Here is a 55,897-nt window from a genome sequence, read left to right on the forward strand (position 1 = left end):
GTAGCGGGGGGGGGGGGGGGGGGGGGGGGGGGGGGGGGGGGGGGGGGGGGGGGGGGCCCCGCCGCGGGGCCCCCCCCCCCCCCGGCGGGTCACTTCAGCAGCGACGGCTTGGGCCCGACCGCCAGCCGGTCGCCCGAGTCGTCCCGGTCGACCAGCACCGTGTCGCCGTCGTGCACCCGGCCGGAGAGGATCTCCTTGGCCAACTGGTCGCCGATCGCGGACTGCACCAGCCGGCGCAGCGGCCGGGCGCCGTACGCCGGGTCGTAGCCGGTGAGCGAGAGCCAGTCCCGGGCGGCCGGGGTGACCTCCAGGACGAGCCGGCGCTCGTGCAGCCGGCGGGCGAGCGCGTCGACCTGCAGGTCGACGATCCGGCTGAGCTCCTCGGTGCCCAGCGGGTCGAACACCACGATGTCGTCCAGCCGGTTGAGGAACTCGGGCTTGAAGGCCAGCCGGACGGTCTCCAGCACCAGCTCCTTCTTGCGCTCCTCCGGGGTGCCCGGGTCCACCAGGTACTGCGAGCCCAGGTTGGAGGTGAGGATCAGGATCACGTTGCGGAAGTCCACGGTCCGGCCCTGGCCGTCCGTCAGGCGCCCGTCGTCGAGGACCTGCAGCAGCACGTCGAAGACCTCGGGGTGGGCCTTCTCCACCTCGTCCAGCAGTACGACGCTGTACGGGCGGCGGCGGACCGCCTCGGTGAGCTGGCCGCCCTCCTCGTAGCCGACGTACCCGGGCGGGGCGCCGACCAGGCGGGAGACCGAGTGCTTCTCGCCGTACTCGCTCATGTCGATCCGGACCATCGCCCGCTCGTCGTCGAACAGGAAGTCCGCGAGCGCCTTGGCGAGCTCGGTCTTGCCGACGCCGGTCGGGCCGAGGAACAGGAACGAGCCGGTCGGGCGGTCCGGGTCGGCGATGCCGGAGCGGGTGCGGCGCACCGCGTCCGAGACGGCCTGGACGGCCGTCCGCTGGCCGATCAGGCGCTTGCCCAACTCCTCCTCCATGCGCAGGAGTTTGGCGCTCTCGCCCTCCAGCAGCCGGCCGGCCGGGATGCCCGTCCAGGAGGAGACCACGTCGGCCACGTCGTCCGGGCCGACCTGCTCCTTGACCATGGTGGTGCTCGGCTCGTCCGCCGCCCGGTCCTGGGCCTCCGCCAGCTCCCGCTCGGCGGCCGGGATCTCGGCGTACATCAGCTTGGAGGCGCGCTCGAAGTCGCCGTCCCGCTGGGCCCGATCGAGGGCGCCGCGCAGGTCGTCGAGGCGCTCCTTGAGCTCGCCGACCCGGTTCAGCGACCGCTTCTCCTGCTCCCAGCGGGCGTTCAGGGTGCTCAGCTGCTCCTGCTTGTCGGCGAGGTCGCGGCGGAGCTTGCCGAGCCGCTCGACCGAGGCCGGGTCGGACTCCTTCTCCAGCGCCAGCTCCTCCATCCGCAGCCGGTCGACGGAGCGCTGCAGCTCGTCGATCTCGACCGGGGAGGAGTCGATCTCCATCCGGAGCCGGGAGGCGGACTCGTCGACCAGGTCGATGGCCTTGTCCGGCAGGAAGCGGGAGGTGATGTACCGGTTGGACAGCGTGGCGGCGGCGACCAGCGCGGCGTCGGTGATCTCCACCTTGTGGTGCGCCTCGTAGCGGCCCTTGAGGCCGCGCAGGATGGCGATGGTGTCCTCGACGGTGGGCTCGCCGACCATGACCTGCTGGAAGCGGCGCTCCAGGGCCGGGTCCTTCTCGATCCGCTCGCGGTACTCGTCCAGCGTGGTCGCGCCGACCATCCGCAGCTCGCCGCGGGCCAGCATCGGCTTGAGCATGTTGCCCGCGTCCATCGCGGAGTCGCCGCCGGCGCCCGCGCCGACCATGGTGTGCAGCTCGTCGATGAAGGTGATGACCTGGCCGTCGGAGTCCTTGATGTCGTTCAGGACGGCCTTCAGCCGCTCCTCGAACTCGCCGCGGTACTTGGCGCCCGCGACCATCGCCGCCAGGTCGAGCGCGACCAGCCGCTTGCCGCGCAGCGACTCGGGGACGTCGCCCGCGACGATCCGCTGGGCCAGGCCCTCGACCACGGCGGTCTTGCCGACGCCGGGCTCGCCGATCAGCACCGGGTTGTTCTTGGTGCGGCGGGACAGCACCTGCACCACCCGGCGGATCTCCTGGTCCCGGCCGATCACCGGGTCGAGCTTGCCGTCCCGGGCGGCCTGGGTGAGGTCGGAGCCGTACTTCTCCAGCGCCTTGTAGGTGCCCTCCGGGTCCTGCGAGGTGACCCGGGCGCTGCCCCGGACGTCCTTGAACGCGGCCAGCAGGGCCTTCGGGGTGGCGCCGTGCTGCTGCAGCAGGTCGGCCACCGCCCCGCCCTCGGCGGCCAGACCGACCAGCAGGTGCTCGGTGGAGACGTACTGGTCGTCCAGGTCGGCGGCGCGCTTGCCGGCCTCGTCGAGCACCGCCATGGTGTCGCGCGCGAGGTTCGGCGCGGCGACCGTGGAGCCCTGCGCGGCGGGCAGCGCGGCGGCCTGCCGGCGGGCGGCGGCGGCGATCGGCGCGGCATCCGCCCCGGTGGCCCGCAGCAGCGGGCGGGCCAGGCCCTCCGGCTGTTCGAGCAGGGCCAGCAGGATGTGCACCGGCTTGACGTCCGGGTTCCCCGCGGCGCCGGCCTGCCGGATGGCGGAGGACAGCGCCTCCTGCGTCTTGCTGGTGAACTTACTGGCGTCCACTGCGGACGTACCCCTCTCCTCGGATCCGATCGGTTCTGCTTCTTACAGCATGCACTAAGTTGAGTCTATTCCGCTCAACTTTTGGTGAATGCTTCGGGACGGTCCCGGCGGGTCAGCCCCAGCAGCTCCCGGGCCGGGCCCGCCGGGCGCTGGCCGGCCGGCCAGACCGCGCGCAGCGGGCGCTGCAGCGACAGGCCCGCCAGCGGCACCGCGACCAGCCGGTGGGTGGCCAGCTCCTCGGTGACGGCCAGCTCGCTCAGGCAGACCGGGTCGGCGCCGGTCATCGCCGCCGCCTTCAGCGCCGTCGAGGAGGCCAGCTCCAGCCGCGGCGCCGCCGGGCCGCCGTACGGGGCCAGCGCCTCCTCCAGCACCTCCCGGGTGCCGGAGCCGACCTCGCGCAGCACCAGCGGGGTCGCGGCCAGCTCGGCGCCGGTCACCGGGGCGCGGCGGCGGGCCCAGCGGTGCTCGGGGGAGACCACCACCACCAGCCGGTCGGCGGCCACCACCGCCCCGGACAGGCCGGACGGGGTGGAGGTGCCCTCGACGAAGCCCAGGTCGGCCTCGCCCGCCAGCACCTGGGCGGCGACGTCGTGCGAGTTGGCGGTGCGCAGCGTCACCGCCGTGCCCGGGCTGGCCTCGTGCAGGGCCAGCAGCCAGCCCGGCATCAGGTACTCGGCGACGGTCAGGCTGGCCACCACCCGCAGCCGGGCGTCCCGGCGGCCGCGCAGCGCGTCGATCCCGGCGTCCAGCGCCTGCGCGGCCTCCACCACCTGCCGGGCCCACTCGACCACCAGCCGGCCCGCCTCGGTGGGCCGGGAGCCGCGCGGCGAGCGCTCCAGCAGCGGCACCCCGATCTGCCGCTCCATGCCCTTGATCCGGGCGCTGGCGGCGGGCTGGCTGACGCCCAGCTCGGCGGCGGCCCGGCCGACGCTGCCCAGCCGGGCCACCGCGAGCAGCAGCTCCAGGGCGCCGAGTTCCGGGACGTGCGGAGAGAGACCCATAGGCCCAGGCTATGCCCCCATAGCGGCGGCACCGCTACCGCCGCCCCGCCCGCCGGGCGACGGTGGGGCCATGGCCACCCTCACCGCCCCCCGCGCCCGCCTGGGCTCCCTCGACCTCGCCCGGCTCGGCCCGAACTGGTACGCCGTCGTGATGGGCACCGCGATCACCGGCAACGCCGCCGCCGCGCTCCCGGTCGACGTGCCCGGGCGGGCGGTGCTCGCCGAGGCGGTCTGGACGCTGTCGCTGGTGCTGCTCGCCGTGCTGCTGGCGGCCCGCGCGGTGCATCTGGCCAGGCACCGCGAGCAGGCCCGCCGCACCCTGCTGGAGGACCCGGCCGCCGCCGTCTTCTACGGCTGCCCCCCGATGGCGCTGCTGGCCGTCGGGTACGGCGCGCTGACCGTCGGCGGCCCGGTGCTCGGCGAGCGGGCCGGGCTGGCGCTGGACCTGCTGCTGTGGACCGTCGGCACCGGCTGCGCGCTGGCCGTCGCGGCCGGGCTGCCCTACCTGATGATCACCCGGTACCGGCTGTCCGTGCTGGAGGCCAACCCGACCTGGCTGCTCCCGGTGGTCGCCCCCATGGTGTCCGCCGCGCTCGGCCCCGCGCTGGTGCCGCACCTGCCCGCGGGCGCGCCCCGGCAGGCCCTGCTGTACGGCTGCGTGGCGATGTTCGGCGCGAGCCTGCTGGCCACCCTGGCGCTGCTCCCGGTGGTGCTCGGCGGCCTGCTGCACACCCGGCTGCCCGCCCTGGTGCTGACCCCCTCGCTGTTCCTGGTGCTCGGCCCGCTCGGCCAGTCCACCACCGCCGTCCACCAGTTCGCCGACGCGCTGCCGCTCGCCCTGCCCGGGGCCGGACCCGGCGCGGCGGCCGCCGCCCGCGGCCTGGCCGAGGTGTACGGGGTGGCCGTGATGGGGTTCGCGCTGCTCTGGCTGGCCGTCGCGGTGGCCGCCAACCTGCGGGCGCTGCGCGCGGAAATGCCGTTCGCCATGACCTGGTGGGCCTTCACCTTTCCGGTCGGCACCTTGGTCACCGGCGCGACCGCGCTGGCCCGGCACACCGGATTCGCCGGATTCACCGTGCTCGCCGCCGCCCTTTACCTGCTGCTGTTCGCGGCCTGGTCGGTGGCCGCGGTCCGGACGGCGGCGGGGCTGCGGGCCGGGCGGCTGCTGTAGCGGGCGGGCGCCGCGGCGGTGCCGGTGCGGGGCGGGCGCCGCGGTGGTGCGCGGAACTTCGACGGCGGAGCATTCCGGATCTGTGGATTCGGCGCAGGAGTGGGGAATTCCGTGCGCGGCCGCAGCATTTCGGCCGGTCGCGGCGTTCCGCCGGGCAGGGACCGAATGCCTGTTCGGGGAGGGGGGCAAGGCCGGGAAAGCGGATTTCCGGACACCGGACGGCGCGGTTTGCTGCAGGTTCCTGCACTTGCGGGAACCTGCAGCCGGGGAGCTCTTGTTCGAGGTTCGCCGCGCTGTGAGGGTGTAGTCACGCCAAGTCGTCGCGGGCCGCCGCAGCCCGGAGAGCGACTGGCCCTTCGCGCGGGGGCGACAGGTGCGTTCGTATCTGCGCGACGGGGGAGAGGGCACCGGCCGGGACGCCACGTGTGGTGGTGGCTCCCGGACCCGGTTCGGTGAGACGTTGCTGCTCCGTCTCGCCGAGAGCGCTCGGACGCTGGCGTAACACGAGCGGGTCCCTCGGGCCCGGATGCCGCAAGGCACCCGGCCCGGGGGACGCGCCCGTTGCGCGGGGGCTCCCGCGGTCGAGCCGGGGACCTTGCTGCGATCATCATCCGCAGACGGAGGAACAGAGCAGGGAGAGGCTCGACGTGGCAGCGGACCACCGGACGTCCGACCCAGGACCCGGAACGGCGCCAGGACCCGCCCCGGACTGCGCGCTGCCCGAGGATGACGCCGCCCGCCTCTACCTGGCCGTGCTGGCCGCCGGAGGCCGGATTCCGCTCGACGACCCCGGCCCCGTCCTCCCCGACACCTCCCCGGAACGCCGACGGGCCCTGCTGGAACAGCTGGTGGCGATCGGACTGGTCCTGCCCAACCGGATCGACGGCTGCTACGTCGCGGTCAGCCCGCGCTCCGTCGTCGCCCGGCTCGGCCACGAGATGCGGGCCCGGGCCACCCGGCTGCTGCTCGACGCCGACCGGCTGCCCGGCGCCCTCGACCCGCTCGCCCGCGCCTACGACGCCGTCCCCCGCCCCGCCGCCCGGGCCCGGCGGCCCGTCTACGTGGACGGCCAGGAGGACATCCGGCTGCGGATCGCCGGACTGGTCGCCGACTGCCGGCTGGAACTGCTCAGCGCCCAGCCCGGCCTCCGGGCCCCCGCCGTCCTCGAACTCGCCCACGCCCAGGACAGGTTGATGCTCCGTCGGGGCGGCATGATGCGGGTCCTCTACCAGCCGGTCGCACTCACCGAGGACAGCGCCGTCCGGCACGCCGCCGCGATGGCCGGGCACGGCGCCCGACTGCGTGTCCTGGACGAGCCGTTCCTCCGCATGATCGTGATCGACCGGCGGGTCGCCGTGATACCCGCCGCCGACGACCACGGCCGCGCCGCCTTCGTCGAGGACCCCGCCGCGGTCGCCTACCTGGCGGCCGGGTTCGAACGCGACTGGGCCCGCGCCGAGCAGGTCCACTGGCAGGGCCTCGACCCCCGCGCCCTGACCCGCACCGTCGTCCACCGGGTCGGCCGCCTGCTCGCCCAGGGCCTCACCCAGCGCGCCGTCGCCGACCGGCTCGGCCTGTCCGAGCGCACCGTCGCCGGCCACATCTCCCGGCTGCGCGAACTGCACGGCGCCGCCACCCTGTTCCAGCTCGGCTGGCTGATGCGCGGCGGAGCGCCCCGTGACTGAACCCGCACCGCCGCCCGCGCCGGCCCCCGCCCCGATCGGCGAGGGCGTCCGGCGGCTCTACCTCGACGTCCTGGACGCCGGCGGCCGGATCGCCGCCCGCGCCGTCCCCGCGGAGCGCCGCGCCGACCTCGACGAACTGCTGCGCACCGGCCTGCTGGTCCGCGACGGCATCGGCGAGACCTACCTGGCCGTCGACCCGCGGTTCGTCACCGAGACCCTCGGCGCCGAGATGAACGCCGAGGCCGCCCGCCTGCTCGACCGGGCCGAACGGCTCCCCGCCGCGTTCGACCGGCTGATCAACGCCTACGACAGCGTGCCCCGGCCGATGCAGCCGCTCGGCGCGGACGTCCAGGTGATCGGCCACCAGCAGATCCGGGCCCGGATCGCCCGGCTCTGCTCCGACGCCCGGGACGAGGTCCTCACCGCGGACCCCGGCCAGCCCGCCGCCTCGGCCTTCGAGGCCTCGCTCCAGCAGGAGCTCCCGATCCTCGCCCGCGGCTGCCGGATCCGCACCCTGCACCGCCCCGGCGTGCTCGGCGAACCCGCCGCGATCCACTACGCCGACGCCCTCACCACCGCCGGCGGCGAGGTCCGCCTGCTGGACGAGCCCTTCCAGCGCGCCCTGGTCTTCGACCGCGCCGTCGCGGTGGTGTCCGCCGCGGAGGACCACAGCCGGGCCGCGGTGATCACCGACCCGGCCACCGTGGCGATGATCGCGGCCGGCTTCGACCGCGACTGGGCCCGCGCCGAACGGGTCAGCTGGCGCACCATGCTGGACCACGCCCCGTCCCGCGCCGCCGCCGACCGGGTCGGCCGCCTGCTCGCCCAGGGCCTCACCCAGCGCGCCGTCGCCGACCGGCTCGGCCTCTCCGAACGCACCGTCGCCGGCCACCTCTCCCGCCTCCGCGAACGCCACGGTGCCGACACCCTGTTCCAGCTCGGCTGGCTGATGCGCGGAGGCGAGCCCCGTGACTGAACCCCCCACCCCCGCCGAGAAGGCGCTCTACCTCGACGTCCTGCGGGCCGGCCGGGTGATGCTCCGCGAGGCGATGACGCAGGACCCGGAGGCGACGCAGCGGCTGATCGAGCTCGGGCTGCTGGCGCACCACTCCGTCGACGAGTCGCTGACCGCCGTCAACCCGCGCTCGGCCGGTGACCGATTGAGCGCCGAACTGCGCAGCGCCGCGACCCGGAAACTGGTCCAGGCCGAGCAGGCCACCACCCAACTGGACGATCTCACCCAGGCGTACGACAGCACCCCGCGCCGGATCGGCCGGTCGAACGAGGTGCAGCACGTGGTGACCCATCAGCAGATCCGGCACCGCATCCTGCAGATCGAGTCGGAGATGCGCGAGGAGACCCTGGCCTCCCAGCCCGGCGGCGCCCGCCCCACCCGCTTCATGCGCCAAGCCCTGATCCGGGACCGGCACTTCCTGTCCCTCGGCGTGGTCCTGCGCACCATCTACCAGCCGGGCGCCCTCACCCACCGCCCCACCGTGTCGTACGCGGCCTCGGTCACCGGCGCGGGCGAGCGCATCAAGGTCCTGGACGAGCCCTTCCAGCGGATGCTGATCTTCGACCGCCGGATCGCCGTCATCCCCGCCGCCGCCGACGACAGCACCGCCGCGTTCGTCGAGGACCCGGCGGTGGTTGCCCTGCTCGTCGAGCGCTTCGAGCGGGACTGGGCCCGGTCGGAGGCCGTCGACTGGCAAGCCCTGGCCGGCCGCCCGCGCGAGAGCGGCGTCCCGGCCGAGCTGATCCGACTGCTCGCCGCCGGGCTGACCCAGCGGGCCGTCGCCACCCGCCTCGGTGTCTCCGAGCGCACCGTCGCGGCCCACCTGGCCCGCCTGCGCGAGCACTACGGCGCCGAGACGCTGGTCCAACTCGGCTGGCTGATGCGCGGGGAGGAGCGGTGAACGGTCTGCTGACCGAGCGGGAGCAGGAGCTCTACCGGTCGATCCTGGCCCAGGGCGGCTGGGTGCTGCTCCACGAGGCGATGGAGCAGGACGCCGGGGCCGCCCTGCGGCTGCTGGAGCTGGGCCTGCTCTTCCACTACGAGTTCGGCGACCTGCTGAACGTCGTCAATCCGGAGACGGCCGCCGCCCGGCTCTCCGCCGGCCTGCGCGAGGACAGCGCCCGGACGCTGGCCCGGGCCGACGCGGTCGCGGCCGAACTCGCCGACCTGACCGAGGGCTACGAGTCCCTGGCCGCCCGGCAGAAGCCGACCAACGTGGTGCGGCACATCGGGAACAACCTGCAGGTCCGCCACCGCATCGTGCAGGTCGAGTCGGAGATGCGGGAGGAGCGCTTGGCCGCCCCGCCCGGCGGCGCCCGACCGCACGACCTGCTGAAGCAGTCCCTGGTGCAGGCGGGCGAGTTCCTCGCCGCCGGGATCGTGCTGCGCACCATCTACCAGCCCGGGGCCCGCACCGATCCCCTGACCGCCGAGTACTGCGCCGCGGTCGACGGCCTCGGCGGGCAGACCAGGGTCCTCGACGAGCCCTACGACCGCCTGCTGATCTTCGACCGCCGGGTGGCGGTCATCCCCACCGGGGTCGACGCCGGCAGCGCGGCCTTCGTCGAGGACCCGGCCGTGGTCGCCACCCTGGTCGACCGCTTCGAACGCGACTGGGCCCGGTCGGAGCACGTGGACTGGCAGGCCGTGGTGGGCACCCCGCGCGAGACCGGGGTGCCCGCGGAACTGACCGGTCTGCTCGCCGCCGGGCTGACCCAGCGGGCCGTCGCCACCCGCCTGGGCGTCTCCGAGCGCACCGTCGCGGCCCACCTGGCGCGGTTGCGCGAGCACTACGGCGCCGAGACGCTGGTCCAACTCGGCTGGCTGATGCGGGGGGAGGAGCGGTGAGCGGTCTGTTGACCGAGCGGGAGCAGGAGCTCTACCGCGAAGTGCTCGCCCGGGGCGGGCGGGTGGCGCGCGGCCCGGCGGCCGGCCGAGCTCGGGCCGCTGCTGGCGGCCGGGCTGACCCACCGGGCGGTCGCCGACCGGCTCGGCCTGTCCGAGCGGACCGTGGCCGGGCACATCGCCCGGCTGCGCGAGCTCTACGATGCGGACACCCTGTTCCAGCTCGGTCGGCAGGTGCACGGGGCGCCGGAGGGCCGGGCGGAACCACCGGACGGAATGGCGCCCGCAGCGGCGGACGGTTGAGAGGGAGTGGGGACCAGTGAGCGAGACCGGCGGAGCCGCCCTGCCCAGCGAGTCGGAGCGGCGGCTGTACCAGGAGATCCTCGACCAGGGCGGCCGGGTGGCGTTCCGGGAGGCGGTCGAGCAGGACCCGGCCGGGGTGCTCCGCCTGCTGGAGCTCGGCCTGATGGTCCACGACGCCGCCGCGCAGACCCTGACCGCCGTCAACCCGCGCGCGGTGAGCGACCGGATCAGCGCCGAGCTGCGTGCCGAGGGCACCCGGATGCTGCTGCGGGCCGAGGAGATGCCGGCCCTGCTGGAGGACCTCACCCACGCCTACTACGCCACCCCGCGCCGCGCGGACCGCTCCAGCGTCGTGCAGCACGTCGACCGGACCGAGGAGATCCGGCGCCGGGTCCAGCAGTTGGCGAGCGAGGCGTACGAGGAGGAGCTGTCCCTGCACCCCGGCGGGGCCGGCCCGGCCGAGCTGCTGGCGGGGGCCCGGGAGCGCACCCGCCGCTTCCTGGAACGGGGCGGCACGATCCGGACGGTCTACGAGCCGACCGCGCTGCTGGACGAGCCGACGGTGCGCTGGGCGGAGGAGGTCACCGGCTGGGGCGGCCGGTTCCGCACGCTGAGCGAGCCGTTCAGCCGGATGATCGTCTTCGACCGGCGGATCGCGGTCGTCCCGGCCTCGGCGGACAACTCCAGCGCGGCGTTCGTCGAGGATCCGGCGGTGGTCTCGTTCCTGGTCGACGCGTTCGAGCGGGACTGGGAGCGCGCCGAGCGCATCCAGTGGGGCACCGCGGGCCTGGAGGGGGAGGGCACGGTGCCGGTCCACGAACAGGTCGGGAGGCTGCTGGCCCAGGGGCTGACCCAGCGCTCCATCGCCGCCCGGCTGGGCCTGGGCGAGCGGACCGTCGCCGCGCACATCTCCCGGCTGCGCGAACTCCACGACGCGGAGACCCTCTTCCAGCTGGGCTGGCAGATGCGGGGAGCCGAGGGGCCGCGGGACGGAGCCGCCGGGAGCTGACGCGGGGTCAGCCGGTGGCGATCTCGGGGGACCAGAAGCCGTAGGGGCCGGTGTGCTCGCGGCGCGGGCGCGGGAACTGGTCGCCGGGCGCGGTCCAGAAGCCGCCGCGCAGCGACAGCGCCATCCCGGCCCAGTCCAGCGCGGTCTCCACGGTGTGGTGCAGCGCCTCCTGCGACCAGGTGTCGTCGAACACCAGCGGCAGCACCGGAGCGACCTGCTCGATGGTGGCGATCAGCGGGTTGTGGGTGATCGCCTCGTCCACCAGCAGCACGATCGGCTTGCGCAGCGCCGAGGCCCAGCCGAGCTCCAGGCTCACGCCGGCCGACAGCGGGGCGCCGATGTACGCGAACACCAGGTCCGCGCTCTGCATCGCCCGGAAGTCCGAGGGCACCCGCGGCTCCGGCGCCCGCCCGGCCACCGTCCACGCGTCGCTGTGGTGCGCGCTGTAGACCGCGGCCCCGCTGCCCAGCAGCGTGCTCCGCAGCGTCGTCAGCCTGGTCCGGCTGGCCAGCGTCACCACACTGTCGGCCGGCCCGGTCAGCCGCATCAGCGGCGCGGCCAGGAAGACCCGTGCGCGTCGTCCTTCGCTGCTTCCGGTCAGGTGGTGTCGCAGGTCGGACTCAGTCATGTCGACTCCGGGGGAAGGGCCTGCCCGGGGTGTGGGACCGGGCAGGCATTCGTTGTTGGGAATGCCGCTGAGCATCCGCTATCGTCTCGGTAATTGGCGCGCCCATGCCATTCTTCGGTTCCCTCGTGGCGGGCCTGCCCTCTGCCGATCGATGGTGGACTGATCGTGTCGGTCACGAGGGGCGACCGTCCACTGCTGTCCGGTGTCATCTCGCTGCCTGGCAGCGAGATGACACGGTCGGGCACTGCGCGACGATGGTCCGGTCTGCGATAGTTGTCCACGGTGTTCTGGCGTTCGTCTGGGCCTACTTGACTGAGCGTCGTACGCTTGGACACGATATGGGCCGATCGAGCCGGATTGGCATGATTGGACCGGTCTGCAGAAGGGAGAGTGGTCTCGTGCGCAGAATGCGCCGATTCGTGGCTTCGGTTTTCCTCGTCATGGCGGTGGCGCTGGCCGGGGCAGCTCCCGCTCAGGCCGACGTGATCTGGACGGGCACCAAGCCGGGGCCCGCACAGGCGGCGCCGGCCGCGCCGAGCCTGGTGAAGCTGCAGAACCTCTCCTCGGACGTGATCTGGACCTGACCGGGTCCGCGGGCTACTGCTCGTCCGGTCCTTCGACGTCGAACAGCGGCATGGTGCGATGCCCCTCGGCGAGCTTCCAGCCGAGCTGAAACAGCGTCTCCGCGTCGTATTCCTCGCGCAGTTCGGCGATGTGCCGGGCCAGGGTGCGTTCGCTCAGGCCCAGGTTTCTGGCTATCACGCGGTGCCCGACGCCCTGGAGCAGCATCCGGATGATGTTCTGCCGCAGTCGGGACACGACTTCGGGCGGTACCTCATTTCCGCCCAGGAACGGGATCGCGCGTTCCCAGCAGATCTCGAAGGAATTCACCAGATAGGCGATCACCGCTTCGTCCCGGACGATGGCGGCCCGTTCGGTGTTGCCGTCGAAGGGAATGATCGCAACGGCGCGGTCGACGACGATCAGCCGGGTGAACGGTTCACCGAGCGTCCGGACCTCGCCGCCCTCCTTGGTCATCGCCGCGACGTATTCGCGGGTGGGCGCCGAATAGCGGGTACTGGGTTGGTAGATCGTCCGGCGGGCGACCCCGCGGCGCAGCATGCCGACGTCCAGGGCGATCGCCGCCGCCGCGGGGAACGCGCGGGCCCCGCCACCGGGTTGGGCGCTGAGCACCTCGTGGTTGGCCTGCTCCATGAACTCCGCGAGCCGACGGTTGATCTCGGTCTTCCCGGACAGGTGCTCGACCATCCCGCCGCCCTGGTGGGCGGGAGAGGTGTTGCCGTACGCCTGGACCAGGTCGTGGAGGTCCGCGGGGAGGCTGGCGGCCCGGGTCAGCAGCTCCAGGGCGCTGCGCTGCCAGGCCGTGCTGAGCCCCGCGGTGAGCTGCTGCGGGTCGACGGCGATCAGCACTTCCGGATCGTTGACGTCCGGCACCACCAGCCCGATGTCGAGCAACTCCCGGAGCGGACCCTCGAGATGGGCCTCCAGGGAGGCGGGGAACACCCGGCCCGCAGTGCTCAGCACGGTCTTGTAGAGGTCGCGGGCCTCAGCCGTGACGACACCGAGGCCCGCAGTGGTGAGACCTGGCACTTCAGTGCTGCTCATCTTTGCCCCTGCCCTTGCTCGAACGACGCCGGACTCGCACGTGGAGGTGATCCTAAGCGGCGACCGGTGGAGACGGTCCGTCGTTGTACGAGTATCCGGTCGGCGGCTCGCCCGATGCACTCTCTCACCGTAGCTCCGCCGCCGACACCCCCCGATGGACAGGTGGTGCCGGCGGCCGATCGGTGTCCTGCGGGCATCAGCGCTTGGGCCGCCAGACCACCAGGGCGCTGGACTGCTGGACCTGCTGGTAGGGGACCAGGTCGCGGCGGTAGGAGGCGTGCACGGCGGCCTCGCGCTGCTGGAGGGTGGCGGCGGCGCTCTCCAGGGCGTCGACCAGCTCGGCGGCCCGGGCCTGCAGGGCGGCGACCTGGTTCTCCAGCTCGATGATCCGCTTGATGCCGGCCAGGTTGATGCCCTCGTCCTGGGAGAGCCGCTGCACCTCGCGCAACTGCTGGATGTCCCGGGCGGAGTAGCGTCGGCCCCGGCCGGCGGTGCGGTCGGGGCAGACCAGGCCGAGCCGGTCGTACTGGCGGAGCGTCTGCGGGTGCAGGCCGGAGAGCTCGGCGGCGACCGAGATGACGTAGACCGGGGTGTCCTCGGTGAGGACGTAGGGCGGCGGGGCGGCGGCGCGGGCCCGGCCGGGGCCGGGCAGGCCCTCGCCGAGGCCGGGGCCGATCCGGCCGTCGCGGGGACTGTCGGGGTGGGGGCTCATCGGGGTCTCACGCTCCCTCCGCCGCCTTGAACAGGGCGGCACGCGGGTCGTCCGAGGCGGTGGCCTCGCGGTACTGCTCCAGTGCGCTCAGCGCGTCGCCCTCGACGTGCTTGGGCACCACGACCTCCACGGTGACCAGCAGGTCGCCGCGGGTGCCGTCCTTGCGGGTGGCGCCCTTGCCGCGGGCCCGCATGGTCAGGCCGTTGGCGCTGCCGGGCGGCAGCTTCAGCTTCACGGCCGGGCCGTTCAGGGTCGGCACCTCGATGGTGCCGCCGAGCGCCGCCTCGGGGAAGCTCACCGGCACGGTGATCGTCAGGTTGTCGCCCTTGCGCCCGAACACCGGGTGCGGGTCGACGTGCACCGTGACGTAGAGGTCGCCGGGCTGGCCGCCGCGCTCGCCCTGGGCGCCCTTGCCCTTGAGCCGGATCCGCTGTCCGTCCTGCACCCCGGCCGGGATGCGGACCTGCATGGTGCGGGCCGAGGAGGCCCGGCCGCTGCCGTGGCAGACGGTGCACGGGTCGTCGACGATCATGCCGCGGCCCTTGCAGTCCCGGCACGGCTCGGAGAGCGCGAAGGCGCCCTGGCCCCGGCTGACGGTGCCCGCGCCCACGCAGGTCGGGCAGACCCGCGGGGTGGTGCCGGTCTTCGCGCCGGTGCCGGCGCAGGCCCGGCAGGCGGCCTGCGAGGTCATCCGCAGCGGCACGGTCGCGCCGTCGACGGCCTCCTCGAAGTTCAGCGTGACCTCGGTCTCGACGTCGGCCCCGCGGCGCGGCTGGGCGGTCTGCCGACCGCCGCGGTTGAACAGCCCGCCGAACACGTCGCCGAGACCGCCCGACCCGCCGCCACCGTTGGTGAACAGGTCGCCGAAGTCGAACCCGCCGGCGGCGCCGCCCCCGTTGGAGCGGAAGCCGCCGCCCGCGAACAGCGAGCGCGCCTCGTCGTACTCCTTGCGGCGCTTCTCGTCCGAGAGCACGTCGTACGCCTCGGAGATGTCCTTGAAGCGCTCCTCGGCCTTGGCGTCGCCCTTGTTGGCGTCCGGGTGGAACTCCCGGGCCAGCTTGCGGTACGTCTTCTTGATCTCGACGGCGGTGGCGTCCTTGGGCACGCCGAGGACCTTGTAGTAGTCCTTCTCCACGTAGTCCTTAGCGCTCATGGCCTTTGACCGCCACCTCCCTGATCTGCCTGATCTGCCTGATCTGTTCGCGTCTGTTCGCGGAACCTCGTGATACGGCGCTGCGGAGCCGGCCGCCGTACTGGACGACGTACGACTCCGCAGCGCACGGGGATGCTACTCAGCTGTCGGACGAACCGTCAGCCTTGCCGTTCTCCGGCTCGCCGGTGGTCTGGGTGCCCGGCTGGGGCTCCGCGACCGCGACCATCGCCGGGCGGATGATCCGCTCGCCGATCCGGTACCCGGGCTGGAGGATCTGCACGCAGGTGTCCTCGGTGACGTCCGAGGAGTAGCTGTGCATCAGCGCCTCGTGCATGGTCGGGTCGAAGGGCTCGCCCTCCTTGCCGAACTGCTGCAGCCCGAGCTTGGCGACGACCGTCTCCAGCGACTCGGCCACGGACTTGAAGCCGCCCGTCACCTCGCCGTGCTCGCGGGCCCGGCCGATGTCGTCCAGCACCGGGATCAGCGACTCCAGGATGCTGGAGACCGCGATCTCCCGGACCGTCGCCCGGTCGCGCTCGACCCGCTTGCGGTAGTTCTGGTACTCGGCCTGGAGGCGCTGCAGGTCCGCGGTGCGCTCGCCGGCCTCGCGCTTGGCGGCGGCCAGTTCGTCGGCACCGGCACCCGCGACGGCCTCTTCGGCTGCCTTGAGCACGGCCTCCTCGGCGGCGGAGTCGTCGCCGGGCTGCTCGCCCTGCGGCTTCTCCGTCATGCGGCACCGCCCTTGGGCTTCTCGTCGTCGACGATCTCGGCGTCGACCACGTCGTCCTCCTTGGCGGCGGACTCGCCGGCCCCGGCCGCACCGGCCGCCGCGCCCGCGCCGTCGGCCTGCGCGTAGAGCGCCGCGCCGAGCTTCTGGGCGGTGGTGGAGACCTTCTCGGTGGCGGTGCGGATGGCCGCGACGTCCTCGCCCTTGAGGGCTTCCTTCAGCTCGCCGATGGCGGTCTCGACCTCGGTCTTGACGTCGGCCGGGAGCTTGTCCGTGTTGTCCGCGATGAACTTCTCGGTCGAGTAGACGAGCTGCTCGCCCTGGTTGCGGGTCTCGACGGCCTCGCGGCGCTTGGTGTCCTCCTCCGCGTAGCGCTCGGCCTCCTCGCGCATCCGGTTGACCTCGTCCTTCGGCAGCGAGGAGCCGCCGGTGACGGTCATCTTCTGCTCCTTGCCGGTGCCGAGGTCCTTCGCGGCCACGTGCATGATGCCGTTGGCGTCGATGTCGAAGGTGACCTCGATCTGCGGCAGGCCGCGCGGGGCCGGCGGCAGGCCGGTCAGCTCGAACATGCCGAGCTTCTTGTTGTACGCCGCGATCTCGCGCTCGCCCTGGTAGACCTGGATCTGCACGGAGGGCTGGTTGTCCTCGGCGGTGGTGAAGATCTCGGAGCGCTTGGTCGGGATCGTGGTGTTGCGCTCGATCAGCTTGGTCATGATGCCGCCCTTGGTCTCGATGCCCAGGGACAGCGGGGTGACGTCGAGCAGCAGGACGTCCTTGACCTCGCCCTTCAGCACACCGGCCTGCAGCGAGGCGCCGATGGCCACGACCTCGTCCGGGTTGACGCCCTTGTTGGCGTCCTTGCCGCCGGTCAGCTCCTTGACCAGCTCGGCGACGGCCGGCATGCGGGTGGAGCCGCCGACCAGGACCACGTGGTCGATCTCGGACAGCTGGATGCCGGCGTCCTTGATGACGTTGTGGAACGGGACCTTGCAGCGGTCCAGCAGGTCGGCGGTGAGCTGCTGGAACTGCGAGCGGGTGAGCTTCTCGTCCAGGTGCAGCGGGCCCTCGGCGGAGGCCGTGATGTAGGGCAGGTTGATCGAGGTCTCCGAGGAGGAGGACAGCTCGATCTTGGCCTTCTCGGCGGCCTCGCGGAGGCGCTGGACGGCCATCTTGTCCTTGGACAGGTCGACGCCGTGGCCGGCCTGGAAGACCTTCACCAGGTGGTCGACGACGCGCTGGTCCCAGTCGTCGCCGCCGAGGTGGTTGTCGCCGTTGGTGGCCTTGACCTCGACCACGCCGTCGCCGATCTCCAGCAGCGAGACGTCGAAGGTGCCGCCGCCGAGGTCGAAGACCAGGATGGTCTGGTCGTCCTTGTCCAGGCCGTAGGCCAGGGCGGCCGCGGTCGGCTCGTTGACGATGCGCAGGACGTTCAGGCCCGCGATCTCGCCGGCCTCCTTGGTGGCCTGGCGCTCGGAGTCGTTGAAGTAGGCCGGGACGGTGATGACGGCGTCGGTGACCGTCTCGCCCAGGTAGGCCTCGGCGTCCCGCTTGAGCTTCTGCAGGATGAAGGCCGAGATCTGCTGGGGGTTGAAGTCCTTGCCGTCCAGGTTGATCTTCCAGTCGGTGCCCATGTGGCGCTTGACCGACCGGATGGTCCTGTCGACGTTGGTGACCGCCTGGCGCTTGGCGACCTCGCCGACGAGCACCTCGCCGTTCTTGGCGAAGGCGACGACGGACGGCGTGGTCCGAGCGCCCTCGGCGTTGGTGATGACCGTGGGCTCACCGCCCTCAAGAACGCTGACGACGGAGTTCGTCGTACCGAGGTCGATGCCGACCGCGCGTGCCATCGTGAATACCTCCGGGGGAGAAGTTGAGCAGTACAGGCTCAAGGATGCATGACCGATCCGGCATCGTCAACAGCTTTGAGTCGGTGTTGCTCAACTTTACTGAGCGCTTATGTCGCGGGCGCCCCGGCGGACCCCTCCGGTGTGCTCCGGGCGGGTGAGTCCGGGCACAGTGACTGCCGCCATACCTGGAACGTCTTCTGGGAGGTGTGGGGGCGCGGTAATGTCCGGCGCGTCGACCGTGCAAGTTACCGCTGAGTACACTCTGCGGGAGACCATTTCGACCCAGCCGCTGGAGACGGAGAGCCGATGCAGCTAGCAGCGATCGTCATCTCGCTGGTCACGTTCGTGATCGGCACCGCGCTCGCCGCCCGTGCGGCGCTGTACATCTACAAGGTGGTGCGCACCGGCTCCGCCGACGGCACCCGGTTCGGGCAGCCCGCGCAGCGCGTGGGCACGGTGGCCAAGGAGTTCCTCGGCCACACCCGGATGAACCGCTGGGGCGTCGTGGGCGTCGCCCACTGGTTCGTCGCGGTCGGCTTCTTCTCGCTGGTGCTCACCCTGGTGAACGCCTTCGGGCAGCTCTTCGATGCCGAGTTCGCGCTCCCGGTGATCGGCCACTGGCTGCCCTGGAACGTCTTCGTCGAGCTGATCGGCACGCTGACCACGCTGGGCATCCTGACCCTGATGGTGATCCGGCTGCTCAGCCTGCCCTCCCGGGCCGGGCGCAAGTCGCGGTTCGCCGGCTCGATCGCCTGGCAGGCGTTCTACGTCGAGTACACGATCCTCGGCATCGGCCTGTGCATCATGATGCTCCGCGGCCTGGAGGGCGCCCTGGAGGGCGTCGACTCGTACTCCGCGACCTACCTGGTCTCGTACCCGATCGCCGCCGCCTTCCACGGCACCGCGCACGGCACCCTGGTCAACCTGGTCTACCTGTTCGCGATGCTGAAGATCTGCATCTCCTTCGCCTGGGCGATCACCATCGGCGTCAACCCCTCGATGGGCGTGGCCTGGCACCGCTTCCTGGGCTTCTTCAACATCTACTTCAAGCGCGAGGAGGACGGCGGCGTCGCCCTCGGCGCGCTCCGTCCGATGACCAGCAACGGCGCCCCGATCGACTTCGAGGACCCGGCCGACGACGCGGTCTTCGGCGTCTCCCAGGTCGAGCACTTCTCCTGGAAGGGCATCCTCGACTTCTCCACCTGCACCGAGTGCGGCCGCTGCCAGTCGCAGTGCCCCGCCTGGAACACCGGCAAGCCGCTCTCGCCCAAGCTGCTGATCATGAGCCTGCGCGAGCACGCCTACGCCAAGGCGCCGTACCTGCTCGCGGGCGGCGGCAAGGACATGGAAGGCACCGAGAAGGCCACCGCCGAGCAGCTGGCCGGGGTGTCCCCGGAGGCCCTCGCCGAGGCCGAGCGCCCGCTGATCGGCACCGTCGAGGAGAACGGCGTCATCGACCCGGACGTGCTGTGGTCCTGCACCACCTGCGGCGCCTGCGTCGAGCAGTGCCCGGTCGACATCGAGCACATCGACCACATCGTCGACATGCGCCGCTACCAGGTGATGATCGAGAGCAGCTTCCCGACCGAGGCCGGGACGATGCTCAAGAACCTGGAGAACAAGGGCAACCCGTGGGGCCTGGCCACCAAGGCGCGCCTGGACTGGGTCAAGGAGCTCAAGAAGGAGACCGGCATCGAGGTGCCGGTGATCGGCGAGGACATCGACCCCGCCGAGGTCGAGTACCTCTACTGGGTCGGCTGCGCCGGCGCCCTGGAGGACCGGGCCAAGAAGACCACCAAGGCCTTCGCCGAGCTGCTGCACACCGCGGGCGTGAAGTTCGCCATCCTCGGCAAGGAGGAGACCTGCACCGGTGACTCCCCGCGCCGCCTCGGCAACGAGTTCCTGTTCCAGATGCTCGGCGCGCAGAACGTGGAGACCCTGAACGCCGCGCTGGAGGACGCCCCCACCAAGCGGATCGTCGCCACCTGCCCGCACTGCTTCAACACCATCGCCAACGAGTACCCGCAGCTCGGCGGCCACTTCGAGGTGATCCACCACACCCAGCTGCTGCAGCACCTGATCGACGAGGGCAAGCTGCTGCCGGTGAACCCGGTGGAGGGCCTGATCACCTACCACGACCCGTGCTACCTCGGTCGGCACAACAAGGTCTACACCCCGCCGCGCGAGATCATCGGCAAGGTGCCCGGCCTGCGCAACGAGGAGATGCACCGCCACAAGGAGCGCGGCTTCTGCTGCGGCGCCGGCGGCGCCCGGATGTGGATGGAGGAGCGGATCGGCAAGCGGATCAACACCGAGCGGGTCGACGAGGCGCTGTCGCTGAACCCGGACATCGTCTCCACCGCCTGCCCGTTCTGCCTGGTCATGCTCTCCGACTCGGTCAACGGCAAGAAGAACGAGGGCGCCGCCAAGGAGCACCTGAAGGTGGTCGACGTGGCCCAGCTGCTGCTGGAGTCCGTCAAGGCCCTCCCGGCCGAGGACGCCGAGCCGGTCGACGCCTGACGCCCCCTCGGCACTCGGACCCCGGACGCCCGCAGCGGCTCCGGGGTCCGGACGTTCCCGGAGGTCGGACGAGGTTCCGGGACCGCGACGGGCAATGGTCGCCGGACGTGGCACTAGCATTCGCGCATGACTGCTGACGGGGGAATACCGGGGCCCGGCGGCCCCGGTGGCGGCGGGCCGTTCCACCTGCCGCCGGTGACCAGTTCGACGCCCGACTGGGCCGCGCTCGCCGAGGCCCGGGAGCGCGAGGAACGCCGCCGCCGGATGCTCCGGATCGGCGGCGGGGCCGCGGTGGTCGCCCTGGTCGGCGGCCTGGTCGCCACCGCCCTCGTGGTCACCCGCCCGTCCCCCGGCACCGACGCCCGGCCCGCCCCGCCGGTCACCCTCCAGCCCGACGGGACGGCCTCCCCGGAGGCGACGGACCCCGCCGCGTCCGCCGGCCCGTCCGCCTCCGCCGCGTCCTCGCCCGCCCCGTCCGGCAGTGCCGCCGCCTCGCCCGCCGCGAGCGGGAAGGCCACGGCCAAGGCGAGCCCCGGCCCCGGGAAGAGCTCCCCGGCGGCCGGCACCCTGCCCGGGCTGCTGCTGGGCAGCGGGACGGCGATCGGCCCGACCGAGGGCCACAGCGGGCCGACCATGGTGCTCTACGGCAACGGCATCGGCTGGGCGGACAGCCAGAGCCCGGTGGTCGACACCTCGAAGTCGTTCACGGTCTCCGCGCTGGTCCGCAACAACGCACCGACCGGCGGCCGGGCCGTGATCACCCAGGGCAGCGACAGCTACTACTCGTTCTACCTGGGCCGCGACTACTGGGGCACCCACAACCAGTGGGTCTTCAAGGTGCAGACCGCCGCCGGGGCCCAGGACAACACCACCTACCAGGCCTTCGGCACCGGCACCCCGCCCACCGGCCAGTGGACGCTGCTGACCGGCGTCTACGACGCCGCCGCCAAGAAGATCATGCTGTACGTCAACGGTGCGCTCCAGCAGGCCACCCCCGTCACCGGGATCTGGCAGACCACCGGCGGCCTGCAGCTCGGCCGGACCCGCTACAAGTCCGACTGGAGCGACTTCTGGGACGGCGCCATCGCCGACGTGCAGGTCTGGGACCAGGCCCTGCCCGCCCCCGCCGTCGCCAAACTGCAGGGCTCCGGGGGCACCGCCGCGGGGACGCCCGCCAAGCGGTCCTGGCTGCTGCCCTAGCCGGTGCCCCGGCCGGACGTGCCGATCCGCACATCAGCCCGACGGGAGGGGGTGGCACTCAGACGCTGTTCGAGCAAATAGAGTATGGGCGGAGCCGGGGAAAGGTCCGGCTCCGTCGGAGGCCGGTTCGTGCCGCCCCGACCACGCCACCGAGCGAGCACACCGGACCCTGCAGCGCCGGGCCGCCGGGATCTGAGCAGGGGAGACACGACATGACCGAGGCGATCATGCTGGTCGGCGGCAAGGGCACCAGGCTCCGCCCCTTGACCACGCACACGCCCAAGCCCATGCTGCCCGTCGCCGGTGTCCCGTTCATCGCGCACCAGCTGGCCCGGGCCGCCGCCGCCGGTGTCACCCGGGTGGTGCTCGCCACCTCGTACCTCGCCGAGGTCTTCGTCGACCACTTCCAGGACGGCAGCCCCTACGGCCTCGAACTGGTCTACCTCACCGAGGAGGAGCCGCTGGGCACCGGCGGCGCGATCCGCAACGCCGCGGCCGGCCTGACCTGCGGCCCCGACGAGCCGGTGCTGGTCTTCAACGGCGACATCCTCTCCGGCCTCGACATCGCCGCCCTGCGCGACTCGCACACCGCCTCCGGCGCCGACGTCAGCCTGCACCTCACCCGGGTGGCCGACCCGCGCGCCTTCGGCCTCGTCCCGACCGACGAGAGCGGCCGGGTGCTGGCCTTCCTGGAGAAGCCGGAGACCCCCGAGCAGATCGTCACCGACCAGATCAACGCGGGCTGCTACGTCTTCACCCGCTCGGTGATCGACCGCATCCCGACCGGCCGCGAGGTCTCCGTCGAGCGCGAGACCTTCCCCGAGCTGCTCGCCGAGGGCGCGCTGCTGCGCGGCGTCGTCGACACCTCGTACTGGCTGGACCTCGGCACCCCCGGCGCGTTCGTCCGCGGCTCGGCCGACCTGGTGCTCGGCAAGGTCGACTCCCCGGCCGTCCCCGGCCCCACCGGCGAGGCGCTGCTGCTGCCCGGCTCGCAGGTCGACCCGGCCGCCGTGCTGAGCTCCGGCACCGTGGTCGCCGCGGACGCCGAGGTCGCCGCGGGCGCCATCGTCGAGGGCAGCGTCGTCCTGCAGGGCGCCCGGATCGAGGCCGGCGCGTACGTCAAGGACTCCATCGTCGGCGCCTACGCGGAGATCGGTGAGCGCTGCTCGCTGGACGGCGTGGTGATCGGCGACGGCGCCGTCCTGGAGGCCGAGAACGAGCTCCCCGCCGGCCTGCGGATCGCCTGCGGCACCCGCCTCCCGGTCGGCGCCGTCCGGCTCTCGGCCGGCCCCGGCGGCTGCGAGGCCGGCCTGACCAACGCCGCCGCCGTGCACGCCCCGGGCGCCCGCCTGCTCGGCTGACGGCCGCCGGGCGGCACCGTCACAGGACGGCTGCAATCCGGCCCCACCGCCATGATCACCCGACGAGGGGTCAGCCCTTGCGGGTACCGTCGTGGCGTGGCTGGCAATCGACACGACGACGGGCGGGGCGCCGACCCCCGGCACAACTGGTCGGCCCCCCGCCCGGGCACCCCCCACGGGGGCGACCCGCGCGCGGGCGCGCCCACCGGCGCCCCCGAGTACTTCACCTCCCCGCAGCCCGGCCACGGCGCCCGGCCCGGCCACGACCAGCCCGGCTACGGCGACCAGCCGGGGCACACCAGGGCTTTCGCGGTCGGCGAGCAGCCGTACGGGGGCCCGGGGTACGGGGAACCGGGATACGGCGACCCGGCGTACGGTGACCCGGGCTACGGGGGCCCGGCGTACGGTGGCGGGCCGTACGAGGCCTACGAGCCGTACCAGGGGCCGGGCTACCAGGAGGGCTACGAAGGCCACCAGGGCCACGACGGGTACGGCGGCGGTCCGGGGGCGGGTGGTCCCGCGGCCGACAACGTGGCGGTCTACCGGGCCGGCGGCCGCTCCGGGCCGCGCGCGGACGGGCCCCGGCTGCCCTGGCGGCCGCTGCTCGGCGGGATCTACCGGCACCCCGCCGCGACCTTCGACCGGATGCGCGACCACCAGGTGTGGCTGCCCGCGCTGACGGTCTCGCTGCTGTACGGCGTGCTCGCGGTGTTCGCCCTCGACTCCACCTACGAGCAGGTGACGCGTTCGACCTTCGCGGTCGCGCTGTGGGCGATCGCCGGTGCCGCGATCGGCTTCACGCTGGCGGGCGGCGTGCTCTCCGCCGTCACCCACGTGCTGGCCAGGCAGTTCGGCGGCGACGGCCCCTGGCAGTCCACGGTCGGCCTGGCCGCCCTGGTCAGCTGGACCACCGACGCCCCGCGGCTGCTGCTCGCGCTGTTCCTGCCGGTCGGCAACCCGGTGGTGCAGGTGGTCGGTTGGGCCACCTGGATCGGCTGCGCGGTGCTGCTGACCATCATGGTGCGGCGCGTCCACGACCTGCCCTGGGGCAAGGCGGCCGGGGCGGCGGCGGTGCAGCTGCTGGCCCTGCTGGTGCTGATCAAGCTGCCCACGCTGGGCTGACCGGGCCGACCGGGCCGACCGGGCCGACCGAACTGCTGGGGCGAACCGCTCGGGCGGGCCGGTTCGGTGGGACGGTCCGATGGGCCGATCTGTTGGGCCGATCTGTTGGGTCCGTCCGAATGGCGGGATTTTGTAGGGTGAGGTGTTCACCGACCGACCCTCAGATCCCGTCCGGAGCCCGCGCATGAGCCTGCCCACCACCCACGTCAGCTTCCCGGCCGGGGCGGTGACCGGCGAGTCGCCGATCATCGCCGTGCGGGCCCTGCCGGACGGCCGCACCGCGGTGGTCACCGCCGCGACGCCGTTCCACCCGGTCGACCACACCTGGCCCGACCAGCCCGCCGACCTCGGCACCCTCACCGTGGACGGCGCGGTCCACCCCGTCGTCGACTGCCTCACCGGCGCCCTCGGCCCGGACGGGACCTTCGCGGCGGGCATCGACATCCCGGTGCGGCGCGGCGACGAGGAGTGGTCCTGGCTGGTGCTGCACGTGCTGGCCGCCGGGGCGCTCGGCGAGGAGGCGGTCGGCCGCACCGCCGCGCTCGCCGTCGACCCGGAGCGGCGGGCCCGGCTCAGCGCCGCGCACACCGGCTGCCACCTGCTGGCGCTCGCCCTGAACGCGGCGCTCGCCCCGCGCTGGCGCAAGGACCCGGGCCGCGCCGACGCCTTCGGGAACCCGGACTTCGACAGCCTCGCCATGGACAGTTCGGTGATGGACATCGAGGCCAGCACCGACACCTACCGGATCGGCAAGTCGCTGAAGAAGAAGGGCTTCACCGTCGACGCCACCGAGGAACTCCCGTCCCTCGCCGACGCGTTGCCCGCGCTCGCCGCCGAGGTCAACGACCGGCTGGCCGGCTGGGTCGCCGCCGACGCGGCCGTCCGGATCGACGTGCCCGGCCCGGAGCTGACCGCCCGCCGCCGCTGGCACGCGGACCTCCCGGACGGCCCGGCCGAGCTGGCCTGCGGCGGCAGCCACCTGCACCACCTGGGCGAACTCGTCGAGCTGCGCACCGAGTTGACCCTCTCCGCAGACAGCAGCGAGCTGGTCGCCCGGACCACCCCGAAGCGGGCCTGAACGCGCGTGAGGGCCGACCCCGTCCTGCGGGGCCGGCCCTCGTGCGCTGCCGTCACCGGCCGGGAGGCCGGTGCAGTGTCGGTTCCCCGACGGGTCAGATCTCGGTGCGGTGGAAGTTCAGGTGCGAGCGGGAGGCGGTCGGGCCGCGCTGGCCCTGGTACCGCGAGCCGTAGCGGGCCGAGCCGTACGGGTGCTCGGACGGCGAGGAGAGCCGGAACAGGCAGAGCTGGCCGATCTTCATGCCCGGGTACAGCTTGATCGGCAGCGTGGCGACGTTCGACAGCTCCAGCGTCACGTGCCCGCTGAAGCCGGGGTCGATGAACCCGGCGGTCGAGTGCGTCAGCAGCCCGAGCCGGCCCAGGCTGGACTTGCCCTCCAGCCGGGAGGCCACGTCGTCCGGCAGCGTGATCACCTCGTAGGTGGACGCCAGCACGAACTCGCCCGGGTGCAGGATGAACGCCTCGTCGCCCTCCGGCTCCACCAGCCGGGTCAGGTCCGGCTGTTCCTCGGACGGGTCGATGTGCGGGTAGCGGTGGTTCTCGAATACCCGGAAGAACCGGTCCAGTCGGACGTCGATGCTCGACGGCTGAACCATCGACGGGTCGAACGGGTCGATCACGACCCGGCCGTTGTCGATCTCGGTACGGATGTCCTTGTCAGAGAGCAGCACGCCCCAGAGCGTACGTGCCGCGGGGCGGGCACCCAAAAGCGCCCGCCCCGCACCGCCGTTCCCGCCACCCGCTCAGGCCGGCGAATCCACCGCCACCAGGCGCAGCCCGCGCGCCAGTTCGGCCGCCGTCAGTGCCGACACGTCGGCCGGCACCGAACTCCGCAGCCGCCCGCACCTCGGACACCGCAGCAGCCGGGCCGGCCCCACCCGCCCGACCTGCAAGTGCTGCATCGGAAACGCTGTCGTGCTGAACACATGCCCTTCGGCACAACGAACCACGGTGCGCTGCTCCATCGGTCCCCTTCCCACAGTTCCGCCGGACAGCGTCACATTAGGGGATCTACCGGACGCCCCTCCGCGAGGCTCGCCGCCGCCCCCGACCCGCGCCCACCGCCCCCGCACCATGGGGTACAGTGGTCCTTGATCGGGCCGTCACTGACGGTTCGTCAGCTGCGGGCGTAGTTTAATGGTAGAACATGAGCTTCCCAAGCTTAGAGCGCGAGTTCGATTCTCGTCGCCCGCTCTAGCAGTAAAGGCCCAGGTCGGCGACCTGGGCCTTTCGCATTGTTTAGACCAATTCACCTCCGCCGTGCCAGATCCGTGCCAGAACGCAGCCGCCCCCAGGTGAGGTGTGCTCGATGGGGGCGCCAGGAGCCGTCCTCAGTCGGCGGTGCCGAGGGCTTCGGCGAGACGTGCGTCCTGGTCGGGGTAGGGCCCCGAAGCGGACGCCGCGGGGGCTGTAGGAGCCGCCGCAGAGCAGCACGCGGCTGAGGTGGGGGGGGCGGTGCTGGCGCCGCTCAGAGGAGAGCTCCCTTCGAAGAACCACGTCTCGCCGTCCCAGAAGGAGTGGTCGAGCAGGGCGTCGGCAGGAGTGGCCGCGGCCTCGGGCGGAGTGCCGATGGAGGCAAGGGCGCGGGCGACGGTCGCGGTGGCGTCGGCCGACAGGTCGACGTCGCCGAGGACGGCCGGCAGGAAGAGCCGGCGGGCGTCCGGGTCCGTGCTCCCCGGTCCGTTGCCTGAGTGCCGGGCGACGTGGGCCAACTCGCGCCAGGCGAGCCCGGGGCCGGCGAAGTGGCCCTCGATGCCGGCCAGTGAGCGTGGCCGATCCCGGTCGGGGTGGGCCACGTAGTAATCGACCCCTCCGTCCTCGGCGAAGTTGCGGTGGATGATCAGGATGCTGTGGCCGTGCTGCATGGGCAGTCGGAGGACGGGCCGGGCCGCCGGGTCGGAGAGCCGTTGGTGGGCGGCGTCCGCGTCCGCGCCATCGGCACCGAACGTGGCGGGCTCGGGCTCGAAGTCCTCGCCCTCGGCGAGCCACAGTAGGTATGCGGCCCAGAAGCCGGGTCGGGGAGTCGGCAGCAGCATCACGGCAGTGCACGCGCATCGCGATGCCGTAAGGCGCGAAACCACAGAGACAGGCGGGCAGATACGTCTCACTGCTCTCCGGGGTCGTCCCTGCCCTCAGCGCCGTCCTCGTCGTGGGTTCCCCGGTCGTCATCGGTGTGGTCCTGCCAGTCCCGTAGGAGGCGGCCGAGTTGGTGGAGGAGCCATTCACCGCTGGTGGATGCTCCCGGAGCCGTGAGGGGGTGAACAAGCATGGCAGTCGCGGCGAGGACGGCCAGGGCCGCCTGCCGAGCGCCGATCGTGGGGGCGAGGCGCTCATGCAAGCGGTACAGGTGCCTGGCACCGCGGGCCACGATGAGTCCCTCGAAGCGTAGTTGGGCGCTGTCTCCCCTCATGCCCTTCAGAGTGGCGAGCGCGGCGGGCACGTCTGCGGGGTCCCAGGTGTCGGGATTGGCGTTGAGCCATTCGATCAGGACGGCCAGCTCGTCGTCACCGCAGGAGAGCGATGGGTAGCCGGCGGATGCCGGTGCGGGCAGCGCGGCCCGGAGCTCGGGCAGGCTGGTATCTACCGGGTTGCTGTCCAAGATGGCGTAGAAGAGGGTGCGGGTCATGGCGGCCGGGCCATGCCCCTGGATCTCATCGAACGCCTTGATATCCCAACTGGGCTCGGCGGCGGCCCGCTGAGCGTGGGACTCGAACCGGTTGACCGCGTGCGTGGTCATGTTGGCGCGCGGAGCGCGCGGGTTCTTCTGCGCGGCTTCCGCCGCTGCCCGGGTCGAACGCCAGACGAGGTTGTAGATCTCCCCGAGGGTGCGGTGCTCGGCGACCTTGAAGGCTGCCTGTTCCAGACGGGCGGTGTGGTTGTCGGGGACGGTCGGAAGGTACAACTCGTCGACCCGGTTGTGGAAGTAGCGCAGGGCTTCGTCGGCGATGAGCTCCCGGGCCAGTGCAAGGAGATCGTCCTGACGACCACTGGTCAGGGCTGCCGGGGCGAGGGCTTCGGCCAGGCGGGCATCGAGCTGCTCCACAGCCGTGGCTGCGCTGGTGCCGTACGGGGCGAAGTACCGCGCCAGCGTCGGGTAGAAACTGCCTGTCACCTGCGGCGTGGCGAGAGCTTCGAGATCTCGGTCGGCCTCGCGCAGAGCGTCCTCGAAGGCAGCCGGTACCCACTCGAAGGCTTTGATCGGACTGGAGGGGTGAATCTTCACCAAGCGCGCGCGTACGAGCTCCCCGAGGAGCGAGACGGCCTTGTCCATGTCCGGGTGCAGTGGATCCGGCCAGGAATCGACGTCGGAGATGGGCGAGGTGGACGGCGCGTACCGCAGTAGCGCCAGTGTCGCGACCATCTGCCGGACCGAGGCACCGGGTAGGGCATCGCCGTCCGAAGGGAAGACAGCCGGGTATCTGTTCTCGATGACATCCTGCTGGCTCCGCTGCCACTGGGCACGCGCGTCGGTGACGACTTGCTGGGCCTGAGCCTGCGCCTTCGCCGCCTCCCGCTTGGCCTTGCGGGTGGGGTCGATGACGAGCCGAATGGCAGCCTGGAGCGAGTCGGTGCACTCGACACACGCCGGATCCACGCCATCGCAGACCTGCTGGAAGGCGGTACGGGAGGTGAGGCTGAGCGGGCCATCGCATTTCGGGCACTGCTGGCCCGGCACGACGGCTCGCACGCCGGCAGCGGCGACGGCGTAGATCTGACGGCCCCAGCCTGCGACGTCGATGTCCTTGGTCTTCTCGCACCACACCGGCGTGCCGTACTCATCGGCGAACCCGGCCAGCGCCCAGTAGCGTTCACCGATGGCCACGAGCTCCGGATCGGCACCGTCGACGGGGACTACGGCGGGAATCAGCGTGGAGAGGTCGACGACGGATGGCTGGGGGCCAGGAAGGTCGGTCACGGAAAACACTCTAGGTGTCGAGGCCGACGCGCTCGCTGGCTTCGGAGTCGCCGCCCACTGCGTCCGCCCGCCGGAGCGGCGCTCCGGCGGGCGGACCGATCGGCTACTGGTGGGTGCCGCCCGCGCCGGGCCGAAGCAGCAGGGCGAAGACGGAGGCGACCGCGTTGAGGCTGTTGAAGGTGACGCCGCCGTAGGTGACGGCCGCCGGGTGCTGTCCGTGGGCGGTCTCGTTGGCCCAGTTCGACACCCGGCTCCACCGGTTCTCCAGGGTGACCTCGTTGGTGGTGAGGGTGGCCGCGCCCCCGCTCCTGAGCCCGGCCGAGACGGTGTTGGCCAAGGGGATCTGCCTGGCCGCCTCGGCGGTCGCGCCGATCAGCCGGATCAGTGAGGTGGCGGCGGCCGCGTTGTTGCCGGCGCTCGGGTTGTAGGTGGCCAGCGTCTCGATGTCCGCGCTGAGGAAGTCCGTGCTGTACCTGAGGGTCGAACGGTCCACCTGCGAGGTCGACCCGAGGCTGTGGTCCCCGGTGTAGTTGCCGTCGAAGGCGAGGGTGGTGATCTGGGTCGCGTTGATCTGGCCGGTCAGGTTGTAGTCGCTGAACTGGAACACCTGGTTGGACCCGGTCACGCCGAAGCCTCGCAGGTAGAGGTTGGCACGGGTGTAGTAGAGGGTGACCCGGTGGCCGTCCATCGAGCTGATGTTGACGGCGATGATGCCGTCGTTGTTGACGGGGTAGGTCATGGGCACGCCGGGGTTGCCGATCCGCTCCTGGGTGGCCGCCGCGCGGAGCTGGCCGAGCATGGTCACGTAGGCGGCGTAGGCGCGGTTGTCCCGGAACAGCTGCCAGGTGATGCGGTTCGTGACGGCGTCGTTGACGGGCGTGGCGACGTCGGCGGCCGGGGCGGTGGCGGCCGGGGCGGGTTCGACGAGGGGCGCGGCGGCAGCGGAGGCCACGGGGACGAGGAGGGCGGTGGCGGTGGCCAGGGTGAGGAGGGGCGCGAGGCGACGGCGGGTCATCGGTGGTGCTTCCTGTCGGTGGTAGGGGTGGGGACGGTCTGTCGGTCAGTTCACGGTGAAGGTGACCGTGGCGTTGTCGCCGGAGCCGCCGGAACGGACGCAGGTGTGCTTGGTCGGGGCGTTGCAGCTGTAGGAGTTGGACCCGGAGAAGGGGTTGTCCCAGCTGATGGAGACCGTGCCGACGCCGGCCATGACGTAGCTGGCGTGGCCTTCGGTACCGGTCATGAAGCCGTCCGACTCGCTCTGCCAGAACGCGTGGCCCGAGGGGTTGATCAGGGACGGGGGCATCAGGGTGTGCGCGCCCGTGCTGGTGTTGCGGACCGTCCAGATGCCGTGGTCGAGTCCCGCGTCGGTTCGGCCGAGGATCTGGCCGCTGTTGTTGATCAGGTTGACCCTGGTGCTGCGGGAGGCCGCGCGGGAGACGGGCGGGGTCTCGGCGGCGAGCGCGGCGGTCCGGGCGCCGTTCGTCGGGCTGAGCGTGAAGGTGACGGAGGCGTTGTTGCCGCTGCCGCCGGACGTGGCGCACTTGTAGTGGGCGGGGTCGGAGGTAGTGCAGGAGTAGGTGTTGCTGCCGGAGAAGGGGTTGTTCCAGGCGACGGTGACGTTGAGGACGGCGGAGCCCTGGAAGTTCACGCCCGTGTACCTGGCCTCGCCCTGGGTGCCGGTCATGAAGCCGCAGGAGTGGCTGCCCCAGGAGGAGGTGTGGTCGTACGGGATGGAGCTCGGCGGAATGTTGTTGTTGTTGTCCCAGCAGCCGTGGGAGAGCGAGGTGCCGGCGAGCTGCAGGTTGAGTTTGGTGGTGTTGACGAGGGACACCGCGGTGGAGCGGGCGGACGAGAGCTCTCGGGGCGGCTCGGCGGTGGCGGCCTGGGCGGAGCCGGCGGTGGCGAGCACGGTGGCGCCCATCAGGAGGGTGGCGGCGGCAGTGCCGGCGAGCCGGGCGGTGCGGCGCAGGGTGGTGTTCTCGGTCATGGGGAGGCGTCGGCCTTTCGTGAGGGGAGGGGACGGGGGCTGCCCGGGCGGGGTGGGGCGGTGACCGATTACTGGAAGTAGAGCCGGTAGGCGGTGCTGCCCGTGATGGGGTCGCAGACGTAGCCGTTGTAGAGACCGAGTCCGATGGCCAGCGATCCGGCGCTGGTGCAGGCGCGGTAGTTGGCGTACTTGCCGCCGTAGACGCCGGCGACCGCGGCGACGCGGGGCTCCGGGGAGTGGCCGGTGGCGGCGTGGGCGGCCGTCGTGGTGCCCGCCAGAGCGGCGGTCATCAGGGCCGTGGCGATGATGCGGTGGCGCAAGGGTGTTCTCCTTCGAATTCGAGGCGACGGGGAGCGGGCGCGTCCGTTTTTTGGCATAGGCATGACAGTGATGCCGCCGGGCGTGTGCCTGCTCCTGGTACGGCTGGCTTCCGGTGTGACGTTCCGGGGCTGGTTCCCACCCGCCCAACCGGCAGCGGATGGCGCCCGCTGCCCCTGCCCCGGCGGAGCCCGAGGGCTCAGACGTGGCAGTGTCCGTGGGGGAGGCCGTCTCCCCATGCGGTGGTCCGGCAGGGGAAGAAGGGCTTGGTCGCCGCGTCATGGGTCGCCGCGTCCTGGGTCGCCGTGGCCCCGTCCGTCGAGGCGGTGGTTGCCGCTGCGGCCGTACCGCTGACCGCCGCCGCAGCCGTACCGGCGCCGGCCAGGCTGGCCAGCGCCAACCCCAGTACCGCCGCGGCCGTCCGCCGTGCAAACCTCTTCTCCACGGAATGCTCCTTCCTCACAGCTCTGTGACCTGCACTGCGTCGACCGCCGCCCGGTGCGGCCGCCGACAGGAAGAAGATTCGCAGAGCGGATGAGGCCGCCGGGAGATGTGATACGTCTCATCAACACGCCATGCACGTTCAGGAGGTATGCGGTGCGCCTCACCGAGGAGGCCCAGAGGCTCTACCACTGGGCGCTGATCAACGACCCGGTGACCGAGAGCTCGCGCGCCCAGGCCGCCGCCGGGACCGAACTCGACGAGGACACCTGCCGGGTGGCGTTCGAGGCCCTGATCGACGCCGGCCTGCTCGAGGCGGTCGGTACCCCGGGCGGGACCGTCTGGCAGGCTCAGAGCCCGCAGGCCGCCGGTGCCAGGCAACTGGCCGAGGGCGAGTCCGCCCTGCGCGGGCAGGAGGACGCGCTACGGGAGCGGGCGGACGAACTGTGCCGCGAACGCGAGCGGCTCCAGGCGGCGCGCGAGCAGTACGCCGCTCTGATGCCCATCTTCCTGCAGAGCCGTCAACTCTCCCACCCGCACGACGTGATCGGCCTGCTCACCGACAAGGTCGCGGTGCGCGCCATGCTCGTCGAGGCCGTCGACGCCGCCCGCGACGAGGTGCTGGTCACCAAGCCCGGCGGCGCCTTCCCGCCCGCCGCGATGCGCGAGGCCCTGCCGCGCGACCTGGCCCTCCTCGCCTCCGGCGTACAGATGCGCAACCTCTACCAGCACGCCACCCGCTACGACCAGCCCACCCGGGCCAACGCCGAAGCGCTCATGGCCGCCGGGGCCGAGATCCGCACCCTCACCGAGGTGCTGCCGCAGATGATCGTCGTCGACCGCGAACTGGCCTTCCTGCCCGCCGTCGGCAGCGGTGCCCTCATCGTCCGGGAGCCCTCCCTGCTCGCCTTCCTGATCGCCTCCTTCGAGCGCGACTGGGGCAACGCCGCGCCGTTCTCCGTCGGCCCGCTGGCCGCCCACGACGTCTCCGAGGACCTCAAGCAGACGATCATCCAGCAGCTGTCCAACGGCTTGAAGGACGAGGCGATCGCCCGCCGCCTCGGCGTCTCGCTGCGCACCTGCCGACGGCACGTCTCCGAACTGCTGGAGTCCCTGGGCGCGACCAGCCGCTTCCAGGCGGGCGTCATGGCCGAACGCCTGCGGGCGGCCGCCGCCCTCGACTCTCCCACCCCGGCGGCCGCCGCCCCCGGGGCCCGCTGCGAGGAGTGCGGCACCTCCCTGCCCCCGGCCGCCTCCACCGGGCGCCGCCGCCGGCACTGCTCGGCGCGTTGCCGCTCCCGCGCCCATCGGGCCCGACAGCAGTCCGCCGGGCCGTGACGAAACCCGCCGCCCCCGTGACGAAACGCCATGCACGGCGTCCTGCTGTCCCATGACGCGCAAATCCGGAAATCCGGCGCATACCCGGGTGATCCCACCCGCCGCACGGTGATGCAACGGAACGAAACCTTCGCAACTCGGCTGCTGTGTCGCGCTGTCGCCAAGCGGCTGAATCCTTTCCGGGCCCGGGGCGGCCCGGCGATCAGGAATGACGAGCAAGTGTTCACGCGACTGGAGCCTTCGGTCTCCTTGCCGTCCTCGCTCAGCCGGGGCCGTCCGACTGGCGGATGCTCTCGCAGGTCGTGGCACCATCGAAGTCAGGCAGGGCGCCCGGATGCCGGCCTCCGGCTGGACGGATCCGGCACGTGCCGGATCCGTGCCAGAACGGGTGGAGAACGGCGGGCAGCGGCGGTCTGTGCCGGGCGTCCGAAGGGGCGGATGCGCTGGTATCGGTGCAGGTCGGGAGCGCTTCTGGGCTCGAAGGCCCAAAGCTTCCCAGGCTTGGAGCGCGAGTTCGATTCTCGTCGCCCGCTCCAGCAGCGAGCCCCAGGTCACCGACCTGGGGCTTCTTCGTTGTCCGGTGGATTCCGGGGGTCGTCTCGGTGGCCGAGAAGGCGGGCCGGAACGGCGGCGCGGCCGGGTGGTCGGCCGCTAGGGTGCGGCCACCAGTGTTTCCCGGGGTCAGCGCCGACCTCCGGTTTCCTCCGCCCGCTGTTCGGCGGGCGTCGAGCAGGAGGTTCCGGCCATGGCACGCCCCACCCACGTGTACCTCGCGGGCATCGGCAACTCCCTTGCCCCGCACTGGCAGTACCGCTGGCACGCGGCCGACCCCGGCGGTGTCTGGGTCGAGCACGCCTCCTGGGAGGAGCCGGTCCGCACCGACTGGGTGGCCGACCTGGATGCCGCGCTGCGGGCGGTCGCCGGGCCGAAGTTGCTGGTCGCGCACAGCCTGGGCTGCGCCACCGTGGTCGAGTGGGCCGCCGAGCACGCCGACCCGGGGATCGTCGGCGCGCTGCTGGTCGCCGCCCCGGACCCGCACGGCCCGGCCTTCCCCGCCGACGCGACCGGTTTCGACCGGCCGAGCCCGGCCCCGCTGCCGTTCCGCACCGTCCTGGCGGCCAGCCGCGACGACCCGTACGCCGCCTTCGGGTACGCGGAGGCGACCGCCGCCGCGCTCGGTGCGGAGCTGGTCGACCTCGGCCCGCTCGGCCACGTCAACGCGGCCTCCGGGCTGGGCGACTGGCCGCAGGGCCGGGAACTGCTCGCCCGGCTGCTGTCGCCGCCGAGAGCCTGACGGGTCGTCAGTCCTGTTGCCGGGCAAGGGTTTCGGCGGCGTGCGGCAGCAGGAACGGGAGCAGGCCGCGGTGCAGCAGCGCGGCGTGCCAGGCGGCCCGGGCGGCGCTGAGGCGTTCGTCCTGGAGCTGGGCGGTGCCGGTGGTGCGGGCGGCGGTGAGCAGCAGCCCGAGCAGGCCGATCAGGGCACTGGTGACGGTGAGGGCGACGCTGGTCCAGGCGGCGGTGCGCAGCGGCCCGGCCAGGCCGTCGTGCGGGCGGGACAGGCCGATGACGCTGCCGAGCAGGAAGAACACGGCGGCGGCGCTGCCGGTGACGACCGGCACGACCAGGGCGAGGGCGCCGAACCAGCCGGACAGCCGGTCGCGGCCCCCGGCCCGGTCGGCCTGTTCGGCTGCCTCGCGCAGCCGGCGGTAGGCCAGGTGCTCGGCCTCGGCGGCGGCCAGGATCTGCGGGGCCCGGCTGCGGGCCAGCGCCCGCAGCCGGACGGCGCGGCCGGGGTCGCCGGCCAGGGCGGCGCGCATGGCGGGGTCGGCGAGCGCCCGGCCGAGGGCGTACTCGAAGTCGGCCCGGTCCTGCGGGTCGGCGCCGCCGCTGTGGTGCGGGTCCATCGCTGCTGTCCTCCGGGGTGGAGCGCCGGTCAGCCGAAGGTGAGGTCGGCGCAGGCGTCGTCGTCGGCGGAGCGGGCCTGGCTGACGCTGCTGGGCAGCGGGCCGGTGGGGACGGCCGGGGTGGCGGCGCCGCCGTGGCCGGCCGCGTAGTCGGCGCCCAGCACGAGGGAGATCCCGGCCTGGCCGGCGGGCTCCAGGGTGGCGCCGGGGAACAGCGCGGCGACCTTCTCGGCGGCGGCCTTCTGCCCGCTGCCGTACTCGACGGTGGTGGTGGCGTGGTTGCGGGTGGCGGCGTTGGAGCGGCCGGTGACGGTGAAGCCGGCCCGCTCCAGGGCGTCGGCGGCGGGGCCGGTCAGCCCGTTGGCGGCGGTGCCGTTGTAGACGGCGACCTTGACGCCGCTGCCGTCGACGGCGGCCGGGGCGCTGGTGGTGGCGGCTGCGGGGCTCGGGGCGGCGGGTGCGGTGGGTGCGGTCTCCTGGCCGTCCAGGGTGCGGTCGGCCTTGAGCGCGGCCCACAGCTGGTCGGCGTCGGGGTGCACGATGGCGACCCGCTCGCCCTGGTAGCGCCAGGGCACGGTGAGGAACTTGATGTCGTGCAGGTCGACGTCCTTGAGCGACATCGCGAAGTCGATCAGTTTCTGCGCCGAGCCCAGGCCCTCGTCCACGGTGAGCGCCTTGGTGGCGGCGTCGGCCAGCGGCAGCAGCGCGGCCGGGTTCATGCCCTGCGCCTTGACCTGCTTGATCAGCGAGGAGAGGAAGGCCTGCTGGCGCTTGGTGCGGCCGATGTCGGAGCCGTCGCCGAGGCCGTGCCGGATGCGCACGTAGTCGAGGGCCTGCTGCCCGGCGATGCTCTGGTGGCCGGCCTTGAACAGCTCCTTGCCGCGGTGGCCCAGGTTGGGGTTGAGGTCGCCCTCGTACACGGCCTTGGGGAGGCAGACGTCGACGCCGCCGACCGCCTTGGTCATGTCGGCGAAGCCCTGGAAGTTGACCACCATGGTGTGGTCGATCCGCAGCCCGGTGAGCTTCTCCACGGTGTTCTGGGTGCAGGCGGGGTTGCCCTGGTCGGTGTCGCCGACCGAGAAGGCGCTGTTGAACATGACGCCGGTCTGCGGCTTGGTCCAGTTCTTGTTCGGCAGTATGCAGGGCGGGATGTCGACCAGGGAGTCGCGCGGGATCGACACCCCGACGGCGTGCCGGTGGTCGGCGTAGACGTGCAGCAGGATCGCGGTGTCGGAGCGGGCGCCGCCGTCCTGGCCGCCGCCGAGGTCCCGGTTGCCGCCGGCCCGCGAGTCGGAGCCGATCAGCAGCAGGTTCACCGGGGTGCGGCCCTGGGCGTCGGCGGCGCCGGCCGCGGGGCGGTCCTTGCTGAGGCCGTCCTGGCCGAAGGTGCTCAGGTTGCCGTTGAGCCGGTAGTAGACCAGCCCGGTGCCGAGCACGGCCAGCGAGACCACGCCGGCGGTGCTCCACAGCAGGATCCGGCGGAGGCGGCGGCCCCGGGTGGGCGGGGCGCCGCGGCCCCGTGCCCTGCGTGCAGACATGACGTCCCCTCACCCGGTGGCCCGCGCTGATCTTCTACAGTGCTGTAGAGGTTCAGCGAAGCATACAAATCCGGTCGAGTGAAGTCACACCCGCTCCCGGGGCGCCGGAGCACGCCGACCGCGCGGAGGCGCCGCCCGGAAACGCCGTCCCGAGACGCGGCCCGGGAACGCCGACCGCCCGCCCGGAGCGGTTCCGGACGGGCGGTCGGGGCGGACGGGTCTCAGTGCGCGCGCAGCAGGCCGAGGTGGACGACGGTGGCCTGGGCCGGGTCCAGCGCGGCGTCGCGGCGGTGGCGGCGGGCCTCGGCGGACTCGGCCCGCTCCAGGGCCTCGCGGCGGGCGTCCTCCGCGGCGGCGGCGTCCACGATGAACAGGTGGCGGCCGGAGCGGACCTCGTTGGCGTGGGGTATCTCGACGCACCAGCGATGACGGCTCTGGGTGGCGTTCATCGGCCTTCCTCTCCCGGCGCGTGCTTCGACCGGTACCTGAGGTACTGCTGCTGCCGTAGACCATAGGTATAGGCCAATTAGTCCGTCAAGAGGCGGAGCGGACCCTCGAATAATCCGTTCAACGGCGAAAATGGACCGGTGGTCCGCTACCGTTGCCGTCCATGACCGCCCCCGCCCCGGCCCCCTCGGCCCGCCGCCTGCGCACCCGGGCCACCCTGCTCGCCGTCCTCGGCGAGCACGGCACGCTCAGCCGCGCCGAGCTCAGCCGGCTCACCGGGCTCTCCCGCTCCGCCGTCGGCAGCGCCGTCACCGACCTGCTCGGCGAGGGACTGGTCAGCGAGACCAGCACCGAGGCCGCCGGCCGCGGCCGCCGCGCCACCGCCGTCACCCTGCGCCGCGCCCACGCCCTGGTGCTCGCCCTCGACTTCGGCCACACCCACGTCACCGCCGCCGTCGCCGACACCGCCGGCACCGTGCTCGGCGAGGCCACCGCCCACCTCGACGTCGACAACCACCCGCGCGAGGTGCTGGCGGCCGCCGAGACCCTGGCCCGGCAGGCCCTGGCCGTCGCCGGCCACCCCCTCGACGCGATCGGCGCGATCGCCGCCGGCATCCCCGGCGCCCTCGACACCCGCACCAACGTGGTCCGCGCCCCCTCCACGCTCTCCCAGTGGATCGGCATGGACCCCGCCGCCGAACTCGGCCGGGTCTTCGGCCGCCCCGTCACCGTCGGCAACGACGCCGAGATGGGCGCCCGCGGCGAACGCGCCTACGGCACCGGCCGCACCGTCAACGACCTGGTCTACGTCAAGGCGTCCACCGGCATCGGCGCCGGACTGCTGCTCGACGGCCGGATCTACCGCGGCGCCAGCGGCATCTCCGGCGAGATCGGCCACATCCAGCTCCCCGACACCGGCACCTGGTGCCGCTGCGGCAACCGCGGCTGCCTGGAGTCCGTCGCCTCGATCGTCGAGGTCCGCCGCCGCCTCGCCCACGTGCTCGCCCCCGGCGCCCGCCCCGGCGTCCCGGTCGACCTCCCGCCGCTCGCCGAACTCGCCGACGTCCCCGCCGCCGCCCGCGTCATCGGCGAGGCCGGCCGCACCATCGGCCGGGTCCTCGCCGACCTGGTCAACTGCCTCAACCCCGCCGCCATCGTGATCGGCGGCGAACTCGGCCAGGCCGGCGCCCCGCTGGTCAACGGCATCCGCGAATCCGTCGACCGGCACGCCCAGCCCGCCGTCGCCGAGGCCGTCGAGATCCGCGCCAGCCGCCTCGGCCTGCGCTCCGAGCTCTACGGCGCGATCGACGCCGCGGTGGCGGCCGCGACCACCGCCTGACCCACCGCCTGACCCAGCGTCAGGACAGGCTCCGGGCCCGGGCCGCGAGGTGGCGGCGCTCCGGCAGGCTCGGGGCCAGCGCCGCCGCCCGGGAGAACGCCTCCGCCGCCGCCACCCGGTCGCCGTCCCGGGCCAGCAGCTCCGCCCGGACCGCGTGGAACCGGTGATGGCGCACCAACTCCGGCTCCAGCACGTCGAGTTCCTTCAACGCCGGGCCCGCGCCGCAGACCTCCGCCAGCGCCACCACCCGGCCCAGCGCCGGCATCGGACCGGGCGCCACCCGCAGCAGCAGGTCGTACAGCGCCAGGATCTGCGGCCAGTCCGTCGCCGCCACGCTCGGCGCCTCGTCGTGCAGCGCCGCGATCGCCGCCTGCAACTGGTACGGCCCGACCCGGCCGGCCGGCAGCGCCCGCTCCACCAGCGCCACCCCCTCCGCGACCATCGCCGCGTCCCAGCGCGAACGGTCCTGCTCCGGCAGCGGCACCAGCTCCCCGTCCGGGCCGGTCCGGGCCGGCCGCCGGGCGTCCGTCAGCAGCATCAGCGCCAGCAGCCCCATCACCTCCGCGTCCCGCGGCAGCAACCGGTGCAGCAGCCGGGCCAGCCGGATCGCCTCCGCCGACAGCCGCACCGAGGTCAGCTCCCCGCCCGCCGTCGCCGTGTAGCCCTCGTTGAACACCAGGTACAGCACCTGCAGCACCTCGCGCAGCCGCCCGTCCGCGTCCGCCGCCGCCGGCAGCGCGAACGGCAGCCCCGAGGAGCGGATCGTCAGCTTCGCCCGGCTGATCCTCCCCCAGCCTTCGGCCGGGGGGTGCCCCCTTCGCCATCGTCGCCTCCGGCACCAGGAACGCCGCCGCGATCTGCGCCGTGCTCAGACCGCCCACCGCGCGCAGCGTCAGCGCGATCCGGCTCGGCGCCGTCAGCGCCGGGTGGCAGCACAGGAACAGCAGCGCCAGCGAGTCGTCCCGGTCCCCCTCCGGACCCGCGTCCGCGGCCCGGCCCAGCAGCTCCGACTGCGGCGTCGCCAGGAACAGCCGCTCCTCCCGCTCCCGCCGGGCCCGGTCCGCCCGCACCAGGTCCACCAGCCGCCGCGAGGCCACCGTCACCAGCCAGCCCCGCGGATTCTCCGGCCGCCCCTGCGCCGGCCACTGCTGCGCCGCCGCCAGCAGCGCCTCCTGCACCGCGTCCTCGCAGGCGTCGAACGCCCCGCCGTGACGGCGCAGCAACGCCGCCAGGACCTGCGGCGCCAGCTCGCGCAGCAGGTCCTGGTCGGCGACGGGGAGCCCCCCGCTCACTTGGCCTCGTGCAGGATCGGCCACAGCTCCACCGGCTCGCGGTCGGCCCACGGCATGTCCGCCGCGATCTCCAGCGCCCGCGCCTCGTCCTCGCAGTCCAGCAGGTAGAAGCTGGCCATGTACTCCTTGGTCTCCAGGTACGGCCCGTCACTCACCACGGGCAGCCCCTCCTCCCGCCGCACCAGCCGGCTCACCGCCGCGTCCCCCAGCCCGTATGCACCGATCAGCTCACCGCTCTCCTGGTACCGCTTGTTGAACGCGTCCTGCCGCGCGATCGCCTCGGTCCAGTTCTCGTTCGACAGCGACGCCCACTTCTCCTGGTTGCCGTACGTCATCAGGAGGTACTTCACGGGGACCACTTCCTTCGTTGCGCCATGTGTGTGTGCTTGCGTCCGGTGGTCGGAGCAGGGCGGGCCGTTCTCTACACGCCGCCGAAGAATTCTCGGAAATATTTCCCGCCCCCACATCCCCGCAGCTCAAAGCACCCGTAACGCCCCGCCACTCCCGCCTTCGGCGCCCGGGGACGACCTGTTCGGCGTGTCCGCCGGTGTGCTCCGCCGCTTCGGGGCGCGCAGCGCACCCCGCCTTCGGCGCCCGGGGGCGGCCTGTCCGGTGGGCCTTCTTCTCGGCTTGCCCTTCCCGGCCGCGCGCAGCGCCGTTCTTCCTGTCCCCTTCCCGGCCGCGTGCAGCGCCCCCGCGGGCTGCGCGCGGTGGGGCCGGGGGTCAGGCGGTGGGCGGGGTCCAGATGTACGGGGTGGTGGTCGTGACGGGGTGCATGCCGAGGCGGCGGAGGATGGGGGTGCTGTCGGGGGAGGCGTCGACCTGGAGGTGGGTGATGCCGTGGTCGAGGGCCCAGCGGGCGCGGTGGGCGACCAGGGCGCGGTAGATGCCGCGGCCGCGCCAGGCGGCGAGCGTGGAGCCGCCCCAGAGGCCGCCGAAGGTGGAGTCCGGGGTGCGGGTGAGCCACGCGGCGGAGACCACCTCGGGATCGGTCGGGACGTCGGTCTCGGCGACCAGGACGAGGAAGTCGTCGCTGCCGGTGGCCCGGGTGGTCAGGTCCTCGGCGAGCCAGCTCCAGTCCTCGCCCCAGACCTCGGTCTCCATCGCGGCGATCCGCCGCATGTCCGCGGGGGAGGTGGTGCGCCGGATGACGACGCCCTCGGGGGAGCGGGTGGGGGTGGCGAGTTCGGCGGCCAGGCCGATCAGGACGGTCTCCGGCTCCTCGGCGGTGAACCCGGCCGCGAGCAGCCGCTCGGGGAGTTCGGCGGGGAGGTCGTGGCCGCGGGTCTTCCACTCGAAGGCTTCGCCGCGGGCGCCGAAGAACGCGCACTGGCGGGCGATCAGCCGGTCCAGTTCCGCGCCGTCCAGGCCGAGGTCGGCGGTGGGGGAGGTGACGAAGCCGCGGAAGCCGCCGTGGCTGCGCAGCAGGGGGCCGTCGGTGTCGTGGGTCTCGCCGTCGCCGGCGCGGCCGAGGCCGCGCATGTTCGCGTCGTAGGCCGCCAGCAGGGCGGTGATCTGTTCGGTCATCGGACGAGCTTAACGATCTTGGCGGGTGCCGCGCCGGGGTTCCGGCGTCCGGAGGGCTGGCCTTGACGCCGGGGTGAAGGTCTACCGTCGTCGGCATGCGGATCGGCGAGCTGGCACAGCGGGCGGGGACCACCACGCGGGCGCTGCGGTACTACGAGTCGCGGGGGCTGCTGCCCGCGCGGCGCGGCGGGAACGGGTACCGGGCGTACGACGAGGAGGACCTGCGGCTGCTGCGGCAGATCCGGATGCTGCAGGACTTCGGGTTCGAACTGGAGGAGACCCGGCCGTTCGTGGAGTGCCTGCGGGCCGGGCACCCGGCGGGCGACTCCTGCCCGGCCTCGCTGGAGGTGTACCGGGCGAAGCTGGCCGAACTGGACGCCATGGTGGCCAGGTTGGGCGAGGTCCGGGACCAGGTGGCGGTGCAGCTGGCGCAGGCCGAGGCGGCCCGCGACGCGCTGGCCGCGGTGGACGCGGAGCCCCGCTGCGAGCTGGCCCGCCCGCCGGAGCCACCGCCGCGGTCACGGCCGCGGTCACAGCCGGAGCCGCAGCCGGAGCCGCAGCCGGAACCGACATCGGAGTGACGAGCGAGAGGGAGGACGCCGTGGGTGGCGTGCGGAGTGTGACGGACCGGGACTTCGCGGGCGAGGTGCTGGCGGCCGAGGGGCCGGTGCTGGTGAAGTTCACCGCCGACTGGTGCCCGCCGTGCCGGATGATCGCGCCGGTGCTGGCGGAGCTGGCCGTCGAGCAGGAGGGACGGCTGAAGATCGTCTCGCTGGACGTGGACGCGAACCCGGAGACCCAGGCCGCGTACGGGGTGCTGTCGATGCCGACGCTGATGGTGTTCAAGGACGGCGAGCCGGTGCGCTCGCTGGTGGGGGCGCGGGCGAAGGCGCGGCTGCTGCGGGAGCTGGACGACCTGCTGGAGGAGGGGCGGCAGTAACGGGGAGAACGGGGAGAGGTGCGTCACAGGGCGGGGGAACGCTGGAGCCGAAGGGCGTGCGAGTTGTAAAGTGCAACCGAGAGATAGTTGTACTTGCCAACCATGGAGCTGTGATGCCCTCGCCGTCCGCGGTCTCCCGCCCCGCCCTGCGGCACGTCCTCACCCACCTGGTCACACCGCTGCTGATGTGCCTCGGCATGGGGATCGCCTACCTCGCCGCCTTCCACGCCCCCGCCCCGCACCACCTCAAGGTGGCCGTCGTCGGGTCGGCCCCGCAGAGCCAGCTGCTCGCGCAGACTCTGAAGGACCGGGCCGGGGACGGACTGGACGTCACCACCCTGCCCGACGCCGACGCCGCCCGGCAGCGGCTGCTCGACCGCGACCTGGTCGCCGCCTACCTGCCCGACGCCGCCGCCCCGACCCTGCTGGTCGCCACCGCGAGCTCGGAGACCTCGGCCACCGCCGCCGAGAAGGTGTTCACCCAGGTCGCCGCGCACCAGGGCAAGCCGCTCGCCGTCCAGGAGCTGACCCCGCTGCCGGCCGGCGACCCCACCGGGCAGGGCCTGTTCTTCCTGCTGGTGGCGCTCAGCATCGGCTCGTACGGCTCGGTCGCGGTGCTCGGCGCGGCCGGCGCCGCCCTCCCGATGCGCCTGCGCGCGCTGCTCGGCCTCGGCGTCGCCCTGGTGGTCAGCCTGATCGGCGCGGCGCTCGCCGGACCGGTGTTCCACCTGGTGACGCACGGCCTGTTCGGCGTCTGGGCGATGTCCTGGCTGTACGCGAGCGGCATCGTGCTGATCGGCACCGCCCTGCACGGCTTCCTCGGCCGCTGGACCACGCTCACCATGATGGCGCTGTTCGTGATGCTCAACTTCACCAGCTCCGGCGGCATCTTCGAACCCGCCCTGCAGAACGGCTTCTTCGGCTCCCTGCACGCCTTCTGGAACGGCGCGGGCTTCCTGGAGGGCGTCCGCGACCACGTGTACTTCGGCGGCCGGGCCGGGTTCGGCGGCCACCTCGCCACCCTGTTCGCCTGGCTGGCGGCCGGTGCCGCCCTGCTGCCGCTCGCCGCCCGGCACGAACGCCGCCGGGCCGGGACGCCCGCGGCCGCCGTCCCCGTGCCGGAACGTGCCGAGCAGGAGGAGATCGAGGAGGCGGTCGGCGTCTGAGGGCGGCTGCCCCTACCGTGGTCGGCAACACCGCACGACGAAGGAGCCACCGCCATGCCCGACCGCGACGCCGCGCTGGACACCATCCAGCGGGAGCTCACCGCGTTCGCCCGCCGGGCCCGCCACAAGGCAGCCCAGCTGCACCCCGAGCTCTCGCTGGTCACCTACAGCATGCTCGACCTGGTGAAGGAGCGCGGCTCCTGCCGGGCCGCCGACCTGGCCTCGCACTTCATGCTCGACAAGTCCACCGTCAGCCGGCAGGTCGGCGCGCTGGAGAAGCTCGGCCTGCTCGGCCGCGAGGCCGACCCCGACGACCAGCGCGGCCAGCTGCTGCGGCTGACCGGCGCGGGCGAGCAGCTGCTCGCCGAGGCGTACGAGCAGCGCCGACGGGCCTTCACCGACCGCTTCACCTCCTGGGGCGACGAGGACCTGGCCCGGTTCGCCGCCTACCTGATCCGCTACGGCGAGTCCGAGTAACCGCCGTCCGGCACGGCTGCCAGGATGGCGGCCATGCCCACCATGACCGAGCCCGAGTGGCGCGCGTTCCTCGCCCACGGCACCCGTACCGGCAAGCTGGCCACCACCCGCGCCGACGGCCGCCCGCACATCGCCCCGATCTGGTTCCTGCTGGACGGCGAGGACATCGTCTTCAACACCGGCCGCGACACCGTCAAGGGCCGCACCCTGGCCCGGGACGGCCGCGCCGCGCTCTGCGTCGACGACGACCGGCCGCCGTTCGCCTTCGTCCTGGTCGAGGGCGAGGCCACCCTGAGCGAGGACCTCGCCGAGGTCCGGGCCTGGGCCGGCCGGATCGCCGCCCGCTACATGGGCGAGGACCGCGCCGAGGAGTACGCCGCCCGCAACGGCGTCCCCGGCGAACTCCTCGTCCGGCTGCGGATCGGCAAGGTGATCGCGCAGGGCGGCGTCGCGGACTGACCCGGAAACCCGGCTCGACCCGGAAACCCGGCTTGACCCTCACGCCGCGTCAGGCCGCAGGCTGGTGCCCACAGCGAACGGCGGGAAGGAGGACGCGATGAACGACGACGCGACGGACGACGACACCGGATACACGGTGGGACGGCTGGCCCGGATCGCCGGCGTCACGGTGCGCACCCTGCACCACTACGACGGCATCGGACTGCTGTCGCCCACTGGCCGCACCCCGGCCGGGTACCGGCGCTACAGCGAGGCCGAACTGGACCGGCTGCAGCAGATCCTGTTCTACCGCGAACTCGGCTTCCCGCTGGAGGAGATCGCGGCGATCCTGGACGACCGGTCGGTCGGACCGTCCGAGCACCTGCGCCGGCAGCGCCAGCTGATCGGCGACCGGATCCGGAAGCTGGAGGACCTCGCCGCGGCGGTCGAGAGAGCGATGGAGGCAAGGACGTTGGGCATTCAGCTGACCCCGGAGGAGAAGTTCGAGGTGTTCGGCAAGGACTACCGGGAGGAGTGGGAGGACGAGGCCGAGCAGCGCTGGGGCGAGACCGACGCCTGGAAGCAGTCCCAGGCCCGGACGGCCCGCTACACCAAGGCGGACTGGGAGCGGATCAAGGCCGAGGCCGACGGCATCAACGACGCCCTGGTGGCGGCGTTCACCGCCGGCTCCGCGCCGGACAGCGAGCAGGCGATGGCGATCGCCGAGCAGCACCGCGCGCACATCGGCCTGAACTTCTACGACTGCGCCCCGCAGATGCACCGCTGCCTCGGCGACATGTACGTCGCCGACCCGCGGTTCACCGAGACGTACGAGAAGCTCGCCCCGGGCCTCGCCCCGTGGCTGCGGGACGCGATCCACGCCAATGCCGACCGCCTGGAGCGCGAAGCCAACTCCTGAAGAACATGTAGTAGTTGACGGTGTGTCAGGCGGCCCGGCCGAAGGTCCGCCGGTAGGCGGTCGGCGAGGTGCGCATGGTGCGGCCGAAGTGGTGCCGGAAGGTCGCCGCGGACTCGAACCCGACGGCCGCGGCGATCTCCTCCACACTGCCCTCCGGCGACTCCAGCAGCGGCAGGCTGGCCGCGATCCGCTGGATCGCCACCCAGCGCATCGGGCTGACCCCGTTGCGGGCGGTGAAGTGCCGCAGGTACGAGCGGTCGGACATGCCGGCCGCCCGGGCCAGCAACTGCACGGTGAGCGGGCGGGCCAGGTGCTCCAGCGCCCAGCGCATCGACCGGGCCACCCCGTCCTCCGGCTCGTCCACCGGCCGGACCGCCGCCTCGATGAACTGGGCCTGCCCGCCGTCCCGGTGCGGCGGGACGACGAAGCGGCGGGCGACGGTGTTGGCGACCCGCGCGCCGTGGTCCTGCCGGACCAGGTGCAGGCAGAGGTCGATGCCGGCGGCGCTGCCCGCACTGGTCAGCACCTGGCCGTTGTCCACGTACAGCACGTCCGGGTCGACCCGGACCTCCGGGTGCCGGCGGCGCAGCAGCTCCGCGTACCGCCAGTGGGTGGTGGCGGGCAGGCCGTCGAGCAGTCCGGCGGCGGCCAGCGCGAAGGCGCCCGAGCAGATCGACACCAGCCGGGCGCCGCGGGCGTGCGCGGTGCGCAGCGCGGCGACCAGCGCGGGCGGCACGTCGCCGTACGGGTCGGGCACCCCGGCCACCACCACGGTGTCGGCGGCGGCGAGCTCCTCCAGGCCGTGACGGGGCGTCAGGGAGAAGCCGCCGACCGCCTCCAGCGGGTGGCCGGGGCGCTCCGCGCACACCCGGACGTCGTACCAGGGGGCGGCCAGCAGCCCGGCGAGCTCGGGCCGGGCGAGGGCGAACACCTCGACCACGACGCCGAGTTCGAACGGCGCCATACCGGCGAAGGCGTACACCGCGACGGTGTGCACGGGCGCCGGGCGCCTGCCGATGACGACGGGCACGGGCTGGGCCATGGCGCTGCTCCAGGGGCGGCCGGGGGCGGTTCGCCGCGAGTGTAGTGCCTCGGGCCGCCGGGGCGGTCCGGACGCGGCCCGGACGGCGGTCGGACGGCGATCGGACGGACGGATGCGCACGGACCGGGCCGGAGGCTGACCGGACGGGGGCGGAAAACCTTTGGAATCGGGCCGGGGCCTCCCGGGAGGATGGGGGAGTCACCCCGTCGAGGGCCGACCGTCCGTCCACCCCACCCAGCGCTGCGGAGCGTCGAATGTCCATGCCCAGCCGTGCCCGTTTCGAGAACAATGTCGCGTTCCCGGCCGCCCGTTCGGGCTGGGGCCGCCGCCACTGAACGCACCGGGCCCCCGCCGGCAGGCCGGACGGGGGCTCGGTGCGGACCGGCGGACGGACCGTCAGGAGGTCAGCGAGGCCATCCAGGCTTCGACCTCGTCGGCCTCGCGGGGCAGGGCCGCGGAGAGGTTCTCGTGGCCGTCGGCGGTGACCAGGATGTCGTCCTCGATCCGGACGCCGATGCCCCGGTACTCCTCCGGCACCGTCAGGTCGTCGGCCTGGAAGTACAGGCCGGGCTCGACGGTCAGCACCATGCCCGGCTCCAGCACCGCGTCCACGTAGTCCTCGCGGCGGGCGTGCGCGCAGTCGTGCACGTCGAGGCCGAGCATGTGGCCGGTGCCGTGCAGGGTCCAGCGGCGCTGCAGGCCCAGCTCCAGCACCTTCTCCAGGTCGTAGACCGAGTTGTCGATCAGGCCCCACTCCAGCAGGCGCGCGGCCAGCACCCGCTGGGCGGCCTTGTGGAAGTCCAGGTACTGGTTGCCCGGCTTGACCGCGGCGATGCCGGCCTCCTGGGCGTCGTACACCGCCTGGTAGATCTTCCGCTGCAGCGGGGTGAAGCGGCCGTTGATCGGCAGCGTGCGGGTCACGTCCGCGGTGTACAGGGTGTGCGTCTCCACGCCCGCGTCCAGCAGCAGCAGCTCGCCCGGGCGGACGTCGCCGTCGTTGCGGACCCAGTGCAGGGTGGTGGCGTGCGGGCCGGCCGCGGCGATCGAGCCGTAGCCGACGTCGTTGCCCTCGACCCGGGCGCGGCGCCAGAAGGTGCCCTCGATCCAGCGCTCCGAGGTGGCGACGGCCCGGTCCAGTTCGCGCACCACGTCGGTGAAGCCGAGCACGGTGGCGTCGCAGGCGGCGCGCAGCTCGCCGATCTCCCACTCGTCCTTGACCAGGCGCAGCCCGGACAGGAAGACCTTCAGCTCCTCGTCCTTCTCCGCGTCCAGTTGCTCGGCCAGCGCGGCCTCCAGGCCGGCGTCGTAGCCGCGCACCAGGCGGGTCGGGACGGTGGTCGCGGCCAGCTCCTCGGCGACGGTGCGGACGTCGCGCACCGGCAGGCCGTACAGCTGCTCGGACTCGGTGAGCGAGTGCCGGCGGCCGACCCACAGCTCGCCCTGGCCGCTCAGCCAGAACTCGCCGTTCTCCCGGTTCGAGCGCGGCAGCAGGTACAGCGCGAACGCGTGGCCGTCCTCGACCGGTTCGCCGACCAGTACCGCGTCCTCGGTCTGGTTGCCCGTCAGGTGCACGTACTCGCTGGCGGCGCGGAAGGCGTACTCGGTGTCGTTGGCGCGGGTGCGCAGGTTGCCCGCCGGGACGACCAGCCGCTCGCCGGGGAACGCGGCGGACAGCCGGGCGCGCCGCTCGGCGGCGTACGGGGCCTGGGCGACCGGCTCCAGGCCGTGCAGCTCGGTGTCGGCCCAGCCGGAGCGCATGGACGCCTCGAGCTCGTCGGAGACGCCGCCGTACACGCCGTTCTTGCGGCTCTTCGGCTTCTCCTCCTCCTCGCCCTCGGCGGAACCCTCGGGGTTCTCGGACACCGCGGGGCTGCGGTCCTCGGTCACTACGTCGCCTCCTTGCGCGTGCTACCGCCCGCCCTCCCCGGGTCGCGGGGCGTGCGGGCGGATGTCGCCCCCATGGTACGTAGGGCCGTTCGAACGGAGGAAGGGCGTTCGGCCCGGGCTTCGGTCCGGGGTTCGGCCCGGGTGCAGCCCGGGTCCGGCCGGGGCCCGCTCCTGACTTCCTGACCGCGGCTACTCGAAGCGGGCGGCCAGCAGCACCAGGTCGTCCTCGCCGGGGTCCGTACCGCCGGCCTGCTCCAGCAGGTGCGCGCAGAGCCGCTCCGGGTCGAGCCGGACGTCCCGCGGGGCGTCGGCGGCGGCCCGGCGCAGCGCGCTCTGCCCGGCGTGCAGGGTCGGCGCGAACCGGCGGGCCAGACCCTCGGTGTACAGCACCAGCACGTCGCCGCGCTCCGCGGTCAGCTCCACCCCGGGCGCCTCCCAGCAGCTGAGCATGCCCAGCGGGGCGGAGAGCGAGGTCTCGACGAAGTTCGCCCCGTACCCGGTCAGCAGCACCGGCGGGCAGTTCGCCGCCCCCGCCAGCGCGATCCGCCGCTCCGCCGGGTCCACGCAGGCGTAGACGGCGGTGGCGGACCGGGTCGGCTCGGTGGTCTTCAGCAGCAGCTCCAGGTCGCCGAGCACCGACACCGGGTCCTCGCCCTCCAGCACCGCGTAGGCGCGCAGCGCGGCCCGGACCCGGCCCATCGCGGCCGCCGCGCCCGCGCCCGCCCCGGGCCCGGCGCTCGGACCGCCGCCGAGCACGCTGCCCACGGTCAGGCCCAGGGTGTCGTCGGGCAGCGCGATGGCGTCGTACCAGTCGCTGCCGGCGGCGTGCTCCAGCGCGGCCGGGACGCAGCGGGCCGCGATCCGCAGGCCGGCCGGGGACGGCAGGTGGTCGGGCAGCAGCGAGCGGCGCAGCGTCTCGGTGGCCCGCACCGCCCGGTCGGCCTCCAACTGGCGGGCCAGCAGCGGCGCGGCGAACTCGCAGTAGCGGCGCACCAGGTGCTCGCGGCGGTCGTCGGGGCGGCCCGGCTCGTCGTAGAACCAGACGGCGGCGCCGAGCGCGCCGTCCCGCTCGGTGCCCAGCGGCAGCGCGTAGCAGGCCCCCAGGCCCAGCTGGGCGGCGACCTCGCGGAACCGGGCGCCCACCGCCGGGTCGGCGGCCAGGTCGTCGATCAGCAGCCGGCCGCCGGCGCCCGCGCTCAGCAGCCCGGCGAACGGACCGTGCTCGACCGGCACGGTCTCCAGCGCGCCGAGCATCGCCCGGTCCAGGCCGAGCCCGACCGGGCGGCCCAGGGTGCGGGCCGGCCCGGGCCGCAGGGTCACCACCAGGCCGCGGCGGGCGCCGAGCAGTGCGGCACCCGAGTCCAGCAGCGCGTCCAGCGTGCCGGGCAGCCCGTCGGCCCGGGCCAGCAGCTCCAGGTGCTCCTGCAGGCTGGTGAAATCGGACAGCCATCCGGCCAAACGGTCCTGCAGGTCGGCCGTCGGCACCTCGCCCAGCTCCGGCAGCAGCACCCGGTCGGCCGCCGGGGCCCCGGCGGTCAGGGCCCCGGCGGTCAGGGCTTCGGCCGCCGGGGTTTCCGCCGCCAGTGCCGCCAGGGCCGCCGAGGCCGGCGCCGCCGGTGTCAGCACCTCGGAGGCCCGCACCTCGGCCGCCAGCGGCTGGATGTCGGTCATGTCGCAACTCCCCACAATCCGGAACGTGTCACGCAGGACCCCCGAGACCGACCGAAACGATGTCTTTACTCACTACTCGGCATGATTCCCCCACTTGTACACAGGCCGATCGGGGCATGTCCAGGAGTGCGGCGGCCGAACGTGCCAGGGATCGTATGCGCAGGCCGCCGGGGTGCCGCCCGGGGCGGCCCGCACTCACTCGTACGGTGGAACCGGGGCCCCGGGGGCCGCGTCCATCCGGGCGTATGGGGGATTCTCGTTCCAGCGGCGGGTAGTCGGGACGCACACGCACCGCGGCCCGCGCCGATCGGACCGGTCACCCGGCCGCAGCCGGTCATGCCGAGCACGTCGAACACATCGAGTACGTCGAACACATCGAGTACGTCGAGCACGCCGACCCCGGACGCGGAAAGGAACGAGCCGCCATGCGCCCACCTCGCCGAGAGCCGCTGTCCGAGCGGGTGGTCCAGTGGATGCCGGGGCGCCGGTCCCGGACGCTGGTGCTGGCCGCCGCCCTGCAGGCCGCCGTCGGCTGCGGCTGGCCGGTGGTGCCGGGCGCCCGCCCGCTGCGCGGCGCGTCCGGGCCGTGCTCCTGCGCCGACCGGGTCTGCGCGACGCCCGGCGCGCACCCGTGCGACCCGCCGCTGGAGGCGGCCACCACCGATCCGCGGATGGTGCGCTGGTGGTGGGAGCGCCGGTCGCCGGGCGCGCCCGTGCTGGCGGCGACCGGACGGGCGCTGGGCGCGGTGAGCCTGCCCCGCCCGGCCGGGCCGTGGCTGCTGCGGCACCTGGACGAGATCGGCGTCCCCTACGGGCCGGTGCTCGGCACGCCGGGCCGGTTCGTGCTGCTGACCGCCCCCTACACGCTGCCGGAGCTCGGCGCGCTGCTGGCCGAACGGCCCTGGGTGCCCGGGGTGCTGCGCTACCACGGGCCGGGCGGCTACCTGGTGCTGCCGCCCTCGCGGACGGGCGCGGGCCCGGTGCACTGGGTGCGCCGGCCGGGCCCCGGGCGGCCCTGGCTGCCGGAGGTCGGGACGCTGCTCGGCGGGATGATCACCGCGAGCGCGGTGGTGCTCCCGCGGCGCTGACCAGGTATTTGATGATGCCCCGTCAGAAAGTCGGTACGGTACGGCCCGTAACGAGAAATGTCCGACCGCTGGCGACGGGGGATGCACCAGCGGTCGGACTGTTCAAACAGTAACAAAGATCCGGCTCCGCGCCAATTTGTCCACGCCGAAAGGCCCTTGGGAACTCCCGGAGGGGCCCCGGGGGAGCCCCGGAGAATCCCGGTGGCGCGGCGGAAATGTGACGCGGATCACTTCCCGGAACCCTTCCCTGAACGCTTCCCGGATCCCGGTGGAGCGCTTTCCGGCCGGTTCCGGCGGATTCCGGTCAGTTCAGGGTGATCTGACGGCTCACCAGGTTCGCCCGGGCCCGGCGCTCCTCCGCGGTCAGCGGCGCGGGCGCGGCCAGCACCTCGGCCAGCTTGGCGGCGAACTCCGCGGCCGGCTTCTCCACCTCGGCGGCGGCCATGTCCACCGGCAGGTCCCAGACCGGCACCGTCAAGCCGTGCGCCCGGAACGAGCCGACCAGCTTGGTGCCCTCGCCCAGCGAGCTCTCACCGGCCGCCGACAGCCGGGCCAGCGCGTCCAGCAACTGCTCCTCGGGGACGGTCATCACCCAGCGCAGGTGGTTCTTGTCCGGGGTGCCGCACCAGTACGCCGAGTCCACCCCGGCCAGCTTCTCGGTCGGGATCGCGGAGGCGTTCGCCCGCTCCAGCGAGGCCGCCACCTCGCCGGTCGCCGCCTCGGCGTCCTCCAGCCAGAACTCGAAGCCGGTGAACACCTCGGGCGTGAACTCCGCCGTGGTGTCCAGCAGTTCCTGCAGGCGTCGGCCACCCGGCGTGGTCCGGCGGGCCGGCACCGGGGTGCCCGGCTCGGTGGCCAGCGCCAGCTCCAGCGCGTCCGCCAGGTCACGGCTCAGGTCGCCCGAGGAGGACTGGGTCTGCAGGCCCAGCAGGATCGAGCCGTCGGCCCGCCGCAGCGCCGGCCAGGCCAGCGGCAGCACCGTCGCCAGCGTCACCGACGGCACCTCGCCGACGGCCTCCTCGGCCACGCCCGCCGCCAGCTTCAGCGGCACCGTGGCGGCCGGCACCAGCTCGCGCAGCGCCACCCAGTCCGCCTCGCCCGGCAGGCCCTCGAACGGACGGTGCACCAACTCCTGCACCGCGTGGGCCGCCTGGCGGCCGTGACAGGCCTTGTACCGGCGGCCCGAACCGCACGGGCACGCCTCGCGCGCCCCGACGACCGGGACCTCGCCCTCGACGGCGGTGGACTGGCTGGGCTGCTTCTTCGCGGCCTTCTTGGCCATGGTGCGGCTCTCCCGGGGAGGTCGGACGGGTTGCACCCGGCAGCCTACTTCGCCCGCGCCGCCCCGCTCAGGCGCTCCGGCGCCGCCCGCCGCCCACGACCTGCCCGAACGCCGGCAGCTCCGCCCACACCGTCACCTGACCGGGTGCGTGCCGCACGCCCCAGTCCCGCGCCAGCTGCCCGACGATGTTCAACCCCCGCCCGCCGTGCGCCGTCACCGACGGCCCGGCCGGCACCGGACGGGTGCTCGCCCCGCCGTCCGTCACCTCCAGGGTCAGCAGGCCGTCGCCGCGCATCCGCCAACTCACCAGCACCGTACCGGGATCGTCGTCCCCGCCCGCCGGGCCGTAGCCGTCGGACCAGATCGCCGCCGCCGTGCCTGTTGCTGCTCCGTCCGCTGCTCCGCCTGTCGCTCCGTCAGTCTGCTTGCCCTGCTCACCGGGCTCACCCGGCCCGTTCGGCTCGCCCGGCTCGTCCGCGAGGCGCAAGGGTCTGGCGTGCCGACAGGAATTGCTGAGCAGTTCGGAGAGGATCAACACCGCGTCGTCAATCACCGGATCGGGTATCGCGCGGTCGCCGAGATCACGGCGCAGCCTCCGCCGGGCTGCCGAAACACTGGCCGGACCGTGCGGAACGGCCATGGCCGATGAGGACGACCCGGCCTGAACTGGCACAGCTCGTGCCACCATCAACGCCACCCCCGGACCTCCTTCAGGCTTCTGCCGAGGGATGGATGCCCGCAGGTAATGCGTCGGAAACGGACGTTCGACGATCCGATGGCGGCATTAACGACATCCGTGCGGACCGGAGGCAAAAGGTGAGGCGTCTCTCACGTTCTGTTGTGGTGATCCATGGGAAAGGGCGCGCGGAAATACCCCGTTCGGTATTTCTGTCGCGCGATTGGGTGCGGGGGCGGCCCGGTGCGGGGCCTGCGGGGCTGGGCGTGGGCGGTCGGGGCGCGGGGACGGTCAGCGGCCGAGCTGGGCCAGGACGTCGGCCGGGCGGTTGGTGATCAGGGCCTCCACGCCCAGTTCCAGGCAGAGTTCGACGTCCTCGGGGCGGTCCACCGTCCACACGTGCACCCGGTGCCCGGCCCGGCGCAGTGCCGTCACCAGACCCGGGTCGCGGCGCACCAGGTCGATGCCCGGGCCGGCGATCGCGGCGCCGCCGGGCAGCGCGCGGGTGCGGCCGAGCACCGGCAGCCGGCGCTCCCACAGGTACACCCGGGGCACCGCCGGGGCGGCCCGCCGGACCCGGTGCAGGGCCAGCTCGGAGAAGCTCATCACCCGCACCGTCGACTCCTCGGGGGAGGCCGGCAGCAGGTTGAACCGCCCCAGCATGCGCAGGAGTTCGGACTCCACCCGGCCCGCGTAGCGCACCGGGTGCTTGGTCTCGATCGCCAGCTCCACCCGCCGACCGGCGTCCGCGACCAGCTCCAGCAGCCGCTCCAGGGTGAGCACCGGGCTGGGCTCCGGCTGCTCCGGGTGCTTCCACGAACCGAAGTCCAACCGGGAGAGTTGAGCCAGCGTCATCGCCGACACCACGCCCTGGCCGTCCGAGGTCCGGCGCACCGTACGGTCGTGCACGCACACCAGCTGCCCGTCGGCGGTGACCCGGACGTCGCACTCCAGCCCGTCCGCGCCCTCCGCCAGGGCCCGCAGGTACGCCTGCTCGGTGTGTTCCGGCAGGGCCGCCGAGGAGCCCCGGTGGGCGATCACCTTCACCGCGGAACGGTCGATCGGGGCGTTCGGCGCGGTCGCGGCGCTGTGCTGGGTGTTCACGCCGTCCACCCTACGAGGGCCGGGATGTCGCCCGGCTTCCGGCACGGCGACATCCCGGTGAACACCTGCGTCCCCGCTCTCCGGGGGTGGGCGGTTCGGGGTGGGCGGTTTGTGAGTGGGCGGTTCGGGGGTGTCGGGGTTGGCGGTTCGCGGGTGGGCGGTTCGGGGGCGTGCGGTCAGATCCGGGCGAGCGCCTCGGCCTCGGCGGTGTAGAGCAGTTCCGGGTCCAGGCCCATGCCGGTGAAGTGGCCGGCCAGTTCCAGCGAGAGCACGCCGTGCAGCCTGGTCCAGAACGCCAGCGCCCGGCGCAGCTCGTGGGCGCTGGCCCGGCGCGGACCGGCCCAGTCGTGCCGGCCGCCCAGGTGGGAGTAGAGCCGGGCGTCGGCCCGGCCCGGGTCGACCGGCGGCTGCTGGTGCCGGGCGGCGGCGTCCAGCAGGGCGGACATGGTGGCGGCGGCGAGCTCGGTGGTCTCCGGCGGGGCGTGGTAGCCCGGGACGGGGGTGCCGTACAGCAGGAAGTAGCGCTGCGGATCGGCCAGCGCCCACTCGCGCAGCGCCCGGGCCAGCTCGGGCAGGTCACCGCCCTGACCGGCCCGGGCGCCCAGCACCTCGGCCAGGCTGCGGTAGCCGTCGGTGATCAGCTCGGTGATCAGCTCGTCCCGGTTGGCGAAGTAGCGGTAGAGGGCCGGGCCGCTGACGCCCATCCGCTTGGCGATCGCGTTCAGCGACAGCGCGGAGGCGCCCGCCTCGGCGATCTGGGCGCGGGCGTGCCGCTTGACCTCCTCGCGGACCTGGGTGCGGTAGCGCTCCCGCGGGGTGCCGGTCTCCGTCTCCATGGGGGTGCCCCTTCACTGCCGTGTTGGTGTCACGCGTTCGTCAGATGTCCTCACTTCCGTTAGACCATATCACTGTTGTTGTTGACTCTCACGAAAGCGTGATGCTAGAACTTGAAGAGTTAGAGGGTCTAACAGAAGCGAGAGCTTCTATCGAAAGGAAGTGCCATGAACCACGGACCCGACCACCGCGCCCCCGGGCAGCTCGTCGAGATCGTCCTCCCCGGCCTGGTCGAACCGGAGGGCCTGCTGGTGCGCCGCTCCGCCGTCCCCGCCCCGGGGCCGGGGCAGGTGCTGGTCGCCGTCGAGGCCACCGGCGTCTCCTTCGCCGAACAGCAGATGCGCCGCGGCCGCTACTACGACCAGCCGCCGTTCCCGTTCGTCCCGGGCTACGACCTGGTCGGCCGGATCACCGCCACCGGCCCGGGCACCGACCCCGCCCTGACGGGCCGCCGGATCGCCGCGCTCACCAAGACCGGCGGCTGGGCCAGCCACGTCCTGCTCGACCCGGCCGACACCGTGCCCGTCCCGGACAGCCTCGACCCGGCCGAGGCGGAGACCGCCGTCGTCAACGGCATCACCGCCCACCAGATGCTGCACCGCCACGCAAAGGTCCGGGCCGGGCAGACCGTCCTGGTGCACGGCGCGGGCGGCGGCGTCGGCCAGCTCCTCGCCCAACTCGCCCGCGCCGCCGGCGCCGAGGTGATCGGCACCGCCTCCCCGCGCCACCACGACGCGCTGCGCGCCCTCGGCGTCACCCCCGTCGACTACCGGACCGGTGACGTCCCCGCCCAGGTCCGCCGCCTCGCCCCCGGCGGGGTGGACGCCGTCTTCGACCACGTCGGCCTCCGCAGCGCGGTCGACTCCTGGCACCTGCTCGCCCCCGGCGGCACCCTGATCGCCTACGGCAGCGCCGCCACCCGCGACGACACCGGCTCCAAGCAGTGGCCGGTGCTCAAGCTGCTGGCCCGCACCTGGTGGTGGAACGCCCTGCCGAACGGCCGCCGCGCCCGCTTCTACAACATCTGGGCGGGCCGGGCGCTCGGCCGCGACCGCTTCCGGGCCCGGCTGCGCGCCGACCTCACCGCCGTCCTGGACGCCGTCCGGCGCGGCGAGATCACCGCGCCGCTGGCCGCCCGCCTCCCGCTCACCGACGCCGCCGAGGCGCTCCGCCTCGCCGAGTCCGGCACCGTCACCGGCAAGGTCGTACTGATCCCCTGAGCTCCTGAGTGTCCCGAGCTCCCGAGCTCCTGAGCTCCTGAGCCCTTGAGCCCTTGAGCCCTTGAGCCCGCTCGCCCCGGGGTCAGACCTTCCGGCCGCCGCCCAGCGCCGCCACCGCGAGGGTGACCAGTGCCGCGACCAGGAACGAGAACAGCGAGGCCGAGCTCCACGCCTGCGGGGTGAAGTGCACGGCCTGCTGCAGGTCCGACCAGCGGCCGGTCCACCAGTCGCCGATCTTCGACGGCGCCAGGAACTGGTACACCGCGAAGCCGACCGCCCACGGCAGCAGCATCACCCAGCGCGCGGGCGCGTCCTGCGACAGGTCCCAGCCGCGCCGGCCCGCACCGAGGAAGTAGTCCACCGCCAGCACCGCGAACAGCGGCACGAACACCGACCCGATCAGGCCCAGGA

The 55,897-nt window shown here is 73.3% G+C and carries 51 protein-coding genes, 1 tRNA gene and 2 pseudogenes (1 of these 54 cut by a window edge); 24 read left to right on the forward strand and 30 right to left on the reverse strand.

The features are described from left to right. Window positions 1-89: 89 nt before the first annotated feature. Complete coding sequence (gene clpB, locus ACIOHG_RS12745) at window positions 90-2,693, reverse strand: ATP-dependent chaperone ClpB (protein ID WP_400948940.1); 2,604 nt, start codon at window positions 2,691-2,693, stop codon at window positions 90-92. A gap of 74 nt (window positions 2,694-2,767) precedes the next feature. Then, on the reverse strand, window positions 2,768-3,694 hold the full coding sequence (locus tag ACIOHG_RS12750) for a LysR family transcriptional regulator (protein ID WP_400948941.1): 927 nt from the start codon (window positions 3,692-3,694) through the stop codon (window positions 2,768-2,770). A gap of 70 nt (window positions 3,695-3,764) precedes the next feature. Between ACIOHG_RS12750 and ACIOHG_RS12755 the strand changes: the two genes are divergently transcribed. The 6 genes from ACIOHG_RS12755 to ACIOHG_RS12780 all read left to right on the forward strand — a co-directional run bounded on the left by ACIOHG_RS12755 (window position 3,765) and on the right by ACIOHG_RS12780 (window position 10,722). Continuing rightward, a complete protein-coding gene (locus ACIOHG_RS12755) occupies window positions 3,765-4,865 on the forward strand; it encodes a C4-dicarboxylate ABC transporter (RefSeq protein WP_400948944.1) in 1,101 nt (366 codons plus the stop codon). Between the two features lie 647 nt (window positions 4,866-5,512). Then, a complete protein-coding gene (locus ACIOHG_RS12760; protein ID WP_400948946.1) occupies window positions 5,513-6,550 on the forward strand; it encodes a helix-turn-helix domain-containing protein in 1,038 nt (345 codons plus the stop codon). Continuing rightward, window positions 6,543-7,526, forward strand: coding sequence for a helix-turn-helix domain-containing protein (locus ACIOHG_RS12765; RefSeq protein WP_400948949.1), 984 nt, complete (start codon window positions 6,543-6,545; stop codon window positions 7,524-7,526). Before ACIOHG_RS12760 ends, ACIOHG_RS12765 begins: the two co-directional genes overlap by 8 nt. Then, window positions 7,519-8,466 (forward strand): helix-turn-helix domain-containing protein, encoded by a 948-nt coding sequence (locus ACIOHG_RS12770; protein ID WP_400948950.1) that lies wholly within the window; start codon window positions 7,519-7,521, stop codon window positions 8,464-8,466. The genes ACIOHG_RS12765 and ACIOHG_RS12770 overlap by 8 nt, the downstream gene beginning before the upstream one ends. Further along, window positions 8,463-9,413, forward strand: coding sequence for a LuxR C-terminal-related transcriptional regulator (locus tag ACIOHG_RS12775; RefSeq protein ID WP_400948952.1), 951 nt, complete (start codon window positions 8,463-8,465; stop codon window positions 9,411-9,413). Before ACIOHG_RS12770 ends, ACIOHG_RS12775 begins: the two co-directional genes overlap by 4 nt. 316 nt (window positions 9,414-9,729) lie before the next feature. After that, window positions 9,730-10,722: a LuxR C-terminal-related transcriptional regulator gene (locus ACIOHG_RS12780; RefSeq protein WP_400948955.1), complete on the forward strand. Its 993-nt coding sequence runs from the start codon at window positions 9,730-9,732 to the stop codon at window positions 10,720-10,722. A gap of 7 nt (window positions 10,723-10,729) precedes the next feature. Here ACIOHG_RS12780 and ACIOHG_RS12785 read toward each other — a convergent pair whose 3' ends face one another. Then, window positions 10,730-11,350: a hypothetical protein gene (locus ACIOHG_RS12785; protein ID WP_400948958.1), complete on the reverse strand. Its 621-nt coding sequence runs from the start codon at window positions 11,348-11,350 to the stop codon at window positions 10,730-10,732. Between the two features lie 419 nt (window positions 11,351-11,769). Between ACIOHG_RS12785 and ACIOHG_RS12790 the strand changes: the two genes are divergently transcribed. Further along, window positions 11,770-11,934 (forward strand): hypothetical protein, encoded by a 165-nt coding sequence (locus tag ACIOHG_RS12790; protein WP_400948961.1) that lies wholly within the window; start codon window positions 11,770-11,772, stop codon window positions 11,932-11,934. Window positions 11,935-11,947: 13 nt separating this feature from the next. On the opposite strand, the gene ACIOHG_RS12795 is transcribed toward ACIOHG_RS12790, so the two are convergent. From ACIOHG_RS12795 to dnaK, 5 genes are all read right to left on the reverse strand, one after another. Further along, on the reverse strand, window positions 11,948-12,976 hold the full coding sequence (locus tag ACIOHG_RS12795) for a hypothetical protein (protein WP_400948964.1): 1,029 nt from the start codon (window positions 12,974-12,976) through the stop codon (window positions 11,948-11,950). A 196-nt stretch (window positions 12,977-13,172) separates the two neighbouring features. Beyond that, the gene (locus ACIOHG_RS12800; protein WP_400948966.1) at window positions 13,173-13,688 is read right to left on the reverse strand and encodes a heat shock protein transcriptional repressor HspR; all 516 of its coding nucleotides are present in this window, start codon (window positions 13,686-13,688) and stop codon (window positions 13,173-13,175) included. 7 nt (window positions 13,689-13,695) lie between these two features. After that, the gene (gene dnaJ / locus ACIOHG_RS12805) at window positions 13,696-14,841 is read right to left on the reverse strand and encodes a molecular chaperone DnaJ (protein WP_400948968.1); all 1,146 of its coding nucleotides are present in this window, start codon (window positions 14,839-14,841) and stop codon (window positions 13,696-13,698) included. Window positions 14,842-14,980: 139 nt separating this feature from the next. Further along, a complete protein-coding gene (gene grpE, locus ACIOHG_RS12810) occupies window positions 14,981-15,571 on the reverse strand; it encodes a nucleotide exchange factor GrpE (protein WP_400706929.1) in 591 nt (196 codons plus the stop codon). Then, window positions 15,568-17,415: a molecular chaperone DnaK gene (gene dnaK, locus ACIOHG_RS12815; RefSeq protein WP_400948971.1), complete on the reverse strand. Its 1,848-nt coding sequence runs from the start codon at window positions 17,413-17,415 to the stop codon at window positions 15,568-15,570. The genes grpE and dnaK overlap by 4 nt, the downstream gene beginning before the upstream one ends. Window positions 17,416-17,721: 306 nt before the next feature. Between dnaK and ACIOHG_RS12820 the strand changes: the two genes are divergently transcribed. The 5 genes and pseudogenes from ACIOHG_RS12820 to ACIOHG_RS12840 all read left to right on the forward strand — a co-directional run bounded on the left by ACIOHG_RS12820 (window position 17,722) and on the right by ACIOHG_RS12840 (window position 24,696). After that, window positions 17,722-19,935: a (Fe-S)-binding protein gene (locus tag ACIOHG_RS12820; protein WP_400948973.1), complete on the forward strand. Its 2,214-nt coding sequence runs from the start codon at window positions 17,722-17,724 to the stop codon at window positions 19,933-19,935. A gap of 126 nt (window positions 19,936-20,061) precedes the next feature. Next, window positions 20,062-21,135, forward strand: coding sequence for a LamG domain-containing protein (locus tag ACIOHG_RS12825; protein ID WP_400948975.1), 1,074 nt, complete (start codon window positions 20,062-20,064; stop codon window positions 21,133-21,135). A gap of 212 nt (window positions 21,136-21,347) precedes the next feature. Continuing rightward, window positions 21,348-22,421, forward strand: a pseudogene (locus ACIOHG_RS12830) (sugar phosphate nucleotidyltransferase); the annotation flags it as partial. Between the two features lie 171 nt (window positions 22,422-22,592). Continuing rightward, window positions 22,593-23,618: a Yip1 family protein gene (locus ACIOHG_RS12835; RefSeq protein WP_400948976.1), complete on the forward strand. Its 1,026-nt coding sequence runs from the start codon at window positions 22,593-22,595 to the stop codon at window positions 23,616-23,618. Window positions 23,619-23,802: 184 nt separating this feature from the next. After that, window positions 23,803-24,696 carry a metal-dependent hydrolase gene (locus ACIOHG_RS12840; RefSeq protein WP_400948979.1) on the forward strand — a complete coding sequence of 298 codons (894 nt, stop codon included), beginning with the start codon at window positions 23,803-23,805 and terminating at the stop codon, window positions 24,694-24,696. Between the two features lie 94 nt (window positions 24,697-24,790). On the opposite strand, the gene dcd is transcribed toward ACIOHG_RS12840, so the two are convergent. Further along, window positions 24,791-25,366 (reverse strand): dCTP deaminase, encoded by a 576-nt coding sequence (gene dcd / locus ACIOHG_RS12845; protein ID WP_400948982.1) that lies wholly within the window; start codon window positions 25,364-25,366, stop codon window positions 24,791-24,793. A 72-nt stretch (window positions 25,367-25,438) separates the two neighbouring features. Then, entirely contained in the window at window positions 25,439-25,660 is a 222-nt protein-coding gene (locus tag ACIOHG_RS12850) for a hypothetical protein (RefSeq protein WP_400948984.1), read from the reverse strand. Between the two features lie 158 nt (window positions 25,661-25,818). Between ACIOHG_RS12850 and ACIOHG_RS12855 the strand changes: the two genes are divergently transcribed. After that, window positions 25,819-25,889: transfer RNA gene (locus tag ACIOHG_RS12855), tRNA-Gly, on the forward strand. Window positions 25,890-26,026: 137 nt separating this feature from the next. Here the strand turns inward: ACIOHG_RS12855 and ACIOHG_RS12860 are convergent. The 6 genes from ACIOHG_RS12860 to ACIOHG_RS12885 form a co-directional block, all read right to left on the reverse strand. Further along, the gene (locus ACIOHG_RS12860) at window positions 26,027-26,731 is read right to left on the reverse strand and encodes a hypothetical protein (protein WP_400948987.1); all 705 of its coding nucleotides are present in this window, start codon (window positions 26,729-26,731) and stop codon (window positions 26,027-26,029) included. Window positions 26,732-26,799: 68 nt separating this feature from the next. Beyond that, on the reverse strand, window positions 26,800-28,611 hold the full coding sequence (locus tag ACIOHG_RS12865) for a hypothetical protein (RefSeq protein ID WP_400948989.1): 1,812 nt from the start codon (window positions 28,609-28,611) through the stop codon (window positions 26,800-26,802). A 103-nt stretch (window positions 28,612-28,714) separates the two neighbouring features. Continuing rightward, window positions 28,715-29,626 carry a ribosome-inactivating family protein gene (locus ACIOHG_RS12870; RefSeq protein ID WP_400948992.1) on the reverse strand — a complete coding sequence of 304 codons (912 nt, stop codon included), beginning with the start codon at window positions 29,624-29,626 and terminating at the stop codon, window positions 28,715-28,717. A 45-nt stretch (window positions 29,627-29,671) separates the two neighbouring features. Next, window positions 29,672-30,598, reverse strand: coding sequence for an aegerolysin family protein (locus tag ACIOHG_RS12875; RefSeq protein ID WP_400948995.1), 927 nt, complete (start codon window positions 30,596-30,598; stop codon window positions 29,672-29,674). A 68-nt stretch (window positions 30,599-30,666) separates the two neighbouring features. Further along, window positions 30,667-30,918, reverse strand: coding sequence for a hypothetical protein (locus tag ACIOHG_RS12880; protein ID WP_400948997.1), 252 nt, complete (start codon window positions 30,916-30,918; stop codon window positions 30,667-30,669). A gap of 197 nt (window positions 30,919-31,115) precedes the next feature. Then, window positions 31,116-31,361, reverse strand: a complete 246-nt coding sequence (locus ACIOHG_RS12885; RefSeq protein WP_400948999.1) for a hypothetical protein — start codon at window positions 31,359-31,361, stop codon at window positions 31,116-31,118. A 152-nt stretch (window positions 31,362-31,513) separates the two neighbouring features. Between ACIOHG_RS12885 and ACIOHG_RS12890 the strand changes: the two genes are divergently transcribed. After that, window positions 31,514-32,695 carry a LuxR C-terminal-related transcriptional regulator gene (locus tag ACIOHG_RS12890; RefSeq protein ID WP_400949002.1) on the forward strand — a complete coding sequence of 394 codons (1,182 nt, stop codon included), beginning with the start codon at window positions 31,514-31,516 and terminating at the stop codon, window positions 32,693-32,695. A 745-nt stretch (window positions 32,696-33,440) separates the two neighbouring features. Further along, complete coding sequence (locus ACIOHG_RS12895; protein ID WP_400949003.1) at window positions 33,441-33,989, forward strand: RBBP9/YdeN family alpha/beta hydrolase; 549 nt, start codon at window positions 33,441-33,443, stop codon at window positions 33,987-33,989. 7 nt (window positions 33,990-33,996) lie between these two features. Here ACIOHG_RS12895 and ACIOHG_RS12900 read toward each other — a convergent pair whose 3' ends face one another. The 3 genes from ACIOHG_RS12900 to ACIOHG_RS12910 form a co-directional block, all read right to left on the reverse strand. After that, window positions 33,997-34,599 (reverse strand): hypothetical protein, encoded by a 603-nt coding sequence (locus ACIOHG_RS12900; protein WP_400949005.1) that lies wholly within the window; start codon window positions 34,597-34,599, stop codon window positions 33,997-33,999. Window positions 34,600-34,628: 29 nt separating this feature from the next. Then, window positions 34,629-36,137 carry an LCP family protein gene (locus ACIOHG_RS12905; RefSeq protein ID WP_400949008.1) on the reverse strand — a complete coding sequence of 503 codons (1,509 nt, stop codon included), beginning with the start codon at window positions 36,135-36,137 and terminating at the stop codon, window positions 34,629-34,631. Between the two features lie 221 nt (window positions 36,138-36,358). Further along, the gene (locus ACIOHG_RS12910) at window positions 36,359-36,586 is read right to left on the reverse strand and encodes a hypothetical protein (RefSeq protein ID WP_400949010.1); all 228 of its coding nucleotides are present in this window, start codon (window positions 36,584-36,586) and stop codon (window positions 36,359-36,361) included. A gap of 161 nt (window positions 36,587-36,747) precedes the next feature. Here ACIOHG_RS12910 and ACIOHG_RS12915 point away from each other — a divergent pair, with 161 nt between their 5' ends. Then, a complete protein-coding gene (locus tag ACIOHG_RS12915) occupies window positions 36,748-37,923 on the forward strand; it encodes an ROK family transcriptional regulator (RefSeq protein WP_400949013.1) in 1,176 nt (391 codons plus the stop codon). Between the two features lie 19 nt (window positions 37,924-37,942). Here ACIOHG_RS12915 and ACIOHG_RS12920 read toward each other — a convergent pair. From ACIOHG_RS12920 to ACIOHG_RS12930, 3 genes and pseudogenes are all read right to left on the reverse strand, one after another. Further along, a pseudogene (locus ACIOHG_RS12920) lies at window positions 37,943-39,215 on the reverse strand (RNA polymerase sigma factor). Then, window positions 39,212-39,565 (reverse strand): YciI family protein, encoded by a 354-nt coding sequence (locus tag ACIOHG_RS12925; RefSeq protein WP_400949015.1) that lies wholly within the window; start codon window positions 39,563-39,565, stop codon window positions 39,212-39,214. Before ACIOHG_RS12925 ends, ACIOHG_RS12920 begins: the two are co-directional and overlap by 4 nt. Before the next feature lie 373 nt (window positions 39,566-39,938). After that, window positions 39,939-40,742 (reverse strand): GNAT family N-acetyltransferase, encoded by an 804-nt coding sequence (locus ACIOHG_RS12930; RefSeq protein ID WP_400949018.1) that lies wholly within the window; start codon window positions 40,740-40,742, stop codon window positions 39,939-39,941. Window positions 40,743-40,837: 95 nt separating this feature from the next. On the opposite strand from ACIOHG_RS12930, the gene ACIOHG_RS12935 reads away from it, so the two are divergent. The 6 genes from ACIOHG_RS12935 (at window position 40,838) to ACIOHG_RS12960 (ending at window position 44,682) form a co-directional block, all read left to right on the forward strand. Then, complete coding sequence (locus ACIOHG_RS12935) at window positions 40,838-41,323, forward strand: MerR family transcriptional regulator (protein WP_400949022.1); 486 nt, start codon at window positions 40,838-40,840, stop codon at window positions 41,321-41,323. 20 nt (window positions 41,324-41,343) lie between these two features. Next, on the forward strand, window positions 41,344-41,682 hold the full coding sequence (gene trxA / locus ACIOHG_RS12940) for a thioredoxin (protein WP_400949024.1): 339 nt from the start codon (window positions 41,344-41,346) through the stop codon (window positions 41,680-41,682). Between the two features lie 113 nt (window positions 41,683-41,795). Continuing rightward, window positions 41,796-42,848 (forward strand): hypothetical protein, encoded by a 1,053-nt coding sequence (locus tag ACIOHG_RS12945; RefSeq protein WP_400949027.1) that lies wholly within the window; start codon window positions 41,796-41,798, stop codon window positions 42,846-42,848. 54 nt (window positions 42,849-42,902) lie between these two features. Continuing rightward, entirely contained in the window at window positions 42,903-43,325 is a 423-nt protein-coding gene (locus ACIOHG_RS12950) for a MarR family winged helix-turn-helix transcriptional regulator (protein ID WP_400949030.1), read from the forward strand. Window positions 43,326-43,367: 42 nt separating this feature from the next. After that, window positions 43,368-43,784: a PPOX class F420-dependent oxidoreductase gene (locus ACIOHG_RS12955; protein ID WP_400949273.1), complete on the forward strand. Its 417-nt coding sequence runs from the start codon at window positions 43,368-43,370 to the stop codon at window positions 43,782-43,784. A gap of 97 nt (window positions 43,785-43,881) precedes the next feature. Then, entirely contained in the window at window positions 43,882-44,682 is an 801-nt protein-coding gene (locus ACIOHG_RS12960; protein ID WP_400949033.1) for a MerR family transcriptional regulator, read from the forward strand. Window positions 44,683-44,707: 25 nt separating this feature from the next. On the opposite strand, the gene ACIOHG_RS12965 is transcribed toward ACIOHG_RS12960, so the two are convergent. The 3 genes from ACIOHG_RS12965 to ACIOHG_RS12975 form a co-directional block, all read right to left on the reverse strand. Next, window positions 44,708-45,724 carry a helix-turn-helix domain-containing protein gene (locus ACIOHG_RS12965; protein ID WP_400949035.1) on the reverse strand — a complete coding sequence of 339 codons (1,017 nt, stop codon included), beginning with the start codon at window positions 45,722-45,724 and terminating at the stop codon, window positions 44,708-44,710. Window positions 45,725-46,120: 396 nt separating this feature from the next. After that, complete coding sequence (locus tag ACIOHG_RS12970) at window positions 46,121-47,611, reverse strand: aminopeptidase P family protein (RefSeq protein ID WP_400949036.1); 1,491 nt, start codon at window positions 47,609-47,611, stop codon at window positions 46,121-46,123. 189 nt (window positions 47,612-47,800) lie between these two features. Beyond that, entirely contained in the window at window positions 47,801-49,282 is a 1,482-nt protein-coding gene (locus ACIOHG_RS12975; protein ID WP_400949038.1) for a PP2C family protein-serine/threonine phosphatase, read from the reverse strand. Between the two features lie 425 nt (window positions 49,283-49,707). Here ACIOHG_RS12975 and ACIOHG_RS12980 point away from each other — a divergent pair, with 425 nt between their 5' ends. Further along, window positions 49,708-50,370 carry a bifunctional DNA primase/polymerase gene (locus tag ACIOHG_RS12980; RefSeq protein WP_400949040.1) on the forward strand — a complete coding sequence of 221 codons (663 nt, stop codon included), beginning with the start codon at window positions 49,708-49,710 and terminating at the stop codon, window positions 50,368-50,370. A 304-nt stretch (window positions 50,371-50,674) separates the two neighbouring features. Here the strand turns inward: ACIOHG_RS12980 and ACIOHG_RS12985 are convergent, their stop codons facing one another. From ACIOHG_RS12985 to ACIOHG_RS13000, 4 genes are all read right to left on the reverse strand, one after another. After that, entirely contained in the window at window positions 50,675-51,652 is a 978-nt protein-coding gene (locus ACIOHG_RS12985; RefSeq protein WP_400949041.1) for a DUF5926 family protein, read from the reverse strand. Window positions 51,653-51,719: 67 nt separating this feature from the next. After that, entirely contained in the window at window positions 51,720-52,349 is a 630-nt protein-coding gene (locus ACIOHG_RS12990) for an ATP-binding protein (protein ID WP_400949043.1), read from the reverse strand. 270 nt (window positions 52,350-52,619) lie between these two features. Further along, the gene (locus tag ACIOHG_RS12995; protein ID WP_400949044.1) at window positions 52,620-53,432 is read right to left on the reverse strand and encodes a glycerophosphodiester phosphodiesterase; all 813 of its coding nucleotides are present in this window, start codon (window positions 53,430-53,432) and stop codon (window positions 52,620-52,622) included. 176 nt (window positions 53,433-53,608) lie between these two features. Continuing rightward, window positions 53,609-54,268, reverse strand: coding sequence for a TetR/AcrR family transcriptional regulator (locus ACIOHG_RS13000; RefSeq protein ID WP_400949047.1), 660 nt, complete (start codon window positions 54,266-54,268; stop codon window positions 53,609-53,611). Window positions 54,269-54,433: 165 nt separating this feature from the next. Here ACIOHG_RS13000 and ACIOHG_RS13005 point away from each other — a divergent pair, with 165 nt between their 5' ends. After that, window positions 54,434-55,486, forward strand: a complete 1,053-nt coding sequence (locus tag ACIOHG_RS13005; protein ID WP_400949049.1) for a medium chain dehydrogenase/reductase family protein — start codon at window positions 54,434-54,436, stop codon at window positions 55,484-55,486. A gap of 82 nt (window positions 55,487-55,568) precedes the next feature. Here the strand turns inward: ACIOHG_RS13005 and ACIOHG_RS13010 are convergent, their stop codons facing one another. Then, window positions 55,569-55,897: the final stretch of a purine-cytosine permease family protein gene (locus ACIOHG_RS13010; protein ID WP_400949051.1), read on the reverse strand. It continues 1,033 nt past the right edge of the window; the window shows 329 of its 1,362 coding nt (coding positions 1,034-1,362); the start codon falls outside the window, past its right edge — the gene reads right to left on this strand; it ends in the stop codon at window positions 55,569-55,571.

The sequence above is a fragment of the Kitasatospora sp. NPDC088134 genome (genome assembly GCF_044741705.1).
Taxonomy (GTDB): Bacteria; Actinomycetota; Actinomycetes; order Streptomycetales; family Streptomycetaceae; genus Kitasatospora.

Bases quoted from the DNA above. Each gene is read 5' to 3' on its own strand.
- ACIOHG_RS12750 (WP_400948941.1), bottom strand. From the start codon at position 3,694: ATGGGTCTCTCTCCGCACGTCCCGGAACTCGGCGCCCTGGAGCTGCTG.
- ACIOHG_RS12755 (WP_400948944.1), top strand. From the start codon at position 3,765: ATGGCCACCCTCACCGCCCCCCGCGCCCGCCTGGGCTCCCTCGACCTC.
- ACIOHG_RS12785 (WP_400948958.1), bottom strand. From the start codon at position 11,350: ATGACTGAGTCCGACCTGCGACACCACCTGACCGGAAGCAGCGAAGGA.
- ACIOHG_RS12795 (WP_400948964.1), bottom strand. From the start codon at position 12,976: ATGAGCAGCACTGAAGTGCCAGGTCTCACCACTGCGGGCCTCGGTGTC.
- ACIOHG_RS12800 (WP_400948966.1), bottom strand. From the start codon at position 13,688: ATGAGCCCCCACCCCGACAGTCCCCGCGACGGCCGGATCGGCCCCGGC.
- dnaJ (WP_400948968.1), bottom strand. From the start codon at position 14,841: ATGAGCGCTAAGGACTACGTGGAGAAGGACTACTACAAGGTCCTCGGC.
- grpE (WP_400706929.1), bottom strand. From the start codon at position 15,571: ATGACGGAGAAGCCGCAGGGCGAGCAGCCCGGCGACGACTCCGCCGCC.
- dnaK (WP_400948971.1), bottom strand. From the start codon at position 17,415: ATGGCACGCGCGGTCGGCATCGACCTCGGTACGACGAACTCCGTCGTC.
- ACIOHG_RS12820 (WP_400948973.1), top strand. From the start codon at position 17,722: ATGCAGCTAGCAGCGATCGTCATCTCGCTGGTCACGTTCGTGATCGGC.
- ACIOHG_RS12825 (WP_400948975.1), top strand. From the start codon at position 20,062: ATGACTGCTGACGGGGGAATACCGGGGCCCGGCGGCCCCGGTGGCGGC.
- ACIOHG_RS12840 (WP_400948979.1), top strand. From the start codon at position 23,803: ATGAGCCTGCCCACCACCCACGTCAGCTTCCCGGCCGGGGCGGTGACC.
- ACIOHG_RS12850 (WP_400948984.1), bottom strand. From the start codon at position 25,660: ATGGAGCAGCGCACCGTGGTTCGTTGTGCCGAAGGGCATGTGTTCAGC.
- ACIOHG_RS12860 (WP_400948987.1), bottom strand. From the start codon at position 26,731: ATGCTGCTGCCGACTCCCCGACCCGGCTTCTGGGCCGCATACCTACTG.
- ACIOHG_RS12870 (WP_400948992.1), bottom strand. From the start codon at position 29,626: ATGACCCGCCGTCGCCTCGCGCCCCTCCTCACCCTGGCCACCGCCACC.
- ACIOHG_RS12875 (WP_400948995.1), bottom strand. From the start codon at position 30,598: ATGACCGAGAACACCACCCTGCGCCGCACCGCCCGGCTCGCCGGCACT.
- ACIOHG_RS12895 (WP_400949003.1), top strand. From the start codon at position 33,441: ATGGCACGCCCCACCCACGTGTACCTCGCGGGCATCGGCAACTCCCTT.
- ACIOHG_RS12900 (WP_400949005.1), bottom strand. From the start codon at position 34,599: ATGGACCCGCACCACAGCGGCGGCGCCGACCCGCAGGACCGGGCCGAC.
- ACIOHG_RS12905 (WP_400949008.1), bottom strand. From the start codon at position 36,137: ATGTCTGCACGCAGGGCACGGGGCCGCGGCGCCCCGCCCACCCGGGGC.
- ACIOHG_RS12910 (WP_400949010.1), bottom strand. From the start codon at position 36,586: ATGAACGCCACCCAGAGCCGTCATCGCTGGTGCGTCGAGATACCCCAC.
- ACIOHG_RS12915 (WP_400949013.1), top strand. From the start codon at position 36,748: ATGACCGCCCCCGCCCCGGCCCCCTCGGCCCGCCGCCTGCGCACCCGG.
- ACIOHG_RS12930 (WP_400949018.1), bottom strand. From the start codon at position 40,742: ATGACCGAACAGATCACCGCCCTGCTGGCGGCCTACGACGCGAACATG.
- ACIOHG_RS12935 (WP_400949022.1), top strand. From the start codon at position 40,838: ATGCGGATCGGCGAGCTGGCACAGCGGGCGGGGACCACCACGCGGGCG.
- ACIOHG_RS12945 (WP_400949027.1), top strand. From the start codon at position 41,796: ATGCCCTCGCCGTCCGCGGTCTCCCGCCCCGCCCTGCGGCACGTCCTC.
- ACIOHG_RS12950 (WP_400949030.1), top strand. From the start codon at position 42,903: ATGCCCGACCGCGACGCCGCGCTGGACACCATCCAGCGGGAGCTCACC.
- ACIOHG_RS12955 (WP_400949273.1), top strand. From the start codon at position 43,368: ATGACCGAGCCCGAGTGGCGCGCGTTCCTCGCCCACGGCACCCGTACC.
- ACIOHG_RS12960 (WP_400949033.1), top strand. From the start codon at position 43,882: ATGAACGACGACGCGACGGACGACGACACCGGATACACGGTGGGACGG.
- ACIOHG_RS12965 (WP_400949035.1), bottom strand. From the start codon at position 45,724: ATGGCCCAGCCCGTGCCCGTCGTCATCGGCAGGCGCCCGGCGCCCGTG.
- ACIOHG_RS12975 (WP_400949038.1), bottom strand. From the start codon at position 49,282: ATGACCGACATCCAGCCGCTGGCGGCCGAGGTGCGGGCCTCCGAGGTG.
- ACIOHG_RS12980 (WP_400949040.1), top strand. From the start codon at position 49,708: ATGCGCCCACCTCGCCGAGAGCCGCTGTCCGAGCGGGTGGTCCAGTGG.
- ACIOHG_RS12985 (WP_400949041.1), bottom strand. From the start codon at position 51,652: ATGGCCAAGAAGGCCGCGAAGAAGCAGCCCAGCCAGTCCACCGCCGTC.
- ACIOHG_RS13000 (WP_400949047.1), bottom strand. From the start codon at position 54,268: ATGGAGACGGAGACCGGCACCCCGCGGGAGCGCTACCGCACCCAGGTC.
- ACIOHG_RS13005 (WP_400949049.1), top strand. From the start codon at position 54,434: ATGAACCACGGACCCGACCACCGCGCCCCCGGGCAGCTCGTCGAGATC.